Origin of the sequence: Haloferax marinum (assembly GCF_009674625.1) — an archaeon.
In the GTDB taxonomy this organism is placed as follows: Archaea; Halobacteriota; Halobacteria; order Halobacteriales; family Haloferacaceae; genus Haloferax; species Haloferax marinum.
In genome coordinates, this window is record NZ_WKJQ01000001.1 from 2,414,613 (window position 1) to 2,470,385 (window position 55,773).

58 protein-coding genes (2 of these 58 running past the window's edge) are annotated in these 55,773 nt (G+C 59.6%); 30 read left to right on the top strand and 28 right to left on the bottom strand.

Translation table 11 applies throughout. The features are described 5' to 3' along the window. Together GJR99_RS12115 and GJR99_RS12120 are read left to right on the top strand one after the other, a co-directional pair. Nucleotides 1-865, top strand: the 3' portion of a protein-coding gene (locus GJR99_RS12115; RefSeq protein ID WP_225317633.1) for an ABC transporter permease. Its footprint begins 242 nt before the window's first position; the window shows 865 of its 1,107 coding nt (coding positions 243-1,107); the start codon falls outside the window, past its left edge; the stop codon is at nt 863-865. Continuing rightward, nucleotides 862-2,091 carry an ABC transporter permease gene (locus GJR99_RS12120; protein WP_151112495.1) on the top strand — a complete coding sequence of 410 codons (1,230 nt, stop codon included), beginning with the start codon at nt 862-864 and terminating at the stop codon, nt 2,089-2,091. The genes GJR99_RS12115 and GJR99_RS12120 overlap by 4 nt, the downstream gene beginning before the upstream one ends. A 38-nt stretch (nt 2,092-2,129) precedes the next feature. Here the strand turns inward: GJR99_RS12120 and GJR99_RS12125 are convergent, their stop codons facing one another. Genes GJR99_RS12125 through GJR99_RS12135 form a run of 3 tightly spaced genes read right to left on the bottom strand, consistent with a single transcriptional unit; the run spans nt 2,130 to nt 5,665 of the window. Continuing rightward, the gene (locus GJR99_RS12125) at nt 2,130-2,717 is read right to left on the bottom strand and encodes a metal-dependent hydrolase (RefSeq protein WP_154325992.1); all 588 of its coding nucleotides are present in this window, start codon (nt 2,715-2,717) and stop codon (nt 2,130-2,132) included. A 29-nt stretch (nt 2,718-2,746) separates the two neighbouring features. Beyond that, complete coding sequence (locus GJR99_RS12130) at nt 2,747-3,778, bottom strand: DUF1616 domain-containing protein (protein ID WP_151112499.1); 1,032 nt, start codon at nt 3,776-3,778, stop codon at nt 2,747-2,749. A gap of 54 nt (nt 3,779-3,832) precedes the next feature. Beyond that, a complete protein-coding gene (locus tag GJR99_RS12135) occupies nt 3,833-5,665 on the bottom strand; it encodes a DUF4129 domain-containing protein (RefSeq protein WP_151112501.1) in 1,833 nt (610 codons plus the stop codon). 371 nt (nt 5,666-6,036) lie between these two features. Between GJR99_RS12135 and GJR99_RS12140 the strand changes: the two genes are divergently transcribed. From GJR99_RS12140 to GJR99_RS12150, 3 genes are read left to right on the top strand one after another with little or no spacing between them, the layout of a single operon-like run. Continuing rightward, nucleotides 6,037-7,488 carry a DUF58 domain-containing protein gene (locus GJR99_RS12140; RefSeq protein ID WP_151112503.1) on the top strand — a complete coding sequence of 484 codons (1,452 nt, stop codon included), beginning with the start codon at nt 6,037-6,039 and terminating at the stop codon, nt 7,486-7,488. Next, complete coding sequence (locus tag GJR99_RS12145) at nt 7,485-7,949, top strand: hypothetical protein (protein WP_151112505.1); 465 nt, start codon at nt 7,485-7,487, stop codon at nt 7,947-7,949. Before GJR99_RS12140 ends, GJR99_RS12145 begins: the two co-directional genes overlap by 4 nt. 2 nt (nt 7,950-7,951) lie before the next feature. Next, nucleotides 7,952-8,791, top strand: coding sequence for a 6TM ABC transporter family protein (locus GJR99_RS12150; RefSeq protein ID WP_151112507.1), 840 nt, complete (start codon nt 7,952-7,954; stop codon nt 8,789-8,791). Nucleotides 8,792-8,817: 26 nt separating this feature from the next. Here GJR99_RS12150 and GJR99_RS12155 read toward each other — a convergent pair whose 3' ends face one another. Genes GJR99_RS12155 through GJR99_RS12165 form a run of 3 tightly spaced genes read right to left on the bottom strand, consistent with a single transcriptional unit; the run spans nt 8,818 to nt 11,116 of the window. After that, on the bottom strand, nt 8,818-9,789 hold the full coding sequence (locus GJR99_RS12155) for an AAA family ATPase (protein WP_151112509.1): 972 nt from the start codon (nt 9,787-9,789) through the stop codon (nt 8,818-8,820). Nucleotides 9,790-9,799: 10 nt separating this feature from the next. Next, nucleotides 9,800-10,837 (bottom strand): DUF4350 domain-containing protein, encoded by a 1,038-nt coding sequence (locus GJR99_RS12160; protein WP_151112511.1) that lies wholly within the window; start codon nt 10,835-10,837, stop codon nt 9,800-9,802. A gap of 3 nt (nt 10,838-10,840) precedes the next feature. After that, nucleotides 10,841-11,116 (bottom strand): hypothetical protein, encoded by a 276-nt coding sequence (locus GJR99_RS12165; RefSeq protein WP_151112512.1) that lies wholly within the window; start codon nt 11,114-11,116, stop codon nt 10,841-10,843. A 119-nt stretch (nt 11,117-11,235) separates the two neighbouring features. Between GJR99_RS12165 and GJR99_RS12170 the strand changes: the two genes are divergently transcribed. Beyond that, nucleotides 11,236-11,766, top strand: coding sequence for a metal-dependent hydrolase (locus GJR99_RS12170; RefSeq protein WP_151112514.1), 531 nt, complete (start codon nt 11,236-11,238; stop codon nt 11,764-11,766). 45 nt (nt 11,767-11,811) lie between these two features. On the opposite strand, the gene GJR99_RS12175 is transcribed toward GJR99_RS12170, so the two are convergent. Then, the gene (locus GJR99_RS12175) at nt 11,812-13,851 is read right to left on the bottom strand and encodes a PGF-pre-PGF domain-containing protein (protein WP_225317635.1); all 2,040 of its coding nucleotides are present in this window, start codon (nt 13,849-13,851) and stop codon (nt 11,812-11,814) included. Nucleotides 13,852-14,066: 215 nt separating this feature from the next. Here GJR99_RS12175 and GJR99_RS12180 point away from each other — a divergent pair, with 215 nt between their 5' ends. The 9 genes from GJR99_RS12180 (at nt 14,067) to GJR99_RS12220 (ending at nt 20,725) form a co-directional block, all read left to right on the top strand. Further along, nucleotides 14,067-15,134 carry a cell surface glycoprotein gene (locus GJR99_RS12180; protein WP_151112519.1) on the top strand — a complete coding sequence of 356 codons (1,068 nt, stop codon included), beginning with the start codon at nt 14,067-14,069 and terminating at the stop codon, nt 15,132-15,134. Between the two features lie 284 nt (nt 15,135-15,418). Further along, nucleotides 15,419-16,075, top strand: coding sequence for a rod-determining factor RdfA (gene rdfA, locus GJR99_RS12185; protein ID WP_151112521.1), 657 nt, complete (start codon nt 15,419-15,421; stop codon nt 16,073-16,075). Between the two features lie 26 nt (nt 16,076-16,101). Further along, complete coding sequence (locus GJR99_RS12190) at nt 16,102-18,066, top strand: archaea-specific SMC-related protein (RefSeq protein WP_151112523.1); 1,965 nt, start codon at nt 16,102-16,104, stop codon at nt 18,064-18,066. A gap of 255 nt (nt 18,067-18,321) precedes the next feature. After that, nucleotides 18,322-18,546 (top strand): HalOD1 output domain-containing protein, encoded by a 225-nt coding sequence (locus GJR99_RS12195; RefSeq protein ID WP_255518305.1) that lies wholly within the window; start codon nt 18,322-18,324, stop codon nt 18,544-18,546. Between the two features lie 100 nt (nt 18,547-18,646). Next, on the top strand, nt 18,647-18,925 hold the full coding sequence (locus tag GJR99_RS12200) for a ubiquitin-like small modifier protein 1 (protein WP_151112527.1): 279 nt from the start codon (nt 18,647-18,649) through the stop codon (nt 18,923-18,925). A gap of 1 nt (nt 18,926) precedes the next feature. Then, the gene (locus tag GJR99_RS12205; protein ID WP_151112528.1) at nt 18,927-19,184 is read left to right on the top strand and encodes a hypothetical protein; all 258 of its coding nucleotides are present in this window, start codon (nt 18,927-18,929) and stop codon (nt 19,182-19,184) included. After that, a complete protein-coding gene (locus GJR99_RS12210; RefSeq protein WP_151112530.1) occupies nt 19,181-19,630 on the top strand; it encodes a hypothetical protein in 450 nt (149 codons plus the stop codon). The genes GJR99_RS12205 and GJR99_RS12210 overlap by 4 nt, the downstream gene beginning before the upstream one ends. A gap of 60 nt (nt 19,631-19,690) precedes the next feature. Continuing rightward, a complete protein-coding gene (locus tag GJR99_RS12215) occupies nt 19,691-20,386 on the top strand; it encodes an AzlC family ABC transporter permease (RefSeq protein WP_151112532.1) in 696 nt (231 codons plus the stop codon). Continuing rightward, on the top strand, nt 20,387-20,725 hold the full coding sequence (locus GJR99_RS12220; RefSeq protein WP_151112534.1) for an AzlD domain-containing protein: 339 nt from the start codon (nt 20,387-20,389) through the stop codon (nt 20,723-20,725). It begins immediately after the preceding gene. 18 nt (nt 20,726-20,743) lie between these two features. Here the strand turns inward: GJR99_RS12220 and GJR99_RS12225 are convergent, their stop codons facing one another. Beyond that, nucleotides 20,744-21,355 (bottom strand): GyrI-like domain-containing protein, encoded by a 612-nt coding sequence (locus tag GJR99_RS12225; protein ID WP_151112536.1) that lies wholly within the window; start codon nt 21,353-21,355, stop codon nt 20,744-20,746. Nucleotides 21,356-21,592: 237 nt separating this feature from the next. Between GJR99_RS12225 and GJR99_RS12230 the strand changes: the two genes are divergently transcribed. Together GJR99_RS12230 and GJR99_RS12235 are read left to right on the top strand one after the other, a co-directional pair. After that, nucleotides 21,593-22,300: a universal stress protein gene (locus GJR99_RS12230; protein ID WP_151112538.1), complete on the top strand. Its 708-nt coding sequence runs from the start codon at nt 21,593-21,595 to the stop codon at nt 22,298-22,300. 31 nt (nt 22,301-22,331) lie between these two features. Next, complete coding sequence (locus GJR99_RS12235) at nt 22,332-24,515, top strand: amino acid permease (RefSeq protein WP_225317636.1); 2,184 nt, start codon at nt 22,332-22,334, stop codon at nt 24,513-24,515. A gap of 119 nt (nt 24,516-24,634) precedes the next feature. Here the strand turns inward: GJR99_RS12235 and GJR99_RS12240 are convergent, their stop codons facing one another. The 3 genes from GJR99_RS12240 to GJR99_RS12250 form a co-directional block, all read right to left on the bottom strand. After that, nucleotides 24,635-25,627 carry a WD40/YVTN/BNR-like repeat-containing protein gene (locus tag GJR99_RS12240; RefSeq protein WP_151112542.1) on the bottom strand — a complete coding sequence of 331 codons (993 nt, stop codon included), beginning with the start codon at nt 25,625-25,627 and terminating at the stop codon, nt 24,635-24,637. A 157-nt stretch (nt 25,628-25,784) separates the two neighbouring features. Continuing rightward, nucleotides 25,785-27,716: an aldehyde ferredoxin oxidoreductase family protein gene (locus tag GJR99_RS12245; RefSeq protein WP_151112544.1), complete on the bottom strand. Its 1,932-nt coding sequence runs from the start codon at nt 27,714-27,716 to the stop codon at nt 25,785-25,787. Nucleotides 27,717-27,842: 126 nt separating this feature from the next. After that, on the bottom strand, nt 27,843-28,910 hold the full coding sequence (locus GJR99_RS12250; protein ID WP_151112546.1) for a hypothetical protein: 1,068 nt from the start codon (nt 28,908-28,910) through the stop codon (nt 27,843-27,845). 124 nt (nt 28,911-29,034) lie between these two features. Here GJR99_RS12250 and GJR99_RS12255 point away from each other — a divergent pair, with 124 nt between their 5' ends. Next, nucleotides 29,035-30,117, top strand: a complete 1,083-nt coding sequence (locus GJR99_RS12255; protein WP_151112548.1) for an archaeosine biosynthesis radical SAM protein RaSEA — start codon at nt 29,035-29,037, stop codon at nt 30,115-30,117. A gap of 451 nt (nt 30,118-30,568) precedes the next feature. Here GJR99_RS12255 and purQ read toward each other — a convergent pair whose 3' ends face one another. The 4 genes from purQ to GJR99_RS12275 form a co-directional block, all read right to left on the bottom strand. Next, nucleotides 30,569-31,243, bottom strand: a complete 675-nt coding sequence (purQ, locus tag GJR99_RS12260; protein ID WP_151112550.1) for a phosphoribosylformylglycinamidine synthase I — start codon at nt 31,241-31,243, stop codon at nt 30,569-30,571. 1 nt (nt 31,244) lies between these two features. Next, a complete protein-coding gene (gene purS / locus GJR99_RS12265; RefSeq protein ID WP_151112552.1) occupies nt 31,245-31,496 on the bottom strand; it encodes a phosphoribosylformylglycinamidine synthase subunit PurS in 252 nt (83 codons plus the stop codon). Between the two features lie 86 nt (nt 31,497-31,582). Continuing rightward, complete coding sequence (locus GJR99_RS12270; RefSeq protein ID WP_151112554.1) at nt 31,583-32,473, bottom strand: winged helix-turn-helix domain-containing protein; 891 nt, start codon at nt 32,471-32,473, stop codon at nt 31,583-31,585. 47 nt (nt 32,474-32,520) lie between these two features. Next, complete coding sequence (locus GJR99_RS12275; protein WP_151112556.1) at nt 32,521-32,748, bottom strand: hypothetical protein; 228 nt, start codon at nt 32,746-32,748, stop codon at nt 32,521-32,523. Nucleotides 32,749-32,957: 209 nt separating this feature from the next. Between GJR99_RS12275 and GJR99_RS12280 the strand changes: the two genes are divergently transcribed. Beyond that, nucleotides 32,958-33,941: a formyltetrahydrofolate deformylase gene (locus tag GJR99_RS12280; protein ID WP_151112558.1), complete on the top strand. Its 984-nt coding sequence runs from the start codon at nt 32,958-32,960 to the stop codon at nt 33,939-33,941. Nucleotides 33,942-33,974: 33 nt separating this feature from the next. Continuing rightward, nucleotides 33,975-34,469 (top strand): VOC family protein, encoded by a 495-nt coding sequence (locus GJR99_RS12285; protein WP_151112560.1) that lies wholly within the window; start codon nt 33,975-33,977, stop codon nt 34,467-34,469. Nucleotides 34,470-34,682: 213 nt separating this feature from the next. On the opposite strand, the gene GJR99_RS12290 is transcribed toward GJR99_RS12285, so the two are convergent. Then, complete coding sequence (locus GJR99_RS12290; RefSeq protein WP_151112562.1) at nt 34,683-35,705, bottom strand: phosphoribosylaminoimidazolesuccinocarboxamide synthase; 1,023 nt, start codon at nt 35,703-35,705, stop codon at nt 34,683-34,685. 162 nt (nt 35,706-35,867) lie between these two features. Here GJR99_RS12290 and GJR99_RS12295 point away from each other — a divergent pair, with 162 nt between their 5' ends. Beyond that, complete coding sequence (locus tag GJR99_RS12295; RefSeq protein WP_151112565.1) at nt 35,868-36,626, top strand: SIR2 family NAD-dependent protein deacylase; 759 nt, start codon at nt 35,868-35,870, stop codon at nt 36,624-36,626. A 177-nt stretch (nt 36,627-36,803) separates the two neighbouring features. On the opposite strand, the gene GJR99_RS12300 is transcribed toward GJR99_RS12295, so the two are convergent. Beyond that, complete coding sequence (locus tag GJR99_RS12300; RefSeq protein WP_191967120.1) at nt 36,804-37,250, bottom strand: DUF5518 domain-containing protein; 447 nt, start codon at nt 37,248-37,250, stop codon at nt 36,804-36,806. A 149-nt stretch (nt 37,251-37,399) separates the two neighbouring features. Between GJR99_RS12300 and cofH the strand changes: the two genes are divergently transcribed. After that, complete coding sequence (cofH, locus tag GJR99_RS12305) at nt 37,400-38,770, top strand: 7,8-didemethyl-8-hydroxy-5-deazariboflavin synthase subunit CofH (RefSeq protein WP_151112567.1); 1,371 nt, start codon at nt 37,400-37,402, stop codon at nt 38,768-38,770. A gap of 1 nt (nt 38,771) precedes the next feature. Next, nucleotides 38,772-39,320 carry a metal-dependent hydrolase gene (locus GJR99_RS12310; RefSeq protein WP_151112569.1) on the top strand — a complete coding sequence of 183 codons (549 nt, stop codon included), beginning with the start codon at nt 38,772-38,774 and terminating at the stop codon, nt 39,318-39,320. 22 nt (nt 39,321-39,342) lie between these two features. Here GJR99_RS12310 and cofG read toward each other — a convergent pair whose 3' ends face one another. The 5 genes from cofG to GJR99_RS12335 form a co-directional block, all read right to left on the bottom strand. Beyond that, entirely contained in the window at nt 39,343-40,551 is a 1,209-nt protein-coding gene (gene cofG, locus GJR99_RS12315) for a 7,8-didemethyl-8-hydroxy-5-deazariboflavin synthase subunit CofG (RefSeq protein ID WP_151112571.1), read from the bottom strand. 297 nt (nt 40,552-40,848) lie between these two features. Continuing rightward, complete coding sequence (gene cofC / locus GJR99_RS12320) at nt 40,849-41,463, bottom strand: 2-phospho-L-lactate guanylyltransferase (protein WP_151112573.1); 615 nt, start codon at nt 41,461-41,463, stop codon at nt 40,849-40,851. Between the two features lie 6 nt (nt 41,464-41,469). After that, a complete protein-coding gene (locus GJR99_RS12325) occupies nt 41,470-42,264 on the bottom strand; it encodes a hypothetical protein (protein WP_151112575.1) in 795 nt (264 codons plus the stop codon). Further along, complete coding sequence (locus tag GJR99_RS12330) at nt 42,233-43,420, bottom strand: tubulin/FtsZ family protein (protein WP_151112577.1); 1,188 nt, start codon at nt 43,418-43,420, stop codon at nt 42,233-42,235. The genes GJR99_RS12325 and GJR99_RS12330 overlap by 32 nt, the downstream gene beginning before the upstream one ends. A 286-nt stretch (nt 43,421-43,706) precedes the next feature. Further along, a complete protein-coding gene (locus tag GJR99_RS12335) occupies nt 43,707-44,612 on the bottom strand; it encodes a complex I NDUFA9 subunit family protein (protein ID WP_151112579.1) in 906 nt (301 codons plus the stop codon). 173 nt (nt 44,613-44,785) lie between these two features. Between GJR99_RS12335 and tmk the strand changes: the two genes are divergently transcribed. Further along, nucleotides 44,786-45,379 (top strand): dTMP kinase, encoded by a 594-nt coding sequence (tmk, locus tag GJR99_RS12340; protein WP_151112581.1) that lies wholly within the window; start codon nt 44,786-44,788, stop codon nt 45,377-45,379. 34 nt (nt 45,380-45,413) lie between these two features. Here tmk and GJR99_RS12345 read toward each other — a convergent pair whose 3' ends face one another. Next, nucleotides 45,414-45,734 carry a hypothetical protein gene (locus GJR99_RS12345; protein ID WP_151112583.1) on the bottom strand — a complete coding sequence of 107 codons (321 nt, stop codon included), beginning with the start codon at nt 45,732-45,734 and terminating at the stop codon, nt 45,414-45,416. Nucleotides 45,735-45,880: 146 nt separating this feature from the next. On the opposite strand from GJR99_RS12345, the gene GJR99_RS12350 reads away from it, so the two are divergent. Further along, nucleotides 45,881-46,927 (top strand): thiamine pyrophosphate-dependent enzyme, encoded by a 1,047-nt coding sequence (locus GJR99_RS12350; protein WP_151112586.1) that lies wholly within the window; start codon nt 45,881-45,883, stop codon nt 46,925-46,927. Between the two features lie 43 nt (nt 46,928-46,970). Here GJR99_RS12350 and GJR99_RS12355 read toward each other — a convergent pair whose 3' ends face one another. Beyond that, nucleotides 46,971-47,204, bottom strand: coding sequence for an Lrp/AsnC ligand binding domain-containing protein (locus tag GJR99_RS12355; RefSeq protein ID WP_151112588.1), 234 nt, complete (start codon nt 47,202-47,204; stop codon nt 46,971-46,973). A gap of 108 nt (nt 47,205-47,312) precedes the next feature. Here GJR99_RS12355 and GJR99_RS12360 point away from each other — a divergent pair, with 108 nt between their 5' ends. From GJR99_RS12360 to GJR99_RS12370, 3 genes are all read left to right on the top strand, one after another. Then, nucleotides 47,313-47,996, top strand: a complete 684-nt coding sequence (locus GJR99_RS12360; protein WP_151112590.1) for a potassium channel family protein — start codon at nt 47,313-47,315, stop codon at nt 47,994-47,996. A 2-nt stretch (nt 47,997-47,998) separates the two neighbouring features. After that, nucleotides 47,999-48,235, top strand: a complete 237-nt coding sequence (locus tag GJR99_RS12365) for an Lrp/AsnC ligand binding domain-containing protein (protein ID WP_151112592.1) — start codon at nt 47,999-48,001, stop codon at nt 48,233-48,235. Nucleotides 48,236-48,554: 319 nt separating this feature from the next. Then, complete coding sequence (locus GJR99_RS12370) at nt 48,555-49,325, top strand: hypothetical protein (protein WP_151112594.1); 771 nt, start codon at nt 48,555-48,557, stop codon at nt 49,323-49,325. Nucleotides 49,326-49,387: 62 nt separating this feature from the next. On the opposite strand, the gene GJR99_RS12375 is transcribed toward GJR99_RS12370, so the two are convergent. The 4 genes from GJR99_RS12375 to GJR99_RS12390 form a co-directional block, all read right to left on the bottom strand. Continuing rightward, nucleotides 49,388-49,888, bottom strand: coding sequence for a DUF5813 family protein (locus tag GJR99_RS12375; RefSeq protein WP_151112596.1), 501 nt, complete (start codon nt 49,886-49,888; stop codon nt 49,388-49,390). Nucleotides 49,889-50,305: 417 nt separating this feature from the next. Beyond that, complete coding sequence (locus GJR99_RS12380; protein ID WP_151112598.1) at nt 50,306-52,708, bottom strand: methyl-accepting chemotaxis protein; 2,403 nt, start codon at nt 52,706-52,708, stop codon at nt 50,306-50,308. Nucleotides 52,709-52,817: 109 nt separating this feature from the next. Continuing rightward, nucleotides 52,818-52,991 carry a hypothetical protein gene (locus GJR99_RS12385; RefSeq protein WP_154325993.1) on the bottom strand — a complete coding sequence of 58 codons (174 nt, stop codon included), beginning with the start codon at nt 52,989-52,991 and terminating at the stop codon, nt 52,818-52,820. A 52-nt stretch (nt 52,992-53,043) separates the two neighbouring features. Continuing rightward, a complete protein-coding gene (locus GJR99_RS12390; protein WP_151112600.1) occupies nt 53,044-53,787 on the bottom strand; it encodes a tetratricopeptide repeat protein in 744 nt (247 codons plus the stop codon). 366 nt (nt 53,788-54,153) lie between these two features. Here GJR99_RS12390 and GJR99_RS12395 point away from each other — a divergent pair, with 366 nt between their 5' ends. Beyond that, nucleotides 54,154-55,323, top strand: a complete 1,170-nt coding sequence (locus tag GJR99_RS12395; protein WP_151112602.1) for a tubulin/FtsZ family protein — start codon at nt 54,154-54,156, stop codon at nt 55,321-55,323. A gap of 52 nt (nt 55,324-55,375) precedes the next feature. Beyond that, nucleotides 55,376-55,773, top strand: the 5' end (the start) of a protein-coding gene (locus GJR99_RS12400; protein WP_151112604.1) for a tubulin/FtsZ family protein. 871 nt of this gene lie beyond the right edge of the window; 398 of the gene's 1,269 nt are visible here — the first part of the coding sequence; the start codon lies at nt 55,376-55,378; the stop codon falls past the right edge of the window.

Below are 55,773 nucleotides of genomic sequence, written 5' to 3' on the forward strand. Positions count from 1 at the left end.
CAATGAGTACATTCTCGTCGCAGGTGTCGTTCCAGACTCGAATAGTCGGTCGATACTTGGCCTCCCAACTGGGTCTCTCGAACCGGGTGACCCCCATTATGCTAACGGACAATACACGGGTCCGTGGACAGGAGAGGTCGTCCTTAGTGCGGGTGCAGCGGAGCTCTTAGGCGCTGAGCAAGGGACGCAACTCTTCCCGAAGTCGGGTTCTGGGATAGACAAGTCGTTTACAGTCGCTGACGTCGCTGAGAGTGAATACACGACTGGAGTCGGTGAAGTTCCGGTCGCACTTGTCCATCTTTCCGAAGCTCAGGCTCTTTCTGGGGCAACCAATGGTGACCAAGCCGACCAGATTCTCGTAAGTACTGACAACGCTGGTGTTGCAAGTGATATCGAACAACTGTACCCACAGACGAATGTCGTCAAGCGAACTGGGTTTGCCCAGGAGCAACTTTCTTCGTCGAGCTTGTCGCTCGCAATTGCGGTCGGTGCTGTGCTCACTGCCTTCGTTGTAGGGACGCTCTTTGTCGCAACGATGATGGGGCTCGAAGTCCTCGCTGAACGGACTTCGCTTGCTACTCTCGCAGCGATTGGCTACAGTTCTGGCTCACGGAGTCTTCTCCTTGTCGTTGAGACGCTCAGTGTGACGCTCATCGGGGCAATCATTGGTCTCGTTCTCGGCATGGGAGGCATCGAACTCACGAATATCCTCTCAGAGAAATATCTCGGCATCGCCTCAGTTGCCCGGTTCGATCCGTTACTCATTGCAGCAGCATTCGTCATCTCGATTTTTATCGGCGTCTTCGCGTCAATTTACCCCGTGTGGCTGAGTCACCGAGCGAACCCCGTGGAGGTGCTCCAATGATAGTTCTCTCTCGACTCCGCGCTGTCATCGGGATTGCATCGGCGCAGATTCGACACCAGCGACTGCGGAGTATTCTCGCAGTCGTCGGCATCTGTCTTGCAGTTCTATCGATGACGTTGCTCACGTCGCTTGGTGCTGGCGTCGTCCAGACTGGGCAAGAAAAGTTCGACACGTCTGGGCGTGACCTTTGGGTGACTGGCGGCCCCGTTCGACTCACACCAGAGACAGGGGGGTTCCAGAACTCCTTGGATAACTCGCACCAGGTCGCAGACGAAATCACTGCACGGGATGACGTGAAGAATGCTGCAGCATTGGGATTCCAGACCGTCTATGTGTCGCCGAACCAATCTGAGTTCGAGACGATCATTGGAGTAGGTGCTCCCAGTGGTGGCCAAACAGTAACCGTGACTGAGGGCTCTCAGTACACTTCTGCTGACAAACACTACGCTGGTGGCAGTTACGACGGCCCAATGACCCACGAAGTCATCATTAGTCCGGAGACTGCCGAACAATTCGATGTTGGTGTAAACGACACACTCTATATCGGGAGTACACTTGTCTCGGCCAAGCAGAATGAGTTCCGCATTACAGGAATCTCTCCCACTTACTCGAATTTCCTTGGGACACGTAACGTCGTAATGCACCTCAGTGAACTTCAGGAGATATCTGGGACGACTGGCACGGACACAGCAAGTCTTGTCACAGTCGCGCTTCAAGACGGTGCGGACCCGGAAACAGTCGCATCGGAGATCGAAGCTCAGTACCCAACGCTCGACGTGCGAACGAACCAAGAACAACTGGAAGCGACCTTGCGGCGCCAGGCTGTTCTTATCGCTGCTGGTGTTTCGCTCGTCGTCCTCTCTATTGTCACCGGTATCGCGCTAACACTGAATCTCGTGTTGTCGCTCATCTACCAGCAACGACGAGAGTTTGCAGCCCTTCGCGCACAAGGGCTCTCAGTATGGACGCTTGTCGGTGTCGTCGGTACACAGGCATTCACGTACGGTATCTTCGGTGGGGCACTGGCAGCCGGACTCACCTACCCGCTCGCTGATTTTCTCAATATTGTCATTGAGCGATTGGTTGGCTTCGAGGGTGTCGTTGCGGTCGACCAGCGTATTGTCATTGGTGGCTTTGCTATCGCCCTTGTCATTGGTATGGCTAGCGCCTTTGCGGGGTCATGGAGTCTTGCACGTCAACCAGTCACTGACCTTTTGGATAACTGAGTTCTTCCAAGGGAATCAAACACGAAATCAGTCCGTATTCACTGATTACCCTCTGTACCACTGTTTCGCTGTGCCCGCCATATCTTATTCGCAGCCCATAGGAGAACCGCAAAGACTGCGAGGGCGTTTTGAGCCCGATATTGTGGGTCACCACTCGATTCGATAACTCGAATCCACGGGGGAGTTCCATCGCTTGGAGATACTGGATAAAGTGGCCACAAGAGGAACCGCATGGACCACCAATCACCAGTGAGTGCAGTCTTGTACACATCTCCGACGTAATGAGAGAGGAGACCAACACTTCCAGCGATGGCGTACTCTGTATGGCCTTCCCTGTGGGCCCACAGGACGACTACAACGAGTATCGGAGCAATCACCAATACAGAGTGGCCGAGTGACCTTCCACTTGGGAGAATACCGACGTACGACAGTGGCTTGTCGATGATGTCTGGAATTTGCGTTCCAACGAGGACGGTGAGCAACAACCACCCTTGAGGGAGGGGTTCCTGTCGAGCAAGGCGAATGAGGACATAGGAGAGATAGCCAAATGCGAGGTGGCCAAGAGGGAACACGTACGCACCTAACGGCAGCAGTTCGCTTGAACCTCTGGGTCGCCGATCAGACATTCATACATGTCAATCGACTATCCAAACCGTTAAGCCAACGACTCAATCACACTTCTACCGTCTATTTGTGACGTATTCTGCGCAGTTTGACTAACGTTCACCCACAGGTGGACCTCGCGATACGCTGAGTCCACAGTCGGATTTGCGGCGGGCTCACCTTTGTAGAGTAGGTACACCAGCCGCAACCGCTCGCCCGTCATTGTTGGTGTGATCTCGTGTGATGTCCGCCAGGTCTCATTGTGTTCGACCTGTGGAGAAAAGCGAGCCAACTCACGTTCTTCTAATACTGTTGTGCTGTTGTTCTCGACACGAACGCGCTGTAACTTGGAGACAACGGTGTAGTTCACTTGCTCGTATTCTTGATTGCCCACACCAACAATCACCGACTTTGACTCACCAGCCACAAATTCTTCAGGATAGCCATCGGCGACAAGTTCACCATCGTCTCCTTCTGTGAGGAGATATAACTCCGTGAACGATTCCCCCTCTTTCGGAACGGCAACTGCATAGCCAACGCTTGCGGTCGCGAGAACAACGCTGACTACGAGGACGACGTTAAGCATTGCATCGGTCCGGGTCTCGGGTTCAAACAGTTCGTCCCGAGCAGACGAGAGCCACATCTCATAGGGGACTTCGAACTGTTCGCTCGCAGGCAACTCGTTCCGTCGACGTGCCCCAACAGCGACAAGTGCGAGTGTAACCCCACTTGTTGCGACCATGATAGGAACGAGTCGAATCCCCCAGGGTGTGAAATTGAGGACCAGTCCAATGAGTGGGACAACAGCAATGCTCACTCCAAACGAGAGAGCAACGCGTTCGATTCCATCAATCCCCTCATCACCGTCGCCGGCTTCGGGAAACAGTGCTGCAATCATCGCGTATCCGGGGACAAACAACACAAATGGGAGCCCAAGGACAACCCGAAGCGGCGTCTCGTCGACGACTGGAAGGAACACCGCGAGGTTAACCAACCCCACGAACACGACCGCTGCCGCGAGATCAGCGGGTAGCTCACGGAGTTGCCGAGGGAGGAGCAAGCGCCAATCCGGGTCGCCTGTCATTGTGATGAATCTGATGACACTGGATACAAAAATGAGTCGGTCGTGGCGAACTCCTTACTCGACAATCGTTCGGGCGAGGTTGAGCGCACGCGACGCCTGTTGTTCGTCAATATCTGCAGGCGAGAAGGCTACCTGCTCGTATATGCTGACTAGTTCGGTGACCGAAGCTGCCGTCTCTTCGTCGACATCCGATGCGACTCGTCTCGCGAACTCTCCATGAGTGACTGACGGTTCATAGCCGTGATGCGAACCAAGTGCCTCTCGGACAACGTTGTACGCGACAACAGCCACCGAATCTGGATTTGTCTCGAGACGCGATTCGGCTGAAGCGAGCGACTCTACTGCAGCCACCTTTGTGTTGGACGTGTCTGCTGAGTCATCTGCTAAGCCAGGTTTCTCATGGTCAGATGCTCCATCATCGTCAACGATAGGCTGGTTCACTTCGTCGGAACTTCCCCCTCGATATCGCCACCAGCCTACGCCGAGCCCACTGGCGACCGCACCAACACCGAGGATGATGAGAATCGACTGAATCGGTAGGCCCGACTCGGGCGTGCCCAAATCGAGCGAAGATTGTGCTTGTGATTTCGTCAGTGTTTCACTTATTGGTTTGAATTTTGCAGTGAGCGCGACCTGCCCTGTTTCAGGGAAAACTGAGCTTGGGAGGACCGCAACAAACGATCCGTTGGCATCAGTCTCTGCCGTTTGTGCGGTCTCGTTTTCGACGAGAATGACAACTGTTCGATTCGAGATTGGCATCGCAGTTGCTGTTTCGAGGTGACCTGAGACGACTACGGCGCTCTCGTTGCGGTCGATGACAGAGAGTGAGAGGTTAGTCTCAGCCGGGACGACCTCGATTCTCGTTTCTGCAGACTCCACTGCGACTGCACTCGTTTCGTTCTCCGATACCCTAATCGTCGTCTCACCGACCGATGCGTTCGGAAGCAACGCAAGACGTGTCGACGCCTTACCACTCTCGTTCGTTACCGAAACGTTACTCGTGAGTTCAGTTGCTTGAATATCCGCTGCGAGGCCGGAGACTGCCTGACCATCGACTGTCGCGGTAACGGTTACGCTGATGTTTTCACCATAGGTAACCGAATCAGGGTCTGTTTCGAGGCTTGTCGATGCACTCACCTGCTGAATACTGATTTCAGCTGAGTCGGCGGAACCGAGATAGAGCGAACCGGTGTCCGGGAGGTACCGCACTGTCAGGTTCTGTGTATCCACAGGTATCCGAACTGGTCGGTAAGTGACTTCGAAGTTCCCCGACGAATTAGTCTGGCTCTGAAGTACCTGTTGCCCAACGCGGAGGCGAATCGTCTGGTTTGCAACGGCAGACCCGTTTTCATCGTGGAGTGTTCCTGAAACCCGCGCTGGCGACGTGAACCCAACCTGTGTCCGATTGAGTGTCACCGACATCGACGTTCCTGTGAGTTCTCGTTCGCGAATCTCTGCGGCAGTGGCTACTTGCTGGGATGTTGTCTGATTAACTTGTGTTACCACTGATGTAACGCTGCTATTGGTGTTATCTCCGATATCCTGAACATTGGACTCTAATGACCGCGACGTGTTGTTTATGGAAGTAGAGAGTTCGGTGAGCTCCCGTGCGAGCTCGCGTGCTCGGGTTTCGTTCCCGTTCTCTCGTGCAGTCTCGTATGCCTCTCGAAGTCGTTCGAACTCCTGTTGCTGTTTCGTGTATGTTTGCTGTTGGTCGCGAACTTCTTCGTAGGCCTCTGCAGTCTCAGCGTCTGCTTCGCTGCCAGATTGCTCACTCAGCGTGGCGTACTGGGAGACCCACTCTGGGTAGCTTTCGTTTCGTTGGGCACACAGCGCGGCTTCTGTCGCGTTCAGATCGCCAGTGCACTCGAGGATGTACTCGTTCATCCTCCCTTGGAGCCATGTCCGCAACCCTGAGAGGTCAGCGTCTTGGTCTACAGTGTCTGGATCTTCATGTTGCGGCGGCGGGGAGGACTCGTTTGCTGTTGAGTTGTTTGACGTCTCAGTGGGCTGAACCTGCGCTACACCACTATCACTCCCGTCGACAAGTGAGGTGGCCTCTGTAGCCTCAGACGCGCCCACAGTACTCACTAGTGGTGAGGCAATGAGCCCCCAAATGAGGACTACGACGAGGCACGCACGGGCTACCGATGTCAGTCGCACACTCCGGCGTTTTGAGGCCACCGACAAAACCGCTTCTGTCGGCGAAGGCGAAGTACTCCACACCACTTAAGTCGTCATGCCACACGTCGTGTGATATGCAGGCGACGCGCCGATACTGGGAGACGACCGCCCTTGCAGGGCTCCTCGTCGTCTTCGGCGTCGCGATTGACGCTCCGATACTCCTCCTCGGCGGTGTTGGCCTCGCCTCGTGGCTTCTAGCCGTGCAGTATCGGTTCTACGTCCTCGTTCGTGAGGTTCGTGAAAATCTCACGGTCGATTTCGAACCGCTTCGTGCACAGGTCGGTGCTAAAGAACCGTTTGCCGTCCGCCTTTCTGCTGAAGCAACGCTGTCACTCCCGTCTGAGGTCACGATCTCTCCAACCGCTCCTGTCGGTATCCAAGAGGCAGACCGATGGCCCCCGTTGACGCTCTCACCCGAAACGAGTTTCGAGACCTACGTTGGCACATTCGAAGCCCCCATTGCAGGTGAATTCTCCTTCGATGCACCTCGCGTCCAAATTGAGAATAAGAGTAGTCTGTTCACAGAATCGTTCTCACATGGTGATGGCTTCGATATCCGTGTCGAACCTCGAACTTCGGACAACATCTTCATCGGAAAAGGTGGGACAGAAGTTTCATCTGGGTTTGGAGAACACGAGTCTGACCAACGTGGACCGGGTGTTGGTGCAGCAGACCTCCGTGAGTATATGCCTGGTGACGACATCAGCCGAATCGACTGGAAAGCAACCGCTCGACTCAACAAACCACACGTGCGTGAGCACGACGTTGAGACCACGCGTGAAGTTGGATTAGTGGTTGACGAGCGCGGGTCGATGTGGGACGGTCCAAATGGGAATAGAAAAATCGATTACGTCCGTGACATTGCATTGGCGTTCGCTACCCGTTCTGCGTCAATGAACGACCCAATTGGTCTCTATACAGTTTCCAATGCTGGCGTTCAATCGATTCGCGGTGTTCAGGCAACGGACTCTCATTACGCGATGATTCGTTCGCTATTTGCACAGCTCGGTAAGGGAGAATCTCCCACGACATCAAGTTCACGCGATTCGAGGCTCTCGGTCCCCGAACGTGCACACGAACTACGAGACGCGTTCGCTACTGACTCAACAGCGTACGCAGAGACGCTTCGGCCCTACTTCGAAACGCTTCGCCCCTATGTCGAGAAAGTTGAGTCGAGTCCGCTGTTCGCGGGTGTCCAGCGCGTCATCGCAGACCGCAGTGAGAATCTCTGGTTAGTCGTCTTCACCGACGATACTCACCGCGAGGAGCTCCTTGAGGCAGCGAAATTTGCAAGCCATCGAAATGTCCAATTGCTGGTGTTCTTGACACCATCAGTGTTCTACAACACGGATGATGACCCAATTGAATCGACGTACGGGGCATATCACGAGTTCGAATCATTCCGAAAGCGGCTCGATCGCCTCACAAACGTTTCAGCGATGGAAGTCAGCTCGATAGACAGACGGACTGCAGTGCTGAGCGAGACTCGTCTCACACCACAAGCGAGCGGAGGTCGGTCACCATGAGTAATGACTCTTCGCGACTGTGGCGGATACTCCTCTCATTCACAGGGATCTCGGTTATTGGATTCCTCATGTGGGAGCTGTCTGGTGTGCTCGCACTCCCTCTCGTTGTCATCCTCCTCATTTCCACCCGCGTCCTCCCTCCGCAGTACGCGTTTGCAGTCGACGCCGTCCTCGTTGCTGCTCTTGTGGGTGAGACGGTCACCTCAACTCAGGCCATCGGCCTTGCCTTCGGGCTGGGTGCTCTCATCGGTGCAGAATCGATTCGAAACGACCACTTCGATGTGCGAACAGTCATCGGTTTCCTTACCATCTTCGTCGTAGCGAGTGGAGCCGTGGTATCCTTCCTCGAATCGAGTGGCTTTGCGCTGGTCGCGCTCGTGGTGGCAGTCACCACCGCTGTGAGTGCGTATGGCTTACATCGCTACGAACTCGTTACACTTGACCTACTTACGGAGACCTAACCATGTCGCAAGAGACAGACACGAAACCCGGTATCGATGCGACGCCAATAGACACGGAGTCGGAGGTTGCTGTCCTTCGCACAGAGAACCAGCGACTCCGCAGAGAATACCTCCGTGCGCGACAGAGTCAGTACCGAAAGAGTGCGCTCGCACTCGGCGTCGTCGGACTGATTGCGTTCGGTGCAGCGGCTCTGTTACCTACACTTAAATCGGTGTTCATCATTTTGGGAAGTATTGGTATCTTCACCGGCACCCTCCTGTACTTCCTTACTCCTGACCGACTCGTCCCAATGAGTGTTGGTGAGTCGTCGTATCATGCCCACCACTCCACAGGGATTCACATTCGCGAAGAATTGGGTCTCGCTGACGAAGCAGTGTATGTCTCTCCGGATGAAGACACAAACGCCGACACTCGCCTGTTCATCCCACAACAGACCGAGTATGACATCCCAGATTACGAGGCGCTCGGTGAGTTCTTCGTTAACGCTGATACTCCTCAAACGAGAGGTGTCTCGTTCACGCCAACAGGACAGCGTCTTTTCGACGAACTATCGACAGGGGTGGTCGGCACAGACGTGACGCCTGAAGACCGGTTTGAGACGCTCGGTGATGCACTCGTCGAACAGTTCGAACTTGTCGATAGTGTCGACCTTGAGCTGAATACTGACGATGGTCGTGCAACCGCTCGAATTGAAAACCCGGCATACGGTTCGACTGACCAATTCGACCACCCGGCTGTGTCACTCCTCTGTGTTGGCCTTGCTGAGTCACTCGACACGCCTGTCCGTGTCGACGGACACCTCGAAAGCGACAATGGAACGCTCGTGACGCTTCGGTTCTAAACGCTGCCAGCGATTGTATTCTCCGCTCAGACCTCGACAGTTTCGAGTACGTCGTCAGCCGACGGTGCGGGTACTGTCTCCAGAATCTCTTCGATGATCTCACGAGGCAAGACGTTACTCAGTTCAGCGTTCGTACTGAGGACAAGACGGTGCGAGAGTGCGTCTGCAGCAAGCTCTTTGATATCGTCCGGGATGACGTAATCGCGCCCATCGATGGCGGCGCGTGCCTGAGCTGCCCGTAGTGTGGTGATTCCTGCACGTGGTGATGCACCGTGTTCGAGATATTCGTTCTCGCGAGTCGCTTCGACGATATCGAGGAGGTATGATTGAACGACTGGTGCGATGTGGACCTTAGAAACTGCTTCTCTTGCAGTTTGAATGTCTTCGGAGGTAGCAACGGGTTCGATGCTCGAACTCGTCAAATTCGGCTGAGAAGTAAACCTGTCAAGGACCGCCGCTTCGTCTTCTCGACTGGGGATGTCGACAGATAGTTTGAATTGGAAACGGTCACGTTGGGCCTCAGGTAGGCCGAACGTTCCATCCATCTCGATCGGATTCTGCGTTGCAATGACGATGAATGGCTCTGGTAGCTCAAGTGTTTCTCCTTCGATAGTCACCTGCCGTTCTTGCATTGCCTCAAGCAGGGCAGACTGTGTCTTTGGCGTCGCCCGGTTGATCTCGTCGGCAACAATCACGTTGCCAAAAATTGGACCACGTTGGAGTTGGAACTCTCCGATGTTCTCACGGTAGACGTTCGTTCCGGTCACGTCAGCAGGAAGCAGGTCTGGCGTCATCTGAATTCGCTGAAATTCAAGCCCAAGCGCCCGCGCAAAGATGTTTGCAATCGTCGTCTTCGCAACCCCTGGGACACCTTCGAGAAGCACGTGGCCATCAGTGAGAAGCGAGATAGTGAGACGCTCGATGACGTCTTCGTTTCCGATGAGGACGGAACTCGCCTCATCCCGAATCGCAGTGTAGAGTTCCTGGGGCGCAGCCATTTCCTGCGGATTACTCGTCTTCGTTGATAACTTCTGCTATCACTTCTCGAACGTTTTCTCTCTCCCACTCGGGGTGTGTCGCTGCAATCGCTCGCGATAGCGAGTTGAGCGAGGCGTCTTCTTCGTCTTGGTCTGACTCAGAAAACCGATTACGGAGACTTCGAACCAGCTCGAAGCGACCGAGCAGTCCAATCACGCCAATCCCAAGAAGCCCAACGATGCCCGTCAGCAACGGGCTTTCGTCAATTTCGATGAGCGCTGCTGTAAGTGGCGGCACGGTCTCTTGATGTGAAGCATCAATTACAATGGAGTCAGAACCAGTGACGAGATTTCTAATGAAGCGACGGTTATCTGGTTGGTCTACCATCGCGTTGATGAACAGGCTTGGGTCACTCACAACGATGACTCTGCCGTTGCCGATGGCTTCCTCGGTGACGACTGGTCGACTCCCCAGTTCTTCGCTGTCGTCAAGCACACCGTTTCCGTTGCGGTCAAGATACGAAAAGTTCGACGACGACGCCAATACAGTGGCGTTATTCGGCTGAATCGTTGTCCCATAATTGAAGGTCAATTGGGAAACACCGGACGTCACAGACTCGTTTTTGACCTGGGTTGCGATCGTGAAATTTGGCGAGCGATAGTAATGCTGTTCGTCACGTAGAAGTGCACCATCGAGGCGTGCATTTGACCCAAGGCCACGAAGCAAGTCGTTCGTCTGTCGTGAGAAATCGCCTGCGACGACGAGCGTGCCCCCACCAGCCACGAACGACCGGACCGTTCGAATCTCTGATTGCGTGTATTCCGTGTTTGGCGAGAGGACGAACGCAACAGACGCGTCGGTTGAGTCGTACTGTGTCGTCTTGGTTACGATTTCAACATTCGTTCCCACGCTGTTGGCGACTGCCTCGACTCCAGAACTCCCGTCCCACCCACTATTGGAGAGACTGAAACTTGCGGTCGAATTGGAGAGGCCAACACCTGCTGCGAGGATGACCACAGCGGCAAACACGGCAATCGCAATTCGAATACGGCGTTCGAGGCTGCCCATGGTTCAGAACACCCCTGGAGGAAGAATCGAGAGAATGCGCTGTATGACTATATATCCGAACCCGACGAGTCCGATACCGATGACCCACAAGAGGCGTCGTCGCCATGCCGGAGTGACACGGAACGGAGCAGTCAATTCCGTAATAACGAGAAAGCCGATGAGTGAGACGACGAAGAACAGTTCGAGCGTGAGTGACTCCAAGAGGACGAGTAGTAGCGTCACGCCAAGCATCCACCCAAGTTGGGCATAGACGAATCGCTGGCGCTTGGTCACTCCCATATCTGTTGATGTTGAAAACAGCACATTAGAATGTACCGGCTTGTTGCTTTCCCACCGGTTGATGAACGCAGTTGTCCGAAGCGAAGTGCCTATTTCGAGTCCCCTAATTCTCTCTACCAATGCTCCCTTGGACTCACGCCGCATTCGGCTATCTTCTTTATTCGTGGTTCGCTCGCTCGCGCTACCAACACGCACCGATTGGGTTGGCAGTGTTCGCAGTCGTGTTCGGTACTCAATTTCCAGATCTGGTGGACAAACCACTCGCTTGGTCGTTTGATATCCTCGCATACGGGCGGAGTCTCGGACATTCAGTATTCACGATGGGTCTGATCGTCGGCCTTCTCTGGTGGGCATTTAGCTACCGCGACCAACGTGAATTGACGATCGCGTTCGCCGTCGGCTACACGTCGCACCTTGTTGGCGACGCAGTCGACCCTCTCGTCGAAGGTGAGTTAGCTAACCTCGGCTACGTGCTGTGGCCACTCACGCGTGTTCCGGCAGACGACCCTTACAACAGCTTCCTCGAATTCTTTCTTTCCTTGGAGTTTACGGGGCTCGTTCTGTTGGGAGTTGGAATCACACTAGTCGGCCTCACCGTCTGGGTGTACGATGGATTCCCAGGCGTCGCTGACATGTTCGGCAATTACTAAAAATAAATCCGCGTGTGACCGCGGGATGGGTGAACGTTGTGGTCGTTAGTCGCGACGGATCGCGATGAGCGCAATCGCGATGAGCGCCACAAGGGTAACTGAGAGGCCGAAGCCGGGGATACCTGTACTCGAAGTGGTCGTCTTCTTGTCGGGCTTTTTGGATTCTTTAGTCGTCGTCGGTTCGTCGGTCGTTGTCGTCGGTTCGTCGGTCGTTGTCGTCGAAGTCTGCTGCTGAGCGTCTTTCACTCCGACTGCGAAGACGGAGAACCCGGGACTTTCAGCTTCGAACTTGCCGAAGCCGAGATACCTCGTCTCGAGCTCTTGCCATTCACCGTCGTGGTAGCGGTAGAGTACAACGTCATCGGGTTCGGAGCCGAGCTTCTTGATCTGACTTGGCTTGACAGAGAAGCTGAATTTCGCACTGCTGACGTCTCCGTCCTCAACACCGTCGAGAGTGACTTCGACGTACTTGAGCGTGTTTTTGGTCGGATCATTCGGGATGTCTTCCGGACGCTTGTCGAGTCCGTTGACGTTCATATTCACATTCTCGATGTCCTTCGAGAAGGTGAGTGCAAGTTTAGTGACCGCCGAATCAAACCTGCCTTTGTTTCCGACATCAACCTCAATCTCTTTGTTGACACCAGGATTGTTGATTGTAACCTTGACGACGCCACTCTGGGGGTCGACGTTCTTCGTAATCTCAACCTGTTCGGCCGGTGGTGGGCTGACGACTCCACCGCCACCGCCGCTGCCGCCGTCGTTATCGTCGTCATCGTCATCGTCGTCATCGCCACCGCTTGGCGGCGAGTAACCGTCGTCGTTATTGTTGGTGTCTTTCTTTTTCACCGTGAACGAACTCACTGCAGTTGCGAACTCGGTGGATTTCGTTCCACCTGCGAGGTAGACGACACGGTAGGTACCCGTACTCCAGTCACTCTGCGTCTGGATGGTCTTTCCGCTGAAGCTCGAATCTCCGGAGACAGTGTATACTGCTCCGTCGAGTTCTGTGCTACCCGCATTCTGGTTTGGTTCTTCTGTGCCAGCACGGTCGACGATGTAGTCAATCGCGGATGCGACCGAGGTAGAGCCTGCGGACGAGCCAGCACCGAGCGTCGCGCCACCGATGGTGACCTCATTCGCGTTTTCGACGGGGCCGTTGAGCGTCGAGATGTCGTGGTCGATTGTGACGTCACTTCCTGTCACGTCTGTGCTGAGCTCCGGAACAGTAACCGTAGTCTGTGCGTTCTTAAACGTAGACTCGTGGTAGACCACGAGAGTGTGGTTCTCAGCGCCAGAGATTCCGGACTGAGTATTGATATCAATACTGTTCCCGCGCGTGACCTTATTCTTCGAGGGGTTGGCAGTCGCCGACGCAGACTGTGCGGCGACGGCGTCCATGCCAATGACCTTTGCTTGGCTGGTCACGGACAGGTCGTTATTACCATCAACTTCGAAGGCACCCGCCTCAACCAGCATGAACACGTATTGGCCAGAGCCGGTCACTTCGGCTGGCTTGGAGGTATCACCAAGGTCGTACGAAGTGGTCAGTTCACCGTTGGAGACCGTCCCCGCGTTCTGCAGGTAGAATGACGCGTTACTGTTCGCGTTCTCCGAGGTGACGAGATCAAACGCCTCGGCCGGCGTGAGGCCGGTGAAGTCCTCACTCAGAAGCGATTGGTCTGGGTCGAGTTTTGCAACGAGCAGCTCGGTGTTCGTGTTATCGAACCCACTTGTCCCTGCTCCAGTGACCCCACTTTGCAGATTGAGGGAGACCACTGCGTCACTGGAGTACACAGCAAGCGTATCCTTGTTGACGGGAACGTCACCAGTACTCTGATCTTGAACGTTCACGAACAGGTTGGTGTTATCAATCGTCTCTTGTGCGTTGGTTGTGTCTGAACGGAAAGGAAGCGCGGCTCCTTCCCAGACGTCAACGTTGTCTGACGCAGAGACATAGTCACTTTGGCTAACATTTGCAACTGGTGCGCCTGAACCAATATACCCGGCAACACTACCGGTAGCTACTGATAGTATCATCAGCAACAGTAGTCCAGTCTTTGCGACTCGTCTGGATGATTCTAGCATTGTTGGCATATGCAGAAGCGATTGGTATAGTGTTTTCGTACGGGAATGTATTTGCATCATGAATGTATTCGTTTCACAGAGCAGTAGACATTCAATCAAAACCTCGGAATGAGCTGTTCTACTGCCTTTTTGTTAGTATTCCACAGTGGATGGTGCCCCAAGGAGGCAGCTCCTCAACAACAAGACATATTCGATAGGCTATTCGAATTCAAATCATGCGTTTCGAACGAGTCCTCCACTTCATCTTGATTATTTCACTCGTGACCTCGTCGGGTGGGTCGATCGCACTAGCGGCAACAGGATACGGAATAACGTCATCAGATGACATCGACACGCCGGACCAAACAGTGACAATAGATGGCACCGAGTACGATGTTTCTTCAATCGGGCGAGTCTACAAAAATGATGCACTAACTATCGACACGAATGCTCCAGCTGGTACGTCCTACGATATCTACATTTACAACGATGACCGAAACATCGTTGACACAGCTGCTGCAGAGGGTGACGACTCAGCCTCATTTGACACGAGTTACTTTGGAAGTCCAGGGTCGTACGTCGCCGCCATCTACATCGACGGGTCGATAGAACGAATCCACCCTGTTGTCGTCTCCGGATATCGCGTTTCGGTTGATGCGCCCAAGAGTGCGCCAAAGGGAGAGGATATCACGGTCGACCTCTCACTCTCGAAGGTTACCGACATACAGGACCCATACTCGGTAGAGGTCGTTGTTGCACAGGGTAATTCCGTGGTGAAACGAATTGACGCCAGTCAAACAGGGTCGCTTTCCTATCAAGCGACATTATCTAACGATCTCAACAAGGGCGACTACAACCTCTATGCGGTTGCTCGAAGCGAAACAACCGTTGACGGAAAACACGAACTTGTTGGCATCAGTGATACTCAACAGCTGACAGTCAAGTCGCGAACAACGACGACTGCGAATAGTGGTGATGGATCGTCGGAGGCTACAGAAACAACGACTGCGACCCCGACAGCGACTACGACTACCGCATCAACTCCGACACCAACGACGACGGAGTCACCAACCACCACCACTGAACACACGTCAACGGAGTCACCAACCACGACCTCAGAGAGTGTGACCACGACGGTAACGTCGCAAACGACGGACAGCAGCGTCCTCACGCCGAACAATGATAACACTGACTCGTCTTCCAAGACAACTACCGAATCCTCACTGCCAGCGCCATGGCTCTCAGCACTTGGTATCCTCTTTACAGGGTTAATCCTCGTTATAAGAAGACGGCGGAAGAAGTAGTATCTCGCAAGTTCTGAAATATCATTACGCCACGAGACTTTATATCGCATGGTAATGGTACAAAATAACTAATTGGTGTGTGACCTATGATGAGTTAGATATCAAATTCTGTTTTGGTGTGAATAACGCACAACACAGTAATATGGTCATTCTCGTTTCATACACAACAAATAGTCTGAGTTTGTTGTTTCAGCAATTGCCCTGGTTCTGTCGGATAAATTTCACACGCTTTAGGGCCAAAAGAATTACCTGCCACCGGCGCAATTGAATTGTTACTGCGAAGTATGGCACGCTTAGGAAACAAGGCCTCTCGTCGCGGTGGCCGGGGCCCAAAAATCGAACGAATCGCCGAGCGATACAGACTCTCTGGCCTCGGTGACGATCTCGTCGCCGCGTGGTTGGGTGATGGGCGTGAACAGCAGAGTCTCCGCGAACTCGAAGCAAATGTCAACAAGAGAATCATTCGGGCGGCGCTCGACCAAGCTGGAGCACACGTTCTCGATGGTGAAGCCGACAACTTCTACCGTCTCTTGACGAGCGACGACGTGACTGCGGGAAGCCGAACGGCGGCACGGAACTCCCTTCGTGAGAAGGGCGTCGACGTCGAACAGTTAGAGGCGGACATTATCTCCTACCAGTCGGTTTATAACTACCTGAAACGACATCGAAATGTCGAACGTGAACCGAACGACGACAAGCAGACGGCGACCGAATCCGGGCTCGATACGATTCGAAAGCTTCGGTCCCGTCTCCGAACGGTGACGACCGACGTTATCGACCGGCTCGTCAAGGCGGACGAGGTGTTCATCGGTTCGTACGAAGTTGACGTCGATATCCGGGTCATCTGTACAGACTGTGAGACACGAATGACACCGACAGCGTTGCTCTCTTCCGGGCACTGTAACTGCGACCGTCAGTCCAACGGCGCAGTGGATGAGTAGCAAACTGTCACCTACATAATACACGAATGAGTAAGTCAGAGGCAGTTCAGCACGCGAACGTTCGAATTCGAAATATTGGCGGGATAGATAGTCGCGACGTCTCCCTCGCACCCGGTGTGACGGTTCTCACCGGTCGCAACGCGACGAACCGAACCTCGTTTCTCCGCGCACTGATGGCTAGCTGCGGCAGCGACGCCGCCAGTCTCAAAGGTGACGCAGACGAGGGGTCTGTCGAACTCGAACTAGACGGCCGCACCTTCACGCGGGTTCTCACCAGGGTAAATGGCCGAGTCGAAACCAGCGGCACCCCGTATCTTCGAGAGACGACGACTGCAGACCAGTTTGCCTTCTTACTCTCGTCGAACGAGGCACGGCAGGCAGTCATCACGACACATGACCTCCACGACGTCATCATGACACCGGTCGATACAGACGCTATCGAAGCAGAAATCGACCGTCTGCAAACCGAACGGAAGCAGACCGAGCGAAAACTCGACGAGTTGTCGTCGCTCGAGTCCGACCAGCGGTCGTTAGCGGCGCGACAGAGCGAGTTGGAGACGAAGATTTCCGACCTCGAAACCGAACGCGACGAACTCGCGGCCCGCATCGACGACGAAGACCAGACGGTCGAAGACCAACGCGAGAATCAAGACGAGTTAGACAACGCTCTCGGCGACCTACAGGACGCACGCTCCGAGTTGGAGACCGTTCGATTTCGTCTCAAAAGCGAACGAGAGAGCGTCGAATCGCTTCGGGAAGAGCGCTCCGACCTCGAAGACGAACTCGACTCGTTCGAGGCGGCAGAGGTCGACCGTGAGTCGGTCTCGGCACGCGTCGACCAAATCCGAACCGAGATAGAGGAGTTGAACACGACGATTGCGGACCTCCAAACCGTCGTTCAGTACACGGAGGACGTTCTGGATGGCAAAGCCGGACTTATCGAAGACTCACTCGCTAGTTCTTCTGACGAGAGAGCACTCACCGACCAGCTCCTCTCGACGGAGACGATTACTTGCTGGACGTGTGGGTCGGACGTCGCCGCCGAACAGATCGAAGAGACGACGAACCGTCTCCGCGGCGTCAGAGACGAACGGCGAGAACGACGGACCTCCCTCCGCGGTGAACTCGACGACCTCGAAAACGACCTTCGGGCCGCAGAGAAGTCCCAGATGCACCACCGAAACGTCCAGCGCAAACTCGACCGTCTGGAAGACGAGCTTGAAAGCCGAACCGAGCAGATAGCGTCGCTGACTTCGGACCGTGAAGAACTCACAGAACGAGTCGAAGCACTGGAGACCGAAGCGTCGGAACTCCGCGGACAGGCCGAAAGCGACCTCATCGAACTCCACAAAGAGCTGAACGAAGTGGAGTTCTCTCTCGACAGGGCACGAGACGACCTGGCGTCGGTGAACGACGACCTTGACGCGGTAGACGAGCAGTTCGACGAACGAGCCGAACTTCGAGACCACCGCGAACAACTGACCGAGGACCTCGAAGCGGCACGGACGCGGATTCAGTCGCTCACGAATGCGGCCGTCGAGGCGTTCAACGAAGAGATGGAGACGGTTCTCGACCTGCTCGGGTACGGAAACATCGAGCGGGTCTGGCTCGAACAGGTCGAACAGCACGTTCGAGAGGGCCGCCGGAAAGTGATGAAGACACAGTTCGAACTCCACATCGTCAGGGAGACAGATTCGGGAACCGTCTACGAGGATACGATCGACCACCTCTCAGAGAGCGAGCGTGAGGTCATCGGCCTCGTCTTCGCACTCGCTGGGTATCTCGTCCACGAAGTCTACGAAGACGTTCCGTTCATGCTCCTCGATTCACTGGAGGCCATCGACTCCGAACGAATCTCCGCGCTGATAGACCACTTCAAACAGTACCCGACGTTCCTCGTCGCGGCGCTCCTCCCCGAAGACGCCCAGGCACTCGACGCCGCGTACGACCGCGTCGAGTGGGGCGACGACCTGAACTCGTCGGCTGCGTAGACGAGCGTTCGGCTCTCAATTGCACTCCGTTAGCTCTCCGTCTGTTTTCTCTTGGTGAGTGACTCCCTACAGACTCATGTATTGGGACTATGCCGGCCGCATCTTGGGATATACTATTGGTACGCAAGAGATTTAACACTTCAGAAATTCATATAGTTTAATCTACATATGGTGGGGAATGCTATCAAAAGGGAAACACATCGGGGAGTGGGGAGGAGAACCCGGATTTGGTACGACTGCGAACGACGAGAAGCAGTGTCAGAGGCCGTACTGACGGCCACGAGTGAACACAAATCGTGTTCGGTGACAGAGTTACCACCGCTGTCTCAGTACACCGACGTCGACGCATTGAACTCGCTGTTTGGGACAGACCGACCTGCCGCACCGGCGTTGTCCAGTGGGACACTCGAATTCGAGTACGGCAACGTCCTCGTCAGCGTGTCCACCGTTGGGACGATCGACATCGTCGACGTGGACTGACCCGACTCGAGGCGACACCGACCGCGACTACCGGAGCGCGGTTCTGTAACCGAAAGCCCGCGCGACGTACCTTTTTGTTCCGTGACCGCCGAAGAGTGGTATGGAACTCGAACTGCGCTTCTTTGCAACGTTTCGTGAGGTAGCCGGGCAGAAAACTGTCTCCTGGCGAGCGGACGAGGGCTCTACAGTCGGTGACGTGCTTCGCTCGCTCGAAGCCGAGTACGACGGGTTCTCCGGCGAACTCATCGAAGACGGGGAGGTTCGCCCGCACGTGAACGTCCTGAAGAACGGCCGCGAGGTCGTCCACCTCGACGGACTCGAAACCAGTCTCGAAGACGGAGACAAGATTAGCGTCTTCCCACCAGTCGCGGGAGGGTAAGATGGCGGTCCGAGAGCGGGCGTTTCGAGGAATCTCGAAACGACTTGTCATCCACTACCTCGAAGGACTCGGCGGCGAGGCCGAAACAGACTCGCACGTCGTCGGCCCTGACTGGTCGGTCGATATCGACACCGAACCAGTCACGATTACGAGTTCGATTCAACTAACAGAGGTCCAACTCACCTTCGAGGGCGACGACGAGACGCTCGACGAACTCATCGACACGTTCGCCCAGAAGGCGATGCGCGCAGGAGGATAACCGTGGGGGCCGACGGCGACCCGTACGACTCACACCGGACCCCTGAGCGTCTCAGTGACCGACTTGACCCCGACGGGGACGACTCGCCACGAGGTGGTGCAATCGACGGAACGGCAATCATGATCGCTGCCGCGAAAGCGAGCGTTCCCGCTGCACTCGTTCCAACGCTCCTCGACCGAGCACAGGCGTATCTCGACGACCACGCCGGAGAGTACGCCCGAACGTTCGAGTGTGTCTACGAGGACGACGACGTGGCAGTCTACTTCGTCCCACTCGGTCATTGGGACACGAAGGGGGCCGAACTCGGATTTTCACACCGTGAGGTCGATGCAGTTCGCCGCGCCCACGCAGAACACCTCCGGCGCATCGGCACCGACTCTGACCGTCGCTCCGAGTTCGAGACGGCGCTCGAAATCCGGGAAGTCGCCGTCATCGACGCCGTCTAACTCCGGCAATCCCGTCACTGATAGACGCTTATTTCGGTGGCGCCGTCTTGCTACCGACAGATGCCTACAGTTCCCCCAGATTTTCTCGACGGTGTTCGGGATGCCGCGCCACTCCATCTCGGCATCGCACCGTTCGGCCTCGTCGCTGGTGTTGCCGCCGTCGAGCAGGGGCTTTCGATTTTCCACGCGATTGGAATGTCTAGTATCGTCTTCGCCGGCGCGTCGCAACTCGCGATGATAGAACTCCTCGGTGCCGACGCACCGCTGGCTATCGTCGTGGGGACGGCAGTCATCGTCAACCTCCGCATGATGATGTACTCGGCGTCGATCGCGCCGTACTTCCGTTCGTTCGCCGCCCGCGCGAAGGCTGTCGCCTCGTACCTGTTGACGGACCAGGCGTACGCGCTCTCTATCGCTCGATACAACCAAGACGACGGGACTGACCGCTTTGCCTACTACATCGGTGTCGCCGCATCGCTGTGGGTCGTCTGGCAGATTTCGACTATCGCCGGTGCCGTCGTCGGAGCGGGACTGCCACCCGAGTGGGGGTTCGAGTTCGCCGCTCCGCTGGTGTTTCTCGCACTGCTCGTCCCGACGTTGAAAGACCGTGCTTCGGGAGCGTCGGCACTCACAGGTGGTATCGTCGCCGTCGCCGTCGTCGTCGCTGGTGTACCGTTTCACCTCGATATAATCGTCGCGGCTGTCGCAGGCGTCTTCGTTGGCTTGACTGTCGAATCGCTCGGAGGTGACGCGTAGATGCCGACGGGGTACGACCCGACGACGATTTGGGGTGTCATCGTCGCCGCGGGCATTCTCACCTTCGCCATCAGAGGGTCGTTCATCTACCTGTTCGGTCGTATCGACACGGTGCCGACACGAGTGAAATCGGCGCTCGAATACGTTCCAGCGGCTATCTTCGCCGCACTCGTCCTCCCTGCCCTCGTCGCGCCGAGCGGCTCACTCGAACTCTCACTCGGGAACGAGCGACTCGTCGCGGGGACGCTCGCGGCGATTGCGGCGTGGTACACAGAGCGCGTCGTCGTCACAATCGCTGTCGGGATGATTGCACTGTGGGTGCTCCGGTTTGTGCTCTGACCCCGAAGGAACCCGATATCACTCCGAAACTGGCTGCCGAACGATCGTCTTCAACTTCTCGGGGTCGGTCCGGCGCATGTCGCTCAGATAGATTTCGTGGTGGGCGCCACGACGTTCGTACCCGTTTTGTTCGATGAACTCGTGGACGCGTTCGACGGTCGGTCCCTCCTCCGAAAACGGTCCAACGTGGAGTGTCTGTGCAGACAATCCTTCGTCGAGTTCTTCGTATCGAGTCTTCGACAACGCGGGCAGGTCTTTCTTCTCACCGACCACCTCGCGTGCCCGTTCGACAATCTCCCTGGTGACCACGTCGGGTTGCATGACCATGACCGTCCACTGCCACTCGTCTTTCTTTCCGACGTCGAAGGCGTCCATGTCGTCGGCCCACCACAGTCCTTCTAGTGGCATGACGACGTACTTCAGGTCCTGTTCGTCTTTCACGATCGAGCGAATCGCGTAACTCAATGGGTAGAGTGTCTCGACTGCGGCGCTGAACTCCGGTGACGTGTTTGGGTCGCCAGCACCGTCTATCATCAGGTAGTCGAGTGGCGGAACCTCGACGAGAGAGACGTCCTTCGCCGACTGGCGGTACAACTCCTTCAGTTCCTTCTTGTAATCGACCGATTCCATCGTGTGTCTGTATTGACTCGACGAGACGATAAGCGTACGAGCGGCGCCTTACTCGGGTGGGAGCATCACCACCGAACGCCCGACAGCAAGGAGTCGAACGTCGAGTTGGTCCTAGTCTCTCCAACGATTCGGCGAGTGACAGATTGTTCCATCGGCCAACCCGGCCCACAGGTGGTCGGAGACGGCTGCACACCCCGCGAAGGATTGAAACGACCTGGGATGGATGGTATAGGCATCATGACACGTATCGACGAACTGAGAATTCTCGTTCCGGTCGATGTCTCTGAGGAGGAACCCCCCGCCCTCGATGTCATCGACCACCTCGGCGCCGTCGAGGTGGTTTTACTCGGCTATTTCCCGGTGCCGGACCAGGCCGAACCGGCACTGCTCAGGGACCAGTACGGTCCCGAGGCCGCCGACCGGCTGGACGCAGTCGCCGCCGAGCACGGTGGTCCAGCCGAGGTTCTCGTCTTCACGCACGACCGCGAGGCAACCATCGACCGCATCGCAGACGAGTACGACTGCGACGCGGTGCTGACGGGCGGACGTTCGACGGTCGTCGACCGCGTTCTCGTCCCGCTCCGTGGGGACGTGAACCTCGACCGAATCCTCGCGGTCGTCGCCGACCTACTGGTGGCGGGCAACGAGACCGCAACCCTGTTTCACTCGGTCGCAGAGGACGCCGATCCAACCCAGGGAGAACTACTCCTCATTGGTGCCGTCGACCGCCTGGTCGAGTACGGGGTCGACCGCGACAAGGTCGACTGGCGGCTCTCGGAGGGCGGTGATCCACAGACCGACATCGTCGAACTTGGAGCGGAGTACGACCTCGTCGTCCTTGGCGAGACCGAGCCCTCGCTCCGCGAGCGCATCATCGGTGACGTCCTCTCAGCAATCGTCGACGCGCTCGAGGTCCCGGCGCTCATCGTGAGGGATGTCGAGTGACCCGACACGCTACGAGACGGAGGAGCGACAGATGAGCGTCGAGGGGAGCGAACTCGAGCGTACGCTCGGATTCGTCGAGGCGATGACGCTCGGCGGAGGGACGATGATCGGTGCGGGAATATTCATCCTCCCCGGAATCGCCGCTGAAACCGCTGGCCCCGCCAGTTCGGTCTCCTACGCTATCGCTGGCTTCGTCGCGTTGCTCGCGGCGCTTTCACTTTCCGAGCTGGCGACTGGAATGCCCATCGCAGGCGGGAGCTATCACTACGTCAACCGAGCGCTCGGCGGACTCTTCGGGGCCGTCGTCGGTTGGGGTATGTGGACGGGGCTGATGTTCGCGAGCGCGTTCTACATGATTGGCTTTGGCCAGTATCTCGTCGAGCCGATTCCGTTCCTCGACGGACGGGTCTTCATCGTCGGCCTCGGCCTCGTCGGGCTTGTCCTCCTCCTCGGGGTCAACTACTACGGCACCGAGGAGTCGAGCGCCTTCCAGAACGTCACCATCGGGGTCGAGACTGCCATCATCCTCGTCTTCGTCGCGGTCGGCGTGTTCTTCATCGACCCCGGGAACCTCGAACCGTTCGCCCCGTTCGGACCTGGTGGTGTCGTCGCCACGACTGGTATCGTCTTCATCTCGTTCCTCGGCTTCGAAATCATCGCCACCGTCGCGGGCGAAATCAAAAATCCCAGTCGAATCATCCCGCTGTCGATGATTCTCTCGGTGGTGCTGGTGACCATCCTCTACGTCCTCGTCATGCTCGTCAGCACTGGCGTGATCCCCTTCGAGTCGCTCGGCGACTCGCCAATCCCGGTTTCGGACGTGGCCGTCACCTACCTCGGTCCGGCGGGGGTCGTCGCAATCGTCTTCGCCGCCATCATCGCGGCGATATCGAGCTCGAACTCCTCGATACTCGCAGCCTCACGGGTCATCTACGCCATGGGCAGAGACGGAGTCGTGACCGACTGGTTCAACGTGAGCCACCCTCGGTTCTACACGCCCCACCGAGCCATCGCGGCCACTGGCGTCGTGACGGCGCTGTTGATTCTCGTCGGCCTCGAGGTGGAGACGATTATCGCGCTGCTCGCAGAGGCGGCGAGTTTCAGCTTCCTCGTCGCGTACTCGCTCGTCCACGTCTCGCTCGTCGTCTTCCGGCGGGCCGACCCGGACGGCTACGACCCCTCCTTTGCGCTCCCGCGACCCCTCTACCCGGCCGTCCCCATACTGGGGGTGGTGCTGTCGCTCCTCGTCGTCTCGCAGATGGCGACTGTCGTCGTCGTCATCGGGACGGGCATCGTCATCTTTGGAGTCGTCTGGTACGCAACGTACACACGGGGACGTGTAGTGAGTGAAGGGCTTCTCAGCGAGGCGATTCGTGGGAAGCCAGCCGAGCCGTACCGCGTGGTCGTTCCGGTGGCGAACCCGGCGACACAGCGTGGGCTCCTCCGTCTGGCAGCGGCCAGCGCACACGCCAACGAAGACCGAGGGACGCCCGAACTCGTCGCGGTCAACGTCACGCCGGTCGCTCACCCGTCGCCGCTTCAGAACGTCGAGGCCGACCGCTTCGAGCATCAGCGCGACCTTCTCAACAACGCCCACGACATCGCGGCCGAGATGGACGTCACCCTCCGGACCAGGACGGTGGTCGCTGCTGACGTTGGAGAGGCGATACTCGACGTGCTCGAAGAGGAGGCCGCCGACGAGGTCATCCTCGGCTGGGACGGGACGCTCGACCGCGACGGCCACGTCTTCGGTGCAACGGTCGACCCGGTTGTTCGGAGCGCTAGCTGTGACGTCTCACTCGTCAACCTCAGAACCGAGACCGTCGGAACGCCGGTGGCGCTCATCGCCCCTGGACACAACGCGCCCGTCGTCGCACACCAAGCAGCCGAATTTGCGACCGTCGACGGGGCCGTCCCGACCCTGCTGAACGTTCAGTCTCCCCGAGGGAAGAACGACTCGAACGCCGAGGAACGGGGGCGGACGATCGTCGTCGACGCCGCCGAGGCGGCGGGACTTGCTCCCAGCGACTACGACATACAGGTCGTCGTCGCCGACGATATCGGTCGGGCGATCGTCGAAGCGACCAGTCAGTACGACACCGTCTGCGTGGGTCTCTCGGGGCGGACTGAGGGGTCCCGAATACCCTTCGGAACGGTCACCGAACGAGTCGTGCACGACGTCCCGAGCAACGTCGCCCTGATACGCGGTTCGTGAGCGCCCCTCGACGCTCCGCTACAGATAAGCAAGGTGGGTGACTCGGGGTCGTACGGAAATCAAAGATTCCCGCGATGACGAGACGCAGAGCGTCTCGAACCACTTGACTCCAAAGCGGTTCACTCCGGTGGGAGCATCACCATCGAACGCTCGACAGCAGGGAGTCGAACGTCGAGTTGGTCCCAGTCGGTGCCCCGGTTCGGCGAGTGCCAGACTGACCCGTCGGCCAATCCAGCCCACAGGTGGTCGGGCATCGATGGGTCCGTACAGAGTGCGTACGGCATCGACGTCCCGTTGATTCCATCGAGTCGCACCCATCGTCCCTCACCGGTGCGACGGAATATCGTCGCCTTCGCGTCTCCGCCGCCGTGGGCCGCAAACGGGCCAGTCGAGGCAGAGACGTACCAGACGTCAGGATTCACTGGATGGGCAGCGACGCTCCACCCGTACCCCCGGTCGAGTCCTCCGTTGGGTTTTCGCCACGTCTCGCCGCCATCTGTACTCCGTGCACCGGGTCGCTTCCCGATTCCTGCGCCGCCTTCGTAGACGGAGTCGGAATCGGTAGGATGCCAGACGAGACTGTGGCAGTCTCGAATCGCTTTCGGACGGTGGTTCGACCACGTCTCACCACCGTCTGTACTTCGGACGACGGCCCCGAACTCGATGCCGGCGACGAGGAGGTCGGAGTCGCTGGGTGACACCGCGAGTGCCTGTACGTACGCCGTAAACGGTGGCGACGCCGGCGAGCGCCACATCCGCCGACCACGGATGTGCTGGAAGGATTCGGATTCACTCCACGTCGCTCCACCGTCGTCTGACCGGAACACACCCGATGGCCGAACGCCTGCGTAGAGTCGCTGTGGGTCGCTCGGCGCGACGGCGACGGCCATCACTGTCTCGTCGGTGAGCCTCGTCTGTGTCCACGTCGTCCCCCTGTCGCTCGACAGGAAGACGCCACTGTCTTCGGTCCCTGCGAGAACAACCCCCGACCCGAGAGGGCCGGTTGCCAGCGACGAAACCGAGTGACTCTGTAGCTCTGTAGCGGTCGGTTCCCCTGCTGCCGCTCTCGCGATGCCACTCCTCGTCGTCGATACGAAACGTCGTTCGGTCATCGTTGCCTCCTCCCCGACCACTCACACGACTGTGCTGTGTGGTACCTTAGTACAGTAGGATGGCTGAACTGATAATCGTTCCTCGGAGTGTGGGGGCGCGTCGCTGTTCCTCAGCCTCGTAGCACAGCAAAAAGATGGATCGAGTCGACGTAGCCGACTAGTCGTCTGCAGGTGCAGCCGAGTCGCCACGGGAGACGCCCGTGCCTGGCCCGATGTCGATGCCGAGTTCTTCGAGACGCTCGTCGGGGACGACACCGTCGACCCACTGGCGACGTGCGTAGTACTCTTCTTTCATCTCGTCGAGCTCACACAGTTGGCCTTCGGACGCGCCCTGGCCTGGGATTGCCTCGTCGCCGGGGATGAAGCGTCCCGGCAGCGAGTCGTCCGCACCGTCGAACCCTGCGAGGTTGTTGTAGTAACGCTCGAGGGTGTAGATGCGGTCACCGGTCTCGAGGAGTTCGTCTTCGGTGACGTCGAGGCCGGTCATGCCGTTGTACTGCAGGACGTACTCTTCGATACCTTCTGCGAAGGCGTTGAACTTGCAGATGTCGAAGGAGTCCGAGATGGCGTGCATGTCCTGGAACAGCGCCACGAGTTCGCCCTTGCCGCGCCATTCGTGCGGGTCGGCCTTCTCCGGGATGCCGAGAATCTCGGCCGAGGGCGTGTAGCCACGGAGGTGGCACGCACCGCGGTTGGAGGTGGCGTAGCCGATGCCCATGCCTTTCATACAGCGTGGGTCGTACGCTGGGATGGTCTGACCCTTGACGGCCAGCGAGTTGTTGTGGGCGTTGAAGCGCTCGGCGAGTCCGTTGGCACCCTCTGCGAGTGCGTCGGCGAGTTCGCCGTCGCGGTTAGCAACCTCGTCGATGAGGTCGATCATGCGCTCGGTGTCACCCCAGTCGAGTTGCTCGTCGAGTTTGTCGAGTTTGCCCTCTTCGGACATCTCCATGGCCATCGCCATCATGTTCCCCATCTCGATGGTGTCGACGCCCATGTCGTTACAGCGCTCGATCATGACGGCGACTTCGTCACGCTCGGTGTGGCCGGCGTTCGGCCCGAGTGCGTACGCCGACTCGTACTCGTACGACTCCGTACGGACGTTCATCTCCTCGCCCTTGTGCATAATCGACACTTCGACTTCCTTCTTACAGGCGACCGGGCAGGAGTGACAGGTCGGTTCGTCGACGAGGATGTTCTCACGGACGTTCTCGCCGGAGACCCGTTCGGCGTCGATATCGACGCCCTCGGATTCTCGGTATGCGCCCGTCGAAGTGTACTTCCCGTTCTTCGTCGGAAGCCCGTCGAGTTCCTCGCCCGCGTTCATCAGGACGTTCGTCCCGTACAGCGAGAGACCACCGGAGTTCGGGCCGGTAACTTCGGACTCGCGGATGAGTTCCATCGCCTGCTGGTAGCCTTTCTTGAACGTCTCTGGGTCAGCAGGTTTCGGCATCTTCGTGCCGGATTTCACGACGACGGCTTTGAGGTTCTTCGACCCCATGACTGCGCCCGTGCCGCCGCGGCCCGACGCACGGTCGTCCTCGTTGACGATACAGGCGTACTTGACCTGATTCTCGCCACCGGGGCCGATCGCCATCACCGAGAGGTTCTTCCCGAGCGTTCCGCCGACTTCGGCTTCGAGTTCGGAGATAGCGTCGTGGACACCCCAGCCCCAGATTTCACGCGCGTCGTGGAGCTCCACCTCACCGTCTTCGACGACGGCGTAGACCGGGTGTTCGGCCTTCCCTTCGAACAGCAGGCCGTCCATTCCGGACCACTTGAGACGGGCACCGCTCCACCCACCGTGGTGGGAGTCGGTGACGGTCCCCGTGAGCGGAGATTTCGTCACCACGGCGATTCGGCCACTCATCACGGTCTGTGTGCCGGTGAGCGGCCCTGTCATGAAGGCGAGCAGGTTGTCCGGCCCCAGTGGGTCCACATCTGCACCCTGGTCGAAGACGTACTTCACACCGAGGCCACGGGCACCGATGTATTTCTTCGCGTCCTCGTCGTCGATTCCTTCGTAATGTACCTCACCAAGAGACAGGTCGACCCGTGCGACTCTGTCCTGATAACCACCGAGTTCTGTCATTGTAATCCTCGTTGATTATATACGGTTGCTAGTGGGTTAGTGATTCCCACACCAATGTAACCAGAATCGGTTTCGTGCTTCTGAGCCTACACCGCACGGTCAGTGAATTGCGGCAATCTATGCGACTTATCCCGGTTTCGGGCCGGCCGACCTGAGCGCGACACTCCCAGTAGCGTCGATGACAATACTTGCAGGCCCTCGCGGGGGACACGACCACCACATTCCTGAGGCCTCCACACCGGTCTCCAGACGGGCGAAGACCTGCTTCGGCCCCGACTCGACGACAGGGACGAGGTCGCGGGTCTCGCCCGGTACGAGGTCGAGTTCCTGTTCGAACGTGTCGGTCTCCGACTCGATTCGCAGTGAGAGTCGGTGCGGCTGGTCGTCTCGGTTTTCGAGGGTGAGTGTCGTATTTGCCGGGCCGCACCCGACTGCACCGCTTTCGGTGTCGACGTACTTCGTCGGTTCGTCGGGGACGAGCCACGGTGTATCGACCGTCACGTCGTCAGTTTCGAGGACGACTCGGTAGGTTCCCGTCCGATAGGTTATCGGCACCGACAGCCGAGTTTCCGACGGAATCCGATAGGTCCGCTCGAGGAGTGTCGTACCGAACAGGTCGACCCGGAGTCGGGCCGTGGTCTCGCTTCCGGGGTTCTCGACGACGACGCCGGCGGGAGCGTACCAGCGTCCCGACCCGTCCCCGACGAGTGGCAGGTCGGGTTCCTCTCCGCCGTCGGCAATCGAGCACTCACGGTTCGGGTCGCAAGAGACCCGCCCCCAGAACTCCGCTGACTCCCGCCCGAGGACGACTTCCAACCCGTCGCGGACGCCGCCGACGGTCCACGCCGTGGTCGCCCGGATGCCGGTGTCCGTCTCGACGACCACCGCGGTCTCTCCGAGTGGGAGGTCCACCCGATTCGTGTTTCGTTCGCCGGGAACGAGGTCGATAGTCTCGAAGTAAACGTCACGACCACCGCGGGTGACCCCCACCGAGGTGAATACGGGACTAGGCGTCGTATTCCAGACCGAGAGCTGGCGCTCGACCCGCTCTTCTGCGGGGGTCGTCGTCTGTTCGACGGTTGTCCCGTCGTTCGGAGTGGGCGTCTCCGTCTCTGTCTCGCCCTCCGGTGACCCACACCCCGCGAGGCCGGTGACGCTGGCCGCGACGAGCGAGAGGAGGGCACGGCGATTCATACCCCTGTATAGGGCACCGTGTCATATGAACGTCGGCGAGGAGATGTGACCGTGGCGCGCTTCCGACGCCGCGGGCGCACGCCAGACGAAGCGGCTTTACGCCCCCATCCGATAGGAGAGTCCAATGAGTAAGCCGAGCCCCGAGGTCTACGAGCGGGGACGCGGGATGGACGCGCACAACAAGGTGATGCGCGACATCCGTTCGCGGAAGCAGAAGACCTACGACCCTCACGAGCCGACGCGGGTGTGGATAGACGAGGACAACACGCCCGATGGCGTCTACGACTCGCTGACGATTATCCTCAACACCGGTGGGTGCCGCTGGGCCCGCGCCGGTGGGTGTACGATGTGTGGCTACGTCGCCGAATCCGTCGAAGGCGGAACCGTCTCTCACGAGGCGCTCATGGACCAGATTCAGGTCTGTCTCGACCACGAAGCCGAGGAGATGGACGACGGCGAGAAAGCCGGTCTCATCAAAATCTACACCTCCGGGTCGTTCCTCGACGAGCGCGAAGTGCCCGCAGAGACGCGCGACGCCATCGCCGAGACGTTCTCGGACCGCGACCGGATGGTCCTCGAGTCGCTCCCCGACTTCGTCACGCGCGAGAAACTCGCAGACTTCACCGACCGTGGGCTCGAAGCAGACGTCGCAATCGGCCTCGAGACTGCGACCGACCGCGTCCGCCACGACTGTGTCAACAAGTACTTCGACTTCTCCGACTTCGAAGACGCCTGTAACGAGGCGGCCGCAGCAGGCGGTGGCGTGAAAGCCTACCTGCTGATGAAACCGCCGTTCCTCTCGGAACCGGAAGCGCTCGAAGACATGAAGTCGTCTATCCGGCGCTGTGCCGCCGTGGACAACTGCCACACCGTCTCGATGAACCCGACCAACGTCCAGCGCTACACGATGGTGGACGAACTCTTCTTCAACGGTGGCTACCGCCCGCCGTGGCTCTGGTCGGTTGCCGAGGCGCTCCGAGACACGGCCGACGTCGACGCTATCGTCGTCTCCGACCCTGTCGGCGGCGGCCAAGAACGTGGTGCACACAACTGTGGGGAGTGCGACGAACTCGTCTTCAAGGCGGTCAAGGACTTCAACCTCCGACAGGACCCCAGCGTCTTCGACCAGGTGTCCTGTGAGTGCGAGGCGACGTGGGAGTACGTCCTCGACGCCGAGACGAGTTACAACATGCCGCTCGTCCGGTAGGGTCGGTTCGAGAGACTCCCTACCTGTCCAGTTTTAGTGGTGATTTACACCTGTTTTTACTCGCTTCGTCGCTGTTAGGACGCCCCAACGACCGGTAATACCTGCCTAACAGACCGGATAGGCTATTCGTATCAAAGAGGTTGTAAGGCGTTGTCATATTCGGGAGTTCGGACATGTGCCCACCCGGACTGCCCGCCATCATGACGAAACACACGTACAAGACCGTCTACTACGCGGATGGATGGTTCGAGATCCGCGAGGAAGAGAACACCGAGGCATGGATTGCCACGGACGCTCCTCGCGCTCTCATGCCATAGCACGCGGTATGCGGGTCGGAAAAACTCCAACCATCGCTCATCGTGTACGCTGCTACATTTGCCCATCCGACCCTGTACCGCTCACCGCCGCTGCGGCGGTCTTTTTTATCGAAACCGAACGTAGAGCGACGGCCTCAGTCCTCGAACCCCGAGAGGACGCCTCGCCCGTCGGTGTTCCCGAGTTCGGGTAGTGACGCTCGTTCTGGGTGCGGCATCAAGACGGCCACCGATTCGGTATCTCCGAGGATACCGGCGACGTTTCCACGCGACCCGTTGGGGTTCGCGTCGTCGGTCACGTTCCCGTCTTCGTCACAGTAGCGGAACAGGATTCGGTCTTCGGACTCCAGTGCTTCGTAGCCGTCGTCGTCGATTTCGAAGCGCCCCTCACCGTGGGCGATGGGGAGTTCGATGACCTCGCCTTCGTCGTAGGCGCGGGTCCAGCGCGTGTCGGCGTTCTCGACGCGGAGATAGACGTGTTCACACTGGAAGCGGGCGCTCGCGTTCGTGGTGAACGCACCGGGGGTCAGACCTGCCTCACAGCCGACCTGTGCACCGTTGCAGACGCCGAGGACAGGCAGTCCCTCCTCGATAGCGTCGCGGACGGCGTTCATCACCGGTGAGCGGGCGGCCATCGCGCCGCCGCGAAGGTAGTCACCGTACGAGAAGCCACCGGGAAGCATGATGCCCGTCGCCTCGTCGGGAAGCGGGTCTTCGTGCCAGACACGCTCGGCCTCGAATCCGAGGTCCTCCAGCGCGCGGACGGCGTCTCGGTCACAGTTCGACCCGCCAAACTGCACAACTGCAATCATCTTACGCCTCAGCGACCTCGACCTCGTAGTCGTGGATGGTCGGGTTCGCCAGCAAGCGTTCGGCCATCTCGTCGGCGCGCTCGGCCGCCGCGTCGGCGTCCGCCGCGTCGAGGTCGACTTCGTACCGTTCGGTGAAACGCAACGCCTCGAGTTCGAAACCGAGTCGTTCCAGCGCGCGCTTCGTGGTCTCCGCCTCCGGGTCGAGTACGCCACGCTTGAGGCGCACCGTCACCGTCGCGGTGTAGGTGGTCATCGGATGACCATGCGTGGTTATGTGCAAAAACGGTTTTGGGTCGCGTTTGATGTGCACGAACGTGCCCAATATGCCGAACACGGTGGCTACGGGGCCGGAGACCGTTTAACGTCGTGAACCTCGAGCGTCTCGTCGATGGTGAGTGTGAGCGTCTCGTCGTCGACTTCGAAATCCACGGTGGCACGAAGTGGGTCGTCTGAGACGACGGTGAGGACCGGTTTGTCTCGCCACGCGGTTCCCCAGAGGTGTGGCTGTGAGAGGTCCACGTCGTGGTCGTAGTAGAACGAGACGACTGCGGGGTGGTCGAGGTAGGCCATCCCGATGCCAGCAATGTGTTCTTCGCTGCAACGCGTGCAACTGTACACTGCCTGTGCATCCTCGCAGACGTCCTTCGGGCCAAGGTCCTCTACTGTCGTGATGAGGCGTGGGTCCATCCGTCCTTGACAACTCGCACAGAACCCGTCGCGTGCCTGTGAAAACAGCGACAGGACGAACCGTTCTGCGACTTCGGGGAAGGACGCGTCGTCGTAGCCCTCCAACACACCCGGCGGAATACCAGCGTCTAATATCGTCTTGTCGCAGTCGGCACACCTGACGTGGACGCGTTCGTCCACGTAGGTCGCTTCGACCTGTCCGTTACACCTCGGACACGGTGGGTCGACTGCCACGGGGCCGACGTCGTCGCCGCGGGTGTACGCCCCGCTAAGGATCGCACCGACGATATTCCACCCCGCGAGTCGGAGTTCGTACCCTGCCTCGCTCTTCTTGACGAAAAGGTCGGTGAGTTTGCCGAGGTGGTAGTTGAACCGACCGCTGTCGGTGACACCCACCTGCTCGCGGAGTTGTGAGAACGTGAGCGGTTCGTGCGGTGATTCAGCGAGTGCCCGAAGAATCGCGAGACGCGTCTCGTCGGCGAGTAGCGAAAATGCCTGCTCGCTGTCTGAATCCACGGATACCGGGACATCACGGGAACGCATAACTCCAGATACGTCACTCTCGGGCTTAATCGATTCGTGCGGTGACATCACCGCGCGACGAGCCACGCCGCCGTCACGACGATGGCGAACGGCAGGAAGATTGCAAATCCAAGCCCGACCACCCAACTGGCGACGAGCAACGGAATGGCGACGACTGGCGCGAGCCACGAAGCGAACAGAGACGCCGCGAATAAGAGGACGACAGCGACAGCGGTGAACAGACCCAGTCGGCCGATACCGCGGAGTTGTCGTGGGAGTGTGAGTGTTGTGTTCATCACCTCTATCTACTCCACGGCCTGCGATAAAGGTAAGCAGAATGACAATTATGCACGCTGACCTACAGAAATCTCGTTCGGTGCGAGTTGAACTCGGATTCGTCTACGAGTGAACTCAGATGTGAGTTCGTTGCGGGGAACGACAGCGGTTTACCGCTCGCTCTCTCAGGGCGGTGTATGCTCAGCTTCGAACAGCTGGAGGTGACGGTATGACGCGAGAACTAACCGAAATCACGGTCATCGGAGGAGACAAGACTGGACTCATCGCGAACGTGACCACCCTGCTGTTCGAGCGCGGAATCAACGTCGAGGACTTAGACCAGGCAGTCCGCGAGGGAATCTTCCGGATGACACTGCACGCGGACACCTCGGAGATGACCAGTAGCCGCGACGAACTCCGGAAGGCACTTTCGGAACTCGGCGACGACCTCGGCGTGGACGTACAGGTTCGGTTCCCGTCGGACCGCGAGACGCGCGAAATCGCCGTGCTCGTCACGAAGGAGTCCCACTGCCTCGAAGCGCTGTTCGAGGCGTGGGCGAACGACGACCTCGGCGCGGAGATTTCGGTCGTCATCGGCAATCACGACACGCTCGAACCGCTGGCGAGTCACTACGACGTTCCCTTCCACGACATCGGCGACGAGAAGGGGACTGCAGACGAAGACCAACTCCTCGAACTCCTCGAACAGTACGACGTGGACCTCATCGTCCTCGCGCGGTACATGCGTATCCTCGGCCCGCAGGTCGTCTTCCGGTACGAAGACCGCATCATCAACATCCACCCGTCGTTGCTGCCGGCGTTCCCCGGTGCCGCGGCCTATCGACAAGCTAAGGAGAAAGGTGTCCGAATCGCGGGCGTCACCGCCCACTACGTGACGACCGACCTCGACCAGGGGCCGGTCATCACCCAACGTGCCTTCGACGTCTCCGACGACGCGAGTATCGACGAGATAAAGAGCAGTGGCCAACCGCTGGAGGCCGACGCACTGCTCGAAGCGGTGCAACTCCACCTCGACGACGCGGTGTCGGTCCACCGCGGACGGACGAGTCTTCGCGAAGAAGTCGACGACGACGACTACCAACTCGGCCTCACCCGTGAGGCACAGGCGGCGAACCCCGACCGCCCGGTCGATGGAATCATCGACGCCCTCGGGAAGCGCGAACCTGCGTCGCCCGAGCAGTCCGACGACTGAATCCTTTTCTCGTCGCCCCGCGCATACGGGGCGATGACCGATTCGAAGACGCAGACTGATTCTGATTCCCCCGACTTCGACGGCCGACCGAGCGGTCCCGGCGCAGTCCGCGCACTCGGTGAGTTCGCGCTTCGCGTCGAGGACTTGCCGGCGATGCGTGCGTTCTACCGCGACGTGGTCGGTCTTGGCGACCCCATCGGTGACTTCGACACCGCGACGTTCTTCGGCCTCGGTGAGAGTCACGGCGGCCACGAGGCCGTCTTCGTCCTCTTCGACCGAACCGAGACTGACGGCTACACCGGCATCGACCAAGACAAGACGACCATCGACCACTTCGCGTTCAGTATCGACGCCGACGACTTCGACGCCGAAGTCGAACGACTTCGTGGACACGGTCTCGACCTCGACTTCGCGTACCACGAGTGGGTCGAGTGGCGCTCTGTGTACTTTTCGGACCCCGAGGGGAACAGGGTGGAGTTGGTGTGTTACGACGCCGACGGTGTGGCGAAGGACGAACAGTTCGAGTAGGCCGCGCTGGACACCGACGTCGGCCACCTCGGCCGGTGACTTATTACGTACCCAGAATATCTCTGAGGCATGAACGTCGTCAAGATTCTGTTAGAAGCACTCGAGGGATACCGGGACGGGGGCGTCGAAGAGGCAGTCTCGGAGGGACTCGAAGAGACCGCAGAAGAAGCGACCGGACGAGACTTCTAAGCCGAGCGTCGTCGCTGATTTCGCTCAGTTCAGGTCGCGAACGCGCGCCACTGCGTCTTCGATAGACGGCGCGTCGAACCAGTCGTAGTCGACGTAGGCGTTGGTTCCGGCGCAGTAGACGTCCGAGAGCGCCGTGACGATTTCGTCTGGTAAGTTCTCGGGTTCGACCTCGCATGCGTCGCGCCAGTTGGGTTCACCCGTCTCGATGGCTTCCTGTTTCGCGGCGGAGACGGCGTCGACCCAGTCGGGTTGGACGCGTTTGTAGTACTGACGGACGACCTCTTTCGACACCTGCTGACCGTCGTACGAAAAGCGGTTCTCGTCGAACGTGCCGACCACGTCTGCGACTTTCACGGTACCGTCGTGGTACAGACACTCGATTTTCCCGTCTTCGTGCGAGAACCCGGCCTTCGCGGCGCGTTCGGTCAGGATGTGGTTCACTGCGAGCGCGAGTTCTTCGAGTTGGTCGAGGTCGACGACACCCGCAATCTCGTCTGCTTCGTCGCGGGCCAGATACCGGTCCTGTTCTTCGTACTTCGTGGAGAACTCGACGACCGGTTGTGGAAGGTCCACGGGTTCGTCTGGCCACTCGTCGAAGTCGAGTCCGTAATCTGCAGGTTCGCCGCGCTTGCGGAGACTCGACCCCACGGGGACGGTGTTGCGGAAGACGATTTCCAACGGGATGAGGTAGTTCTCGCCGGCGACCTCGTGGTAGGCGTCGTAGTCGTACTCGCCGTCTTCGTGCGGAAGGTCGGGAACCTGCGTGAGTTCGATTGCCATCTCGGTCGGCGGCGACTCACACTCACCGAGGTCTTTGACCTCGCCGTCTTCCACGACGCCCAGATAGTGCGTCGGGACGTGGTTGACGTCCAGTAGTTCGAAGTTGTACGCGCCCATCAGGCACAGACTCGCACCCTTGTTCGGGATGTGGTCGGGCATCTCGCCCCAGTCGAACACCGAGTAGCGGTCGGAGAAGACGAAACGGCCCCGGCCGAGGTCGGTCGCCGTCGGTTCCTCCTCGACGCGGAAGTCCTTCACGCTAGTCATGCTCGCACCTCCGCACTCATCACACTAAGAACCTTCCACTTCTATGTGTATCTCACCCCGGCAACCCGTCTAAGATATGCACAATCTCGCTCATCGGCGGTGCTGGTTGGTCAACTCTCGTGAATCGGGCCGTTTTTTCGCCCCCTCCTCGTCGCTTCGAGTATGGACGCCGAGACACCATCCGACGCCGAATGGGTCGCTCGTCTGCTTCGCGAGGCCGATGTCGCCGTTGCGCTCACCGGCGCAGGGATGAGCACCGCCTCGGGAATCCCTGACTTCCGCGGCGACGACGGCATCTGGAACACCGAGTTCGACCCGGCGTCGTTTCACCGTGACCGGTTCGTAAACGACCCCGCGGGGTTCTGGCGTGAGCGACTTCGACTCCACGAGCGGATGTTTCCCGACGACGTCCGACCGAACGCCGGCCACGACGCGCTCGCGACGCTCGAATCGCGAGGTATCCTCGACGCCGTCGTAACTCAGAACACGGACGGACTTCACCACGAGGCGGGGTCTGAGCGCGTCGTCGAACTACACGGCAACGCCGCAGAGGTCGTCTGTGAGGACTGTGGGGCACGATTCGACGCGGAGATGGCGTTCGAGCAGGTCCGTGCCGACGACGTTCCGGCGACGTGCACCGACTGTGAGGGTGTCGTGAAACCCGCTGTCGTCCTCTTCGGCGAGCGACTCCCGCGCGTCGCCTACAGCGACGCAGAACAGTTAGCCGACGACGCAGACGTGTTCCTCACGCTTGGGTCGTCGCTGTCGGTCCAACCGGCGGCGGGGTTGGCCGGGCGTGCTGCCCGAGACGGGTCGCTCGTCATCGTGAACTTCGATGCGACAGAGTACGACGACAGGGCCGAGAGAGTCGTTCGGTCGGACCTCACAGAGTTCTTGCCGGCGGTCGAACGGCATCTCTGAGTGTGACTGTCCACCTGTGAATGACTGGCCCCTCGTGCCACAGTCTCTCGTATCCATCGGCATTCGAAACAAGTAGTTTATCCAACTGGTTGTCTTCGGATAGGCGTGTTTCGCCCATGTGTTTCCCTCCGGGTCGAGGGCGGTGCCTCGACCCATCTACGCACTTTCCTGACGCAGCTACGAACCCCCGAACTCTTCGTGCAGATACGCACCCAGATAGCCGCCGAGAGCGCCGAGACCGACGGTGTAGAAGAGGACGACCGCGAGAGCGACGAGCCCGAAGATGGCGAATCCGAGGAGACCGAATCCGATACCGGCACGAGGTACGGCGATAGCGAAGATACTGAAGAACACGAGGACGACGAACCCGAGCACGACGGCGACGAGGCTGACGAACAGGCCGGAGAGCGCACCGGATTTCACGCCCACGTCCCGGTCCGTCCCGGTGAGATACCCGGCGAGTGCGCCGCCGAGAATCGTCGACCCCGGAAGCGGCGAGAGGACGACACTGGCGATGGCACCGACGATGGCCGAAAAGAGGAGGCTCTCACCGTCGTCGTCGGAGGACAGTTCGCGTTCGTCGAGAGACCTTTCGGAGGCATCGGACGCCGTCGAGTGTTCCATACACGACGACTCTCGCCCTGCGCGGGTAATCCTTTCTGCGAGCAGTCACGCTCGGGCGTTGGGTGTGCGTCACCGAGGACTCAGTTCGGTCTCGGCCCGCGCTACCAGGACCGCCCCGTTTTTACGACCGTAGCACGTTCGACACCATCATGACCGGTGCCGCCCGCGACGACTTCGGGTTCGACCACGTCCCGGAGACCGACCAATCGTTCGAAAACGCCTTGGAGAAGGCACGAGCGGGTGAGCGCCTCACGATTGCCGACGGTGTCGAACTCATGACGACCGGGACCGACACCGACGGAATCGACCCCGTCAGAAAAGAACTCGTCCTCGAAGCGGCAGACCGTCGCCGTGCGGAGATGGTCGGTGACGACGTCACCTTCGTCGCCAATCTCAACAACAACGTGACGACGGCCTGTACCACCGGGTGTCTCTTCTGCAACTTCAAGAACACCGCCCACCTCTTCGAGTCCGACTCCGACGTCGACCACCAGGGGTTCACCAAGACGCCCGCAGAGTCCCGCGACATCGTCTCGGACGCCGTCGAGATGGGAATCTACGAAGTCACGTCGGTCTCCGGCCTCCACCCCGCGCTCGTCCTCGACGAAGAACACAGAGAGATTCTCCAGTCGTACGACAACCCCGCGGCCGAGGTGAACTACAAGCCACCCGACGTGTACGACGCGGACCCCGGCACGTACGCCGAACAGTTGGCCGCGATGTCCGTCGACGGCGTCCACGTCCACTCGATGACGCCCGAAGAGGCCCACCACGCCAAGCGCGGCACCGACTGGAGTTACGAGGAGGTCTACCGTCGCCTCGCGGACGCGGGTCTCGACAGCGCCCCCGGTACTGCCGCCGAGATTCTCGTCCCCGAGGTCAGAGACGTCATCTGCCCCGGAAAAATCGGAACCGACGAGTGGGTCGCCGGGATGGAAGGCGCGATGGAGGCCGGACTGGACGTGACGGCGACCATCATGTACGGTCACGTCGAAAACGAGATGCACCGCGTGATGCACTTAGACGTCGTCCGCGACTTACAGGACAGACACGGCGGAATCACCGAGTTCGTCCCACTCTCGTTCGTCTACCAGAACACGCCGCTGTACGACCGCGGCCTCGTCTCCGGCGGGGCCTCCGACGCGGAAGACGAACTCATGATTGCCGTCTCACGACTCTATCTCGACAACGTCGAGCACATCCAGTCGTCGTGGGTGAAGTTCGGCAATGCGAAAGCGCTCAAACTGCTCAACTGTGGTGCCGACGACCTCATGGGGACGATTCTCTCCGAGGAGATTACCAAACGCGCCGGCGGCGAGTACGGCGAGTTCCGCTCGTTCGACGACTACGTCGAGATGATTTCGGCCATCGGTCGCCGTCCGGTCGAACGGTCGACCGACTACCGAACCCGTCGACCACTGAACGTGGACGACGACCACCACGGGCCGATGCTCGGCCCCCGCGCCGACGGAACCCCGATGCTGGAACGCCGGCGCGACCCGGCGACAGCGGACGATTGAGATGATGGCGACTACCCACGCGGCGGTGGGTCTCACCCTCGTCGTCCCGCTGGTGTGGGTCGCCCCAGAACTCGCTGCCGTCGCGGCCATCGGGGCGCTCGCCGGCGGTGTCTTCCCCGACGTGGACCTCTTCGTCGGCGTCCATCGCAAGACGCTGCACTTCCCCGTCTACTACACCCTCGCCGCTGGGCTGGTTGGTCTCGTCGCCGTCGTCACGCCGACCGCACTCACCGTCGCACTGGCGTTTTTCTTCCTCTCGGCGGGGCTCCACTCCATCACGGATTGGTTCGGCGCAGGCGACGAACTACGGCCGTGGAACCGGACGTCTGACCGCGCCGTCTACGTCCACCCAGCCAAGCGATGGCTTCGCCCGCGGTATCTCGTTCGGTACGACGGCGCTCCCGAGGACCTCGGGTTGACACTCTTGTTCGCTGTCCCGCCGCTGTTGGTGTTCGACGGCGGTATTCGCCTCGCCGTCGCCGTGGGCGTCGCTGTCGCGGTGTTCTACACCGGATTCAGAAAACGCATGCCCGACTGGTTCGGTATCTGAAGCGTGTGCACGAACGCGGGACCTATCGGTCGGGCGTCGAGAGTGGGCCAACACCGCGGGCGACTCGCCGTAGTCGCTCACCGTGAACGTCGTCGTCGCGGAGGCGTTCGGCAATCGGTGGGCGAATCCACGCGTCGCCGTGACGTGGTGCCGGTGCTGCTGTCGTCGCCGCCGGACGCACGTCGTCGGGTAAGAACCGACCGTAGGTGGGTAACCGTTCGCGGAGTGGGACGCCCACTTCGTCGGCGATGTCGGCGAGTTCCTGCAGTGCGGGCCACGCGTACTCGGGGTTCACGTAGTCGTCGGTGACGGGCGAGACGCCACCGAGGTCGTCGACACCGCAATCGACGAGACTCGCGGCCTCCGAGAGGTTCGGCGGCACTTGCACGGAAATCTCCTCCGGGAGTGCGACGCGTGCCATCGCGACGACGCGCCGCATCGTCGCTATCGAGGGCCGGTCGAAGTCCGACCGGTCGTTGGGGACGACGTTCTGGACGATGACTTCCTGAATATGTCCGTACCGTTCGTGGAGTTCACGGATTGCGAGGAGGCTCTCTGCCCTGTCGCGCCACGTTTCGCCGATACCGACGAGAATGCCCGTCGTGAACGGGACGCCCTCCTCGCCGGCCGCGCGAATCGTGTTGAGTCGCTGGCCGGGTGTCTTCTTTCGCCCTCCCGAGTGAGCATCGACGGCTGCTGTCGTCTCTAACATCACGCCCATGCTGGCGTTCACCGGCGCGAGCGTTGCGAACTGTTCGCGGGTCAGGTCGCCGGGGTTCGAGTGCGGGAGCAGTCCTTCCTCGAGTGCGACTTCGCAGGCGGCGACGAGGTAGTCGAGGATATCGTCGTAGCCCCACTCGTCGAGTTGGCGATGAATCTCTGTGTACCGGTCGTCGGGGGCGTCACCGAAGGTGAACAGCGCTTCCGTACACCCGGCGTCCGCACCCATCTTGACCACGTCACGGACCTCGTCGAGCGACATGAGCGTCGCTTCGCCGGGCACGTCGTAGTAGGTGCAGTACGTACACGTATAGCGGCAGGCGGTGGTCAGCGGGAGAAACACGTTGCGAGAAAACGAGAGCGCTGCCGGCGCGTCGACGTCACCAGACGAAGTCTGGTGGGCTGCCGAGGTCCCCTCGGCAACGTCGGCAGGAGTGACCGAGAGGAGGCGGTCGGTGTCGGCATCGTCGACGTCGATATCGACTCCGTACTCGTCGGCACCGGGGAACATACCAGTCGGTCTGCGACCGACGACTTAAAAACGTGTCACTCGAGGTGACGTCGAGAGACAGAAGTCGAGAGTGGGTCGGGGTTTTGGTGCCAGACACGACCCCGTCCCGTCCGAAGAGGCGTCAGACGTTCGCCCCGCGCGTGGGATACTTGCCTACCGCCGCAACGTTCGGACTCCACTTCGTCGCCCGCAGCGTCTCGGAGACGGCACGGGTGCGCGCGGCGCACGTTGCCTCAGTTCCCGCCGGGCACACGAACACACCGCGCTTGTCAATGTATATCGTGAACTGTTATGGTCCTATCGGCGGTGGCAGACAACTTCGGCGCGCCCGTCGGTGGTGTCGAGTGTGACTCCCAGTTCGTCCAACCACTCCCGCGTGCGGCCTCGTCCGTGCAGGAGTATCTCGACGAGGTCGCTCGGTTCGTCGATGTCGACGGCGAGGCGCATCGAATCGATTTCGACGAACGACACACCGATGTCGTCCGCGATTTCCCGGTGGTCGGCGATCGACGCGCCATGATAGTCGACGACGAACTCCGGTGTTCGAACGACGAGCGCGTTCGTCCCACCACCGAGCCCCGGTGCCGCGACCACGTCCCCTTCCATCTCGAACAGTCGTGTGAGCGAGGCTGGTGTCGCGAGCGCGAGGTCTGCCATGACGACGGCAATCGGGTCGTCGCCGCCGAGTTGGTCGTTGACCGCGTCGGTCAGCGGTCGGTCGTCGAGGATGGTCGGGACGTGGACATCGACCGGCCGGTCCGTGAGTACGACCGGATCGTTTCCGGTGGACTCGACTGCGTCGAGCACGTCGCGGAGCATCGCCAGTGCGAAGTCGCGTCGCTCGTCGGCGTCGAAAAATGGCGCGAGTCGCGTCTTCGGGGAGTCACCCCCGAAGGGGACGACGACTCGCATGAAAACTTATCCCAGTTTGTCGTAGGTCTGCTGCTGGGACTTCCAGTAGAGGAACCCACCTGCGAGCAGGCCGACGAGGAGCAAGCCACCAGCCGCGTAGATGAGCAACTGGGTGGTCTGGCTCGACTGCTTTGCCTGGTTCGCCTTCGTCTCTGCGTCCTCAGCGAGGTTCGACGCGAGGCCGAACTCTTCGCCTTCGAAGGCTTCCACAGCGTTGTTGAGTTGGTTCTGTGCGTCCTGCGTGTTCGAACCACCGGCAGCGGCGATGGCCGCCTTCGCACTGTCGAGGCTGTCGCGTGCGGCGGCACTCTCGTCCGTGTAGTAGTGGGCCGACCACGAGTCGATATCGTTACTGGAGCCACCTTCGCGGGTCTGGTTGAGCGTCATGACGGTGAACGTCTGTGCCGGGTCGTAGGTGTAGTTCTCGACCTTGGGCACCGTTCCGGTCACCGAGACTTCGACTTCACTGGTTCCGTCGTCGGCGACGACGTCTGCACCCGTGAAGTTCTGCCCGTCGAAGGACTGCTGGTCGACTTTCGCGCCCGTCTGGTCGTAGTACGTGACGGTCCACGTGACGTCCTCGAGTTCAGTCTCGCCCTGGAGACTCCAGGATTCGAGTTGCGGGTTCTTGTACAGTTCGTCGAGTGTGACCGACGCAGTCACTTTCGAGCCGACCTGTGCCTCGGAGGGCGTGTCCTCGGAGGCGACGCTCACCGCACCTGCTGGTACTGCGACGACCGACAGGAGGACGACGAGCGCGAGAGCCAGCTTAGAAAAGTGACTCCAGTTCGTCCTCGTCATCGTTTATTAGGTTTTCCAGGTTGGACTCGCTCTCTTGGCGAATCTCTTCGATGTTGTCTTGGGCTTCGATAGCTACCTGCTGTAGCTCCTTGATGCGGGGCACGTTTGCCACTCCAGAGAGGAGGATGACACTCGCGACCTTTCCAGCGCCCGGAATCGGGTAGTCGCCACCGCGAACTTCCATGGAACCGGTCTGCTCCTCGATCCATTTCCGCCCGCGCTCTATGCCTTTCCGGTTCAGATGCTCCGGCGGGCCAGCGAGGACGAGCAGTGCGCGCTCGGCACCTTCTATCTCACAGGGGAGTGTCAGGCGGCCGAGTGCGGCCTTGCGGACGAGGCTGGTGATACGGTTCGTGGTGTGGGCGGTGTCGAGGTTGTCGTCGGGTTCGTCACCGCCGGTGAGTCGCGACAGGAGTCCACCGTTCTTCTTCTTCCGCGGTTCGACACCTTCGGAGGCGTAGCCGACGGTCGAGACGCCGCCACCGGCCAGCGTGTTGATAATCTCCGAAGAGTCGACGACGGACTCTGCGACGTTCTGTCCCTCCTTGACTTCGCCAGCGCCGAAGAGGACGCCGAAGCGGTTGACGATCTCTTCGTTGATTTCGTCGTACCCACCTTGGACGGACTCGCCGGTCTTTCGCCAGGCGTCGTTGTCGAACACGAGGAGATTGTCGACCTCGCGGACGAACGTCTGGAACGACCGCGCGGCGTTCAGGGTGTAGATGCCACCCTCGTCGGACCCAGGCAGGATGCCGAGGCCGTAGACGGGTTCGGTGTAGATTCGTTTGAGATGTTTCGCAAGGACAGGCGCACCGCCGGACCCGGTGCCACCACCGAGACCGGAGACGACGAGGAAGGCGTCGACTTCGTGGACGGGGATGCTATCGATTGCACCCTGTACTTCGTCGATGTCTTCCTCGGCAATCTCCGCACCGAGTTCGTTGTCCGCACCGACACCATGTCCCTTTACGCGGGACTGGCCGATGAGGACGCGCTGGTCCTTCGGGATGTTCTTCAATCCAAGCAAGTCGGCTTTCGCAGAATTAACTGCGACTGCTGCGCGAACGATACCGGCGTTTCGTTCGCGGTCGTACTCGACGAATTTGTCGACTACTTTTCCCCCGGCTTGCCCGAATCCGATCATTGCGAGCTTCATAGGTTCGGTCCCCTCGCCATTGCGTGAATTGCAGAACGAACGCGGACATAAGCGTTGTGGGATGTACGTGTAAACACGCTATAACTTCGGGCGAAAAAAAGGGTGACGTCGGAGGGGTGTTAATCGAACATTATGCCGGTAGAGCCCCCTCAGAGCCGTGAACTGTCGCCTTTCATAATCAATTAACTAATAAATTATCGCTATCTCACGTGTTCGTCTCGATACCTCTCCGAAAATCGTGATAGACCAGTTCGGTTACGAACCGAAAACTCGTCTCCGAGTCAGTTCACTTTCGTTCCGAGAGGAACGCTTCGAGCGTCTTCATCGAGTCCACGTCGACACCGAAGGCGCCGACCTCGTTGTCGTCGGTGGTGTTGTCGAACTTGAGCGAGCGATACTGGTCTTTCCCCATCGGGAAGCCCGGAACTGCACCGAGGACGGAGAGTCCGACGCCCGCGAGCCCCATCGGAAGCGGGACGATGGTGATGGATTTGCCTTCCGCGTCGTACACCATCTCGGTGATTTGGCGCAGGTCGAGCTTCTCCGGGCCACCGATCGTGTACTTCTTGCCGACGTGTTCGTCTCCCTCGACTGCGTCGGCGAGCATCGGAACGAGGTCACCGACCCAGATGGGTTGGAAGCGCGTCTTCCCGTTTCCGGGGAGCGGGTACAGCGGGAGGCCCGGCGCGAACATTCCCTTGAGACGCTTGGTGAACGAGACGAACTCACCACCCTCTCCGAACACGACGGAGGGGCGGAAGATGACCCAATCCAGACTCGACGACTCGATTGCGTGTTCTGCGTGTCCTTTCGACCGGATGTACGCCGTGTCACCGTCGGCGTCCGCACCGAGCGCACTCATCTGGACGATTCGAGAGACGTCGTGTGATTCGGCAGCCTTGACGACGTTCTCGGTGCCCTGCCAGTGGACGATGTCGTGCATCCGGTTGCCTCCCTTCGGTTCGAACAACGGAGAGAGCGCAACGAGGTTGACGACGACGTCTTTGCCTTCGAAGGCGTCGGCCATGGAATCGTAGTCGGTGACGTCACCGACCACGCTCTCGACGCCATCCGGGAGTCCTTCGCTGTCGGGCGAGCGAGACATCGCGGTCACACTGTGGCCACGCGACTGGAGTTCGCGACAGAGATGCGTACCGATGAACCCGCTACCACCGACGACAAGGACGTTCATACAGTATTATCCGGCGGAACGAGGGTAAAGCTAACGGGCATACAGAGTCGAATTCGACATCGAACGGTCCGATTAGAAACGTGTTGTCTGGTTCGCCATCGAACAGGTTGGACCGTACCCTGAGACACGGACGGTTCGGGGTGCTTTTTCTTTGGGGCCGATTCAGTTGGTGTATGCTCGTCACTCTCGAGGGACTCGACGGAAGCGGCAAGACCACCGTCTGGGAGGCCCTCCACGACGTCTATCCGGACGCAGTCTTCACCCGCGAACCGACCGACGATTCGTGGTACGGAGACGCAGTCAACCGTGCTATCGGCGACGACGATGCCGACCCACTGGCGACGCTCTTTCTCTTTACTGCTGACCACGCAGACCACCTCTCTCGCGTCGTCCGCCCGGCACTCGCAGACGGCGACGTCGTCATCTCGGACCGGTACTCAGACTCACGGTACGCCTATCAGGGAGCGTCGCTCCGCGACAGCGACATCAAACGCCCGATGGAGTACATCATGGGTATCCACGCGGCGTTCACTCGGACGCCGGACAAGACCATCTACCTCGACGTGGACCCCGAGACGGCGGCCGCTCGAAGTGGGAAGACCAACAAGTTCGAACAGGCGGCGTACCTCGCCGACGTGCGTGCGAACTACGAACGACTCATCGAGGCAGAACCGGAGCGATTCGTCCGGGTGGACGCGACGCAACCGCCGGAAGACGTTCTCGACGAAGTAGAGCGAGCACTCGAGTCGATTCTCGACGACGCGTAACCCACCATCTCTGTCGCCGTCGTCGTCGCCTTCCTCACCGGGATTCCGGGAGGTTCTCGAACTCCTCCGGCGGCGGCACGTAGAGCGTGTCGATCGTGAATCCGAGTGCCAACGGCATTCCAATCATCACGCCGAGTGCAGCAGCAGGACTCCCGAGGTTCACGCCGATGCCGAGGACGCCCGAAAACACGAGCGTCGAGAAGAACAACACCAGCGGAATGAGGAGCAGTGCGTACAGGACGTAGCCCCACTGGGTCTTCAACCGAAGGCGGAAGAAGCGAGTCATGACCGCCGCGATGAGCGTGTGCAGTCCGACGACGACGACCATGAGCACGAGGCTGACCACCGAGACCATACCCCGGCTAGGGAGGCAGTGGTCTTTGGCCTGTCGCTCTCGTCTGTGAGTCGACCCAAACATCGACACCGGACCGGAGTCGACTTCGGTTCGACCCCTCGCGCTGAACGGGTGACGTTTATCACGAAGGACCGTGACCCACCGCCATGCACCGACTCATCGCAGAGCGCGGGTTAGATGGCACGGGGTTCTCTGAGGACGACGCTCGCGCCGCCCTCCGCGACATGATTCGAGCGCGACGGTTCGACGAGCGGGCACTCGCTCTCCAGCGGCGCGGGTGGATGAGCGGCTATCCGCCGTTCCGCGGTCAGGAAGCATCGCAAATCGGCGCGGCACACGCGATGCGCGACGACGACGTTCTCCTGCCTACCTATCGGTCGAACGCTCTCCAGATTGCTCGCGGCGTTCCACCGAGCGACATCTTCCTCTTCCGCCGTGGCTACGCCGAGTACGAGTCCGACCACGAGGTTCCGGTCTTCCCGCAGGCCGTTCCGATTGCCAGTCAAATCCCGCACGCCGCCGGTGTCGGCATGGCCGCCACCTACCGCGACGACGACTACGCGGCACTGGTCTGTTTCGGCGACGGTGCGACGTCGGAAGGTGATTTCCACGAGGGACTCAACTTCGCCGGCGTCTTCGACGCACCGGTCGTCTTCTTCTGTGAGAACAACGGCTACGCCATCTCACTCCCTCGCGAGCGCCAGACGGCGAGCGAGTCTATCGCCGTGAAAGCCGAGGCGTACGGTATCGACAGCATGCAAGTCGACGGCAACGACCCACTGGCCGTCCGAGAGGCAGTCGAGCAAGGACTCGAAAAAGCCCGAAACGGCGACCCCGTCCTCATCGAGGCACTCACGTACAGACAAGGACCGCACACCACCGCCGACGACCCATCACGCTACCGCGACGACGACCCGGACCTTCCGGAGTGGCGGATTCGTGACCCGCTCGAACGCTTCGAAGAGTTCTGCCGTGAGGAGGGTCTCGTGGACGACGACCTCGTCGAGGCGATGTACGAAGACGCCGACGAAGAGCTCCGTGAGGCAGTCGAGACGGCAGAAGAGACGCCGGAACCGGGACCGGACGAGTTGTTCGACTACGTCTACGAAGACCTGCCGCAGGAACTCGCTCGAGAACGAGAAGAACATATGGCGTTCGTCGAGGAACACGGGCCGTTCGATATCGAGCGCTGAGGGCACTCTTCTTTCGACTCCTGCAAGCGCCGCGAACCCGGCGTCACTCGTCCAACGAGATGTACGTCTTCGTATCCGCGACGCCCTGAAGCCCCTGAATTCGACTCGACGACGTCTTCAGCACCTCGTAGACCTCTTCTGTGTCGACCTCGGCGATGATGTCGTACGCGCCGGCGACGATGTGTGCCTCCGTCACTGTCTCGAGTTCGCGGATTGGTCCGAGTAACTGCTCGGACTCTCCAGCGCCAGTCTTCACCATGATGAAGGCGTGAACCATGTGTGAGATATTCTACCACATCATGCAAAAGCCTTGCCTCCGCCGAGTTCGGCGGGTTCGTTCGACGCGGGGTAAGGTTATTTGCCTCCCCCGACATACCGTACTCGTATGCGGTTCGTTATCATTGGTGCTGGACGGGTTGGTCTGCGTACTGCCCGTGTCCTTCGGGAGGAAGGACACGATATCGTCCTCGTGGAACTGGACCCCAACCGCGTCAAACAGGCGGAAGAACGGGGCTTCGAGGTCATCGAGGGCGATGGCTCTCACGAGGACGTCCTCCTCGAAGCGGGAATCGAAGAGGCCGACGCACTGGGCGCGCTCACGGCGGACCTCAACGTGAACTTCGCGGCGTGTATGATCGGCAAGCACTTCGGGTGCCGGACGGTCATTCGCATCGACGAAGATTACCGCGAAGAGGTCTACAAGAAGTACGCCCGCGAAGTGGACGAAATCGTCTACCCCGAGCGTCTCGGCGCGATCGGTGCAAAGAACGCGCTGCTCGGCGGGTCGATTCGGGCGATTGCAGACATCGCCCAACACCTGCAAGTCATTCTCGTGACGGTAACCGATGGCTCACCGATGAACGGATACAGTATCGAAGAGGTAGCGCTCCCGGCGAACGCACGTCTCCTCGCGTTCGGCAAGAAAGACGAACCGATGGGCATCCCGCTTCCGGACAACTCGCTTGAGACCGGTGACCGGGTCGCTATCCTCGCAGACTTCGACGTACTCGGCGACGTCCGCCAACTGCTCGTCGGTGACGACGCTGTCGTGGCCGCAGGGGGTGCGTGAAGATGGTTCACGCCTACATCATGGTGAAAGCCGCCGCCGTGACCGACGGTATCGACCACCTGAAAGAACAACTCATCGACGTCGACCACGGCATCGAGAGTGCACACATCGTCGCCGGTGACATCGACTTCATCGTGAAAGTCGACGTCGGCACGCCCGCCGACGTGAAGAATATCGCCGGCGGAATCCAATCAATCCAGGGCATCGAAGATACCCAGACCTACATCGCGATGGACTGAGTCGCGAGCGAAGTCCATCGCCGTGTCCCGGCCTGTTCACACCACAGCAACCCGGTCTACACCGATTTGTCCGACACCAAATCGCTCGACTTTCGACTTCTGACGCGCTCGTATCTGTCGCACTCCGTCCGTTCGTTCTCTCACCGATGGTCTCAGACCGTCACGGTGGCCTCTGTCCAACTATGTGGTACGTTCAGGTTTCTGGCCAAAATGTTGATATCCTGTTGCTGAAACTCTCGAACACTGTCCGGTCACGACAGTTGGTAACGATTCTCTACTGGAGAGACTGGGGTGACGTCGGACAGTGAAACACGGGGCTATGGACGAACAAAAAGCACCCAACGACGATGCGAGATTCGAAATCGACCGACGAACGACACTAAAGGGATTGGGTGCAGCAGGACTTGCAGCGGCTCTCGGGGGAATGGCCACTGGCACTGCAGCGGCAAGTAACGGAGCAGACAAAATCTACGTGGGTGGCTCCGTCTTCGAAGAGCACGCGCTCGAGACGAAGGTAGACGGCACGTCGAGTGACTCGTTTACCCTACTCGAAGGCTCTATCAAGACGTCGACGCCGACGGACCTCATCCTGATGGCGCAGGTCGAAAGCGCCCTCTGGACGAACATCAAGACGACCGGAAAGGACGAAGAGTCACAAGCGAAAGCAGGCCTGACCTGCTGGATAGAAATCGACGGCACGCCCGTTCCGGTGTCCGACGATTACATGGTCGACTCACCGTACAATCCGGTCTACGGGGACAGACAAGCGGCGAGTGAGGTCGTGTTCAACAAGCGCGACTTCAAAGTGGAGCAGAACTTCCTCGGTACGCTCGAAGAACTCACCGAAGAAGAAGTCGACTACTACCTCTCGCTGTACCTCTCGACGCAGAGCTCACACGGGTTCAACTGGGTGGCGATGAACGTCGACTCGGAGTACATCGACAGCGACGGCGACGGATGGCACGACGTGGCGTTGAAGGGCCGACTCGACGTCTACCGCGACGACAAGAACGCCTACGCGAAGGCTGTCGTCGGCCCGCGGACGCTCCTCGGTATCCCTGCAAAACTCGCGAACGACGCGTCGCTGTAGGCAACCGCGCCAGCGACACCGAACACCGGAGCCGTCTCCATTTTTCGATTGGTGCGGGTGTGTCAGAAACCAGTCCCGGCAGCGTCGCGTGCCCGACTCAGAATGCTCGTCACGGGTTCGGTGTACTCGTATCCGGGGATGATTCCCTCGACGAACGTCCCTTCGACGTAGTCGATGACTGCGCCGGCGTCGTCTACACCGCGGCGTTCGTTGATGTCGGCGAACGTCGTCTGTACGACTGCTTCGCCGGCGACACGACGGACGTCCGGGTCGAGTTCGTGGTCACCCGCGATGACGCCGTTGATATCCTCGATTCGGAGTTCGAACGTCTCGTACCAGCCGTCTTCGACGATTTCTGCCACCTCGTCGGCCACGACTGCCGACAGCATCGGCACGCGAACCTCCACGTCGAACTCGACGTGGCCACTGCTCTGTGTGGCGACGCTGACGACGCCGTCGAACGCCGTCGTCACCGACTCGAACGTTCGGTCGCCGACCTGTTCGAACGACCCGTGGTCCCCGAATGCCCGGTGGACACGACCCGGTATTTCGTCTTCGCTCATAGCCAGAAGAATGGCCTCGTGAGAGAAAAGTTCGTTGCGTCGGCGTCACCGCGAAACCGCCAGATGGCGCTTGAGCCGACAGAATGGCGGCATGTTTAAGTATCTCGCCGCACTCCTTTCAAGTGACGCTTCGCTTTGGAGGGCCGAAGCGTCAGCGGGGACCAATCTAGGGCGGCAATTCCCGCGCGGGCCGCTCCCGTGCGGTTTGCCTATCCCTTTCTGACGAACCTACTGCTTCGAGCCACCGGTCTGTCGCTCGCCGTGTCGCATCCACGTTCGTGAGCGACTGCGCTGTTGCTCGCACACTGTTCTCGGGGGGCGCTGGTACTCACACACTGTTCTCGGGAGTAACACGACCGTGTTCGACTGGGTCGACGAACGCTGCTCAGTGAGTGACGAGTCGAGACTGGCCGACGGTTAGCGTTCGTCCTGGCCGGAGCCATCTGCGGCGAGTTCGGCCATCGTCGGTGACTCCACCGCACCAGACGTAGACTCGCCGTTCGCGTCGTCTCTCAGTTCGACTTCGTCGTCGGTAGCGGCGTGCTCGGTTGCGGCCCGATTAGATGGGGCGGCCTGTTCGGTTGCGGACCGGTTGGATGGGGCGGCGTGTTCGGTGGAGTGCTCGGCGGTGGTTCTGTGGTCGGTGTCGGCCCCCGTTCGGACCACGAATCGGTCTGCGAGCGACCGAAGTTCGTCGGTGGTGGTCGACAGCTCTTGCATCTGCCCAGCGACGCCGATCATCGTGTCGTGTTGTTCGTGGGCCGCGTTTGCCACGTCAGCGGCGTCGGTTTGTGTCTCCGCGGCGATTTCGGCGGCTTCGTCGGCAAGTTGGGCGACCGACTGTGCGGCCGACGCCTGCGAGGCGGTCGCTTCGTCTATCGCAGCGACGCCGTCGTCGACTTCTTCGAGGCGGTCTACTGCCTCGTCGACTGCCTCGGCGCTCTCGGCGACCGTCTCGGTCCCGGTGGCGACGCGTTCTCTCGCGGCGCGGACGTCTGCGACCGTCTCGTCTGCCGCCGCCTCGACTTCGTCGATAGACGCTGCGATTTCGCTCGTCGCCTCCGTGGTCTCTTCTGCGAGCGCTTTCACGCTATCGGCGACGACGGCGAATCCGGCCCCTGCCTCACCAGCACGCGCGGCCTCGATAGAGGCGTTGAGTGCGAGGAGGTTCGTCTGGTCGGCGATGTCGTCGATGAGGTCTACCACGTCGGCGATGTCGGCGACGTCCTCGCGGAGTGCGTCTGCTCTGTCGGCAGCGTCGGCCACCAGGGTGTCGATAGCGGCCATCTCGTCGTGGACGGTCGCGCTCGCGTCACGTCCCGTTTCACCGTGTTCTGTGGCCTCGCTGGCGAGTGACGCGAGTTCGTCTGCTGAGGCGGCTACTTCTTCGACCGTCGCCGAGAGGTCTTGCATCTCCGAAGAGACGTCGGTGAGGAGTGTGGCCTGTTCGGCCGCACCGTCGGAGATATCGGCCGTCCCGCGTTCGACGCGGTCGGAAGCCGAACTGACTTCTTCGGTTCCAGCAGTGACGCGTTCGCCGGCGGTGTCGACCGTCGTTGCGAACGCCGCAACTTGTCCAATCGTCTCTTCTAACTCTGTCAGCATCGCGTCGATACCCGCGCCGACGCCCGCCATCGCTTCGTCGTCAGGGGAGACCGACGTCCGAACCGTCAGGTCGCCGTCTGCGGCGGAGTCCATCGTCTCTCGGTAATCGGTGGCGGCAGCTGCGAGGTCCGCTTGCGCTTCTTCGGCGTCTTCGATTCGCTCTCGCAGTGTGTCGCGCATCTCGCCGAACGCGCTGGTCAACGCGCCGAACTCGTCGACGCGACTCGTGGTGAGGTCCACGTCGAGGTTCCCGCCCGCGAGTGTGTCGGCACGGGTTCGAAGTCGTCGTAACGAGAGGACTGTCCCCCGGCCGATGACGAGGCCGACGAGGCCGAGACCGCCGAGTGCGACACCGATGAGGATGGTGATGTCTCGTTCGACGAACTGTGCGACTGCGTAGGCGTTCTCCGGTGGCGCTTCGACCACGACGGCCCAGTTGGTCCCAGAGACCGGTGCGTGTGCGACGACCGAGCCGTCTCGCTCGACGACGCCCGATTCGCCTCCGATTGCAGCGTCGAGTGCGGGTGTTTCGGCACCCTCACGGTACTGTGTGAGGACTTTGCTCCCGTATTTGTCGAAGGCGATGACGCCGTCAGCGCTGACGACTCTCGTCCGTGAGCCTTCGATTGGTTCGGTGAGTGTCTCGGCGTGTTTGGTCGCATCGACGACGACCATCACGGCGGCGTCTCGACCAGCGACTGGACTCATGAACGCGAGCCGTTCGCCCCCACCGTATCGGTACACTTCGGAGATGGCGACTTGGTTCGGGTCGACCATCGTCAGTGACCCTTTCGTCCACGAGATGTCGAGTTCCTCGACCGTCTTGGTCTCGAGTACGCTGTCGGTGCTTCTGATGATGTGTCGATTCGACGGCTTGACGTAGTGAATCGCGAGAACGTCGTCTGGAAGGTTCTTCTTCTCGTAATCGAGAACGACGTCGACATCTTCTTCGCTCCCAGACCGAATCGCGTCGTACTCGGAGAGCATCCGGGCCGTTCGAGCGTATCCGTCCAGCCAACTCGACAACTCCCCTGCCTCTAAGGTCGCGACCATCTCGAGGTTGGTGTGAGTGCTGCCTCTGACTTCCTCGCCGACCATATCGTTGACGTAGAACCCGAATCCGCCCATCACTCCGGCCACGAGTACGATTACGAGGAGAAACTTGCGAAGGTAACTCCGCCTGAGTACCTCCGGGACTAGCGTGGCGAATCTCATGTTATTCGTTCGCATGAAAATGAGACGTAAAGTGTTGCCCCGCCAGATATCAACACTGATACTGGTAGTAACACCGAGCTGTTCGCCGGTCACATCTCTAAGACTCCGTCTACGAGAGGTCGCTCGCCGTCACACCGAGTGCGACCGCCGCCGCACCTGTCGCACCACCGCCGGTTGCGAGGTAGGTTGGGAACGCCGACAACACACCGCCACAGAGACCGGCGACTAAACAGAGGGCCATCCCGAAGAGTGCAGCGTCGTATCTCGTCGGCTGTGGGGACACGAGCTAATTAGATATCATTAGCTCCTCCGAAAAATGGGTTGTGGACGCGGGACTATTCGCCTCGCTCTTCGACGCCGTCGCCATCCATCTCGACCGCCCGTTCGGTACCTTCGACCGTTGTCTCGTGTTCTTCCATCTCGATAGCTTGGAGTTTGTCGAGCGCCCGTTCACGCTCACCGTTCACAGAGACGTCACGCAGTCCGAGCGAGAGTGCCACGTCGAAGCACCGAACTGCTTCTTCGTACTGGCCGCGTTCTGCGAGGAAGAACCCTCGATTGTACCACGCGTGCGGGTGTCGAGGGTCGAGTTCGACAGCCCGTTCTGCGTGGTCGAGTGGCCTCGACGAGTCTCCGAGCTCCCACAACGCGTACGCGAGATTCGTCTCGGCGAGTGCAGCGTGGTCGTTGTCGTCGTCGATTCGGATGGCCTCTCGTGCGGCCCCGATGGCTTCGTCGTACTCTCCCAACTGCGAGTGAGCGACGCCTTTGTTCACCCACGCTTCCTGTGCCTCGTGTGAGTCTTCGTCGGCGTACGCGATTGCCCGACCGAAACTGTCGATTGCCTGTTCGTACTCCTCTATCGCGACGTACGCCAACCCAATCTCGATGAGCGCCGGAACGTCGACGTCCTCGGGGACGACTTGCGTCTCGTCGAGGATGTCGGCGAGGACGTGGTCGTCTGCCGGGTCCACGAGTCGGGTGTTTACGCGGAGTTCGGGTGGGTCGAGGTCGAACCCCTCGTACGGATTTCCGAATCCGTCCCCCTCCGAATACCGGTGGTCACGAGTCGAGGTCATCGGTACGTGTTGGTGTGGAGACGACATAACGTGGACGGAGAACTGGGTCGAATGGCGGACTCGCTGCAGTCGGCCGATGCCGGGTTCGACGACGCCAATCTGTCTCTCACTCGTCCAACACCCCCAGCAGAAACTGCCCGTTTTGCGGCCGCTACCGCTCGTTTAGTCCACATATCTGAGAATAGTTGACCAACTTCAATTGACATTAAATTGACAGGTGGCCAAATCGCTTAAATGCTCTTGGTTAGCATCCCAAAATCAACTGGGGTGGACGCTAATCCACGGGTGGTGTAGGGATTGATTCTACGGAGACGCGCTCCGAGAAAACTGACCCTTTATAGACCCGACCCAGCTCGCAACCCAACCATGAAATTAGGAGTCATTGGCGTCGGCAATGCCGGTAGCAAGATTGTCGACAAGATGGTCGAATTCGAATCGCTCACGAACCGCAAACTCTGTCGTCACGTGATGGTGATAAACACCGCACGGACGGACCTTACGAAACCGGACCACATCCCGGAAGACCGGCGGATTCTCATCGGAGATACACACCAGAAGGCCAAAGGCCACGGTGTCGGCGGCGACGTCGACGTCGGTGCCGAAGTCGCCAAGAACGACATGGACGAGATTCGACGCGCGTTCGACGACGTGGACATCCACGAAGTCGACGCCATCTTGGTCTGTGCGTCGCTCGGCGGCGGAACCGGAAGTGGTGCCGGTCCGGTCGTCATCAACGAACTGCAGAAGATGTACGACGAACCGGTGTACGGTCTGGGCGTCCTCCCCGGAAAGTACGAAGGTGGCCGCCCGGCCCTGAACGCGGCCCGGTCGCTCCAGTCGTTCGTCAACAACACGGACAACTTCATCGCCTTCGACAACGACGCGTGGCGCTCGAAAGACCAGACGGTCGGCGAGGGCTACGAAGGCATGAACCGCGAGCTGGCGACTCGTATCGTCACGCTCCTCGGCGCAGGCGAGTACGACGAACCGACCATCGCCGAGAACGCGATGGACTCCAGCGACATCATCCGCACCCTCGACACGGATGGTATCTCGTCGATTGGCTACGCGTCGACGTCGGTCGACAACAGCGACGGCTTCATGAAGCGGTTCCGCGAGGACCACGAAATCGAAGACAGCTCGAACTCCGCAGCGAAGATAAACGGTCTCGTCCGCCGGGCCGTCAACTCTCGACTCACCCTCCCGTGCGAACCGTCGAGTGCGGACCGAGCGCTCATCGTGCTCTCTGGACCGCCGTCCGAACTCTCGCGGAAAGGCCTCGAGAGCGCTCGTGAGTGGATCGAAAACGAAGTCGATACCGTCGAAGTCCTCGCTGGTGACGACCCCCGTGAGAACGCCAATGCGCTCTCTGCGGTGGTGTTGCTGTCGAACGTCACCCAGACGCCGCGAATCGAGGCGATCCAGGAGCAGGCAGTCGCTGCGCAAGAGAAGATTGCCGAACAGGAGGCCGTCCGCGAGGAAGAGATTGCCGACCTGATCACGGACAAAGACGGCAAAATCGACCCGGTCATCTGACCATGACTCCCGTGAACCGGGGGGGAACACACACCTCTCAGGGAGTGGTCCGATGAAACTCGCAGTCATCGGAGTCGGTAACGCGGGTAGTCGCATCACCAATCAGATTCTGGACTTCGAGCAGTCGACCGGTCGAAACTTCTGTAACGGAAACACGTTACTCATCAACTCGACCCCACCCGAGTTCGACGCTCCCGAACACGTCCCCGAAGAACGGCGACTGACGATTGGAGACGTCTACTGGGACGCAGATGGGTCAGATATCGACGGTGACCCCGACTTGGCGGCCGAAATCGCGCGCGAAGAGAAGAACGACATCATCCGTGCGTTCGACCTCATCGAGTTCCACGAGATAGACGGCATCTTGGTCGCTGCAGGACTCGGACGCGGAACCGGCGGCGGTGCCGGTGCAGTCGTCATCGACCAACTGAAGGAGATTTGTGACGACCC

Bases quoted from the DNA above. Each gene is read 5' to 3' on its own strand.
- GJR99_RS12205 (WP_151112528.1), top strand. From the start codon at position 18,927: ATGGCGGTCCGAGAGCGGGCGTTTCGAGGAATCTCGAAACGACTTGTC.
- GJR99_RS12155 (WP_151112509.1), bottom strand. From the start codon at position 9,789: ATGGCTGCGCCCCAGGAACTCTACACTGCGATTCGGGATGAGGCGAGT.
- GJR99_RS12245 (WP_151112544.1), bottom strand. From the start codon at position 27,716: ATGACAGAACTCGGTGGTTATCAGGACAGAGTCGCACGGGTCGACCTG.
- cofC (WP_151112573.1), bottom strand. From the start codon at position 41,463: ATGCGAGTCGTCGTCCCCTTCGGGGGTGACTCCCCGAAGACGCGACTC.
- GJR99_RS12270 (WP_151112554.1), bottom strand. From the start codon at position 32,473: ATGCGTTCCCGTGATGTCCCGGTATCCGTGGATTCAGACAGCGAGCAG.
- GJR99_RS12325 (WP_151112575.1), bottom strand. From the start codon at position 42,264: ATGACGAGGACGAACTGGAGTCACTTTTCTAAGCTGGCTCTCGCGCTC.
- rdfA (WP_151112521.1), top strand. From the start codon at position 15,419: ATGGCACGCTTAGGAAACAAGGCCTCTCGTCGCGGTGGCCGGGGCCCA.
- cofH (WP_151112567.1), top strand. From the start codon at position 37,400: ATGACCGGTGCCGCCCGCGACGACTTCGGGTTCGACCACGTCCCGGAG.
- GJR99_RS12130 (WP_151112499.1), bottom strand. From the start codon at position 3,778: ATGACAGGCGACCCGGATTGGCGCTTGCTCCTCCCTCGGCAACTCCGT.
- GJR99_RS12290 (WP_151112562.1), bottom strand. From the start codon at position 35,705: ATGACTAGCGTGAAGGACTTCCGCGTCGAGGAGGAACCGACGGCGACC.
- GJR99_RS12365 (WP_151112592.1), top strand. From the start codon at position 47,999: ATGGTTCACGCCTACATCATGGTGAAAGCCGCCGCCGTGACCGACGGT.
- GJR99_RS12120 (WP_151112495.1), top strand. From the start codon at position 862: ATGATAGTTCTCTCTCGACTCCGCGCTGTCATCGGGATTGCATCGGCG.
- GJR99_RS12240 (WP_151112542.1), bottom strand. From the start codon at position 25,627: ATGACCGAACGACGTTTCGTATCGACGACGAGGAGTGGCATCGCGAGA.
- GJR99_RS12345 (WP_151112583.1), bottom strand. From the start codon at position 45,734: ATGGTCTCGGTGGTCAGCCTCGTGCTCATGGTCGTCGTCGTCGGACTG.
- GJR99_RS12275 (WP_151112556.1), bottom strand. From the start codon at position 32,748: ATGAACACAACACTCACACTCCCACGACAACTCCGCGGTATCGGCCGA.
- GJR99_RS12175 (WP_225317635.1), bottom strand. From the start codon at position 13,851: ATGCTAGAATCATCCAGACGAGTCGCAAAGACTGGACTACTGTTGCTG.
- GJR99_RS12170 (WP_151112514.1), top strand. From the start codon at position 11,236: ATGCTCCCTTGGACTCACGCCGCATTCGGCTATCTTCTTTATTCGTGG.
- GJR99_RS12280 (WP_151112558.1), top strand. From the start codon at position 32,958: ATGACGCGAGAACTAACCGAAATCACGGTCATCGGAGGAGACAAGACT.
- GJR99_RS12335 (WP_151112579.1), bottom strand. From the start codon at position 44,612: ATGAACGTCCTTGTCGTCGGTGGTAGCGGGTTCATCGGTACGCATCTC.
- GJR99_RS12235 (WP_225317636.1), top strand. From the start codon at position 22,332: ATGAGCGTCGAGGGGAGCGAACTCGAGCGTACGCTCGGATTCGTCGAG.
- GJR99_RS12375 (WP_151112596.1), bottom strand. From the start codon at position 49,888: ATGAGCGAAGACGAAATACCGGGTCGTGTCCACCGGGCATTCGGGGAC.
- GJR99_RS12350 (WP_151112586.1), top strand. From the start codon at position 45,881: ATGCACCGACTCATCGCAGAGCGCGGGTTAGATGGCACGGGGTTCTCT.
- GJR99_RS12355 (WP_151112588.1), bottom strand. From the start codon at position 47,204: ATGGTTCACGCCTTCATCATGGTGAAGACTGGCGCTGGAGAGTCCGAG.
- GJR99_RS12330 (WP_151112577.1), bottom strand. From the start codon at position 43,420: ATGAAGCTCGCAATGATCGGATTCGGGCAAGCCGGGGGAAAAGTAGTC.
- GJR99_RS12135 (WP_151112501.1), bottom strand. From the start codon at position 5,665: ATGAACGAGTACATCCTCGAGTGCACTGGCGATCTGAACGCGACAGAA.
- GJR99_RS12370 (WP_151112594.1), top strand. From the start codon at position 48,555: ATGGACGAACAAAAAGCACCCAACGACGATGCGAGATTCGAAATCGAC.
- GJR99_RS12190 (WP_151112523.1), top strand. From the start codon at position 16,102: ATGAGTAAGTCAGAGGCAGTTCAGCACGCGAACGTTCGAATTCGAAAT.
- tmk (WP_151112581.1), top strand. From the start codon at position 44,786: ATGCTCGTCACTCTCGAGGGACTCGACGGAAGCGGCAAGACCACCGTC.
- GJR99_RS12220 (WP_151112534.1), top strand. From the start codon at position 20,387: ATGCCGACGGGGTACGACCCGACGACGATTTGGGGTGTCATCGTCGCC.
- GJR99_RS12140 (WP_151112503.1), top strand. From the start codon at position 6,037: ATGCAGGCGACGCGCCGATACTGGGAGACGACCGCCCTTGCAGGGCTC.
- GJR99_RS12250 (WP_151112546.1), bottom strand. From the start codon at position 28,910: ATGAATCGCCGTGCCCTCCTCTCGCTCGTCGCGGCCAGCGTCACCGGC.
- GJR99_RS12300 (WP_191967120.1), bottom strand. From the start codon at position 37,250: ATGGAACACTCGACGGCGTCCGATGCCTCCGAAAGGTCTCTCGACGAA.
- cofG (WP_151112571.1), bottom strand. From the start codon at position 40,551: ATGTTCCCCGGTGCCGACGAGTACGGAGTCGATATCGACGTCGACGAT.
- GJR99_RS12200 (WP_151112527.1), top strand. From the start codon at position 18,647: ATGGAACTCGAACTGCGCTTCTTTGCAACGTTTCGTGAGGTAGCCGGG.
- GJR99_RS12225 (WP_151112536.1), bottom strand. From the start codon at position 21,355: ATGGAATCGGTCGATTACAAGAAGGAACTGAAGGAGTTGTACCGCCAG.
- GJR99_RS12395 (WP_151112602.1), top strand. From the start codon at position 54,154: ATGAAATTAGGAGTCATTGGCGTCGGCAATGCCGGTAGCAAGATTGTC.
- GJR99_RS12125 (WP_154325992.1), bottom strand. From the start codon at position 2,717: ATGTCTGATCGGCGACCCAGAGGTTCAAGCGAACTGCTGCCGTTAGGT.
- GJR99_RS12360 (WP_151112590.1), top strand. From the start codon at position 47,313: ATGCGGTTCGTTATCATTGGTGCTGGACGGGTTGGTCTGCGTACTGCC.
- GJR99_RS12165 (WP_151112512.1), bottom strand. From the start codon at position 11,116: ATGGGAGTGACCAAGCGCCAGCGATTCGTCTATGCCCAACTTGGGTGG.
- GJR99_RS12180 (WP_151112519.1), top strand. From the start codon at position 14,067: ATGCGTTTCGAACGAGTCCTCCACTTCATCTTGATTATTTCACTCGTG.
- GJR99_RS12310 (WP_151112569.1), top strand. From the start codon at position 38,772: ATGATGGCGACTACCCACGCGGCGGTGGGTCTCACCCTCGTCGTCCCG.
- GJR99_RS12230 (WP_151112538.1), top strand. From the start codon at position 21,593: ATGACACGTATCGACGAACTGAGAATTCTCGTTCCGGTCGATGTCTCT.
- GJR99_RS12255 (WP_151112548.1), top strand. From the start codon at position 29,035: ATGAGTAAGCCGAGCCCCGAGGTCTACGAGCGGGGACGCGGGATGGAC.
- GJR99_RS12150 (WP_151112507.1), top strand. From the start codon at position 7,952: ATGTCGCAAGAGACAGACACGAAACCCGGTATCGATGCGACGCCAATA.
- GJR99_RS12295 (WP_151112565.1), top strand. From the start codon at position 35,868: ATGGACGCCGAGACACCATCCGACGCCGAATGGGTCGCTCGTCTGCTT.
- GJR99_RS12380 (WP_151112598.1), bottom strand. From the start codon at position 52,708: ATGAGATTCGCCACGCTAGTCCCGGAGGTACTCAGGCGGAGTTACCTT.
- GJR99_RS12145 (WP_151112505.1), top strand. From the start codon at position 7,485: ATGAGTAATGACTCTTCGCGACTGTGGCGGATACTCCTCTCATTCACA.
- purS (WP_151112552.1), bottom strand. From the start codon at position 31,496: ATGACCACCTACACCGCGACGGTGACGGTGCGCCTCAAGCGTGGCGTA.
- GJR99_RS12215 (WP_151112532.1), top strand. From the start codon at position 19,691: ATGCCTACAGTTCCCCCAGATTTTCTCGACGGTGTTCGGGATGCCGCG.
- GJR99_RS12390 (WP_151112600.1), bottom strand. From the start codon at position 53,787: ATGACCTCGACTCGTGACCACCGGTATTCGGAGGGGGACGGATTCGGA.
- purQ (WP_151112550.1), bottom strand. From the start codon at position 31,243: ATGATTGCAGTTGTGCAGTTTGGCGGGTCGAACTGTGACCGAGACGCC.
- GJR99_RS12160 (WP_151112511.1), bottom strand. From the start codon at position 10,837: ATGGGCAGCCTCGAACGCCGTATTCGAATTGCGATTGCCGTGTTTGCC.
- GJR99_RS12285 (WP_151112560.1), top strand. From the start codon at position 33,975: ATGACCGATTCGAAGACGCAGACTGATTCTGATTCCCCCGACTTCGAC.